This window comes from Rhodoligotrophos appendicifer, assembly GCF_007474605.1.
GTDB classification, from domain to species: Bacteria; Pseudomonadota; Alphaproteobacteria; order Rhizobiales; family Im1; genus Rhodoligotrophos; species Rhodoligotrophos appendicifer.
The window spans coordinates 56,848-114,518 of sequence record NZ_VHKL01000009.1 but is presented as its reverse complement, the minus strand read 5'-3'; the positions used below and the strand labels follow the sequence as shown (position 1 = coordinate 114,518).

Annotated in this window: 50 protein-coding genes and 1 pseudogene (2 of these 51 only partly in view); 33 read left to right on the top strand and 18 right to left on the bottom strand. The window is 61.6% G+C overall.

The window, feature by feature from the left end:
* The 3 genes from FKM97_RS19605 to FKM97_RS19595 all read right to left on the bottom strand — a co-directional run.
* Positions 1–24, bottom strand: the 5' portion of a protein-coding gene (locus FKM97_RS19605) for a Bax inhibitor-1/YccA family protein (RefSeq protein WP_144294123.1). 753 nt of this gene lie to the left of the window's left edge; the window shows 24 of its 777 coding nt (coding positions 1–24); the start codon lies at positions 22–24; its stop codon lies beyond the left edge, outside the window.
* Positions 25–135: 111 nt separating this feature from the next.
* On the bottom strand, positions 136–2,727 hold the full coding sequence (locus FKM97_RS19600) for an ABC transporter permease (protein WP_144294122.1): 2,592 nt from the start codon (positions 2,725–2,727) through the stop codon (positions 136–138).
* Positions 2,724–3,407, bottom strand: a complete 684-nt coding sequence (locus FKM97_RS19595; RefSeq protein WP_246105174.1) for an ABC transporter ATP-binding protein — start codon at positions 3,405–3,407, stop codon at positions 2,724–2,726. The genes FKM97_RS19600 and FKM97_RS19595 overlap by 4 nt, the downstream gene beginning before the upstream one ends.
* Positions 3,408–3,485: 78 nt before the next feature.
* Between FKM97_RS19595 and FKM97_RS19590 the strand changes: the two genes are divergently transcribed.
* The 3 genes from FKM97_RS19590 to thpR all read left to right on the top strand — a co-directional run bounded on the left by FKM97_RS19590 (position 3,486) and on the right by thpR (position 5,971).
* The gene (locus FKM97_RS19590) at positions 3,486–4,112 is read left to right on the top strand and encodes an arylesterase (protein WP_144294121.1); all 627 of its coding nucleotides are present in this window, start codon (positions 3,486–3,488) and stop codon (positions 4,110–4,112) included.
* A gap of 83 nt (positions 4,113–4,195) precedes the next feature.
* A complete protein-coding gene (locus tag FKM97_RS19585; protein ID WP_144294120.1) occupies positions 4,196–5,236 on the top strand; it encodes an aldo/keto reductase in 1,041 nt (346 codons plus the stop codon).
* A 162-nt stretch (positions 5,237–5,398) separates the two neighbouring features.
* Positions 5,399–5,971 carry an RNA 2',3'-cyclic phosphodiesterase gene (gene thpR / locus FKM97_RS19580; protein ID WP_144294119.1) on the top strand — a complete coding sequence of 191 codons (573 nt, stop codon included), beginning with the start codon at positions 5,399–5,401 and terminating at the stop codon, positions 5,969–5,971.
* Here thpR and FKM97_RS19575 read toward each other — a convergent pair.
* Positions 5,947–6,417 (bottom strand): low molecular weight protein-tyrosine-phosphatase, encoded by a 471-nt coding sequence (locus FKM97_RS19575; protein WP_144294118.1) that lies wholly within the window; start codon positions 6,415–6,417, stop codon positions 5,947–5,949. The two genes, thpR and FKM97_RS19575, sit on opposite strands and share 25 nt — an antisense overlap.
* 115 nt (positions 6,418–6,532) lie before the next feature.
* Here FKM97_RS19575 and FKM97_RS19570 point away from each other — a divergent pair, with 115 nt between their 5' ends.
* The 3 genes from FKM97_RS19570 to FKM97_RS19560 all read left to right on the top strand — a co-directional run bounded on the left by FKM97_RS19570 (position 6,533) and on the right by FKM97_RS19560 (position 11,264).
* A complete protein-coding gene (locus FKM97_RS19570; protein ID WP_144294117.1) occupies positions 6,533–7,117 on the top strand; it encodes a cob(I)yrinic acid a,c-diamide adenosyltransferase in 585 nt (194 codons plus the stop codon).
* 265 nt (positions 7,118–7,382) lie between these two features.
* Positions 7,383–8,657, top strand: coding sequence for a diaminopimelate decarboxylase (gene lysA, locus FKM97_RS19565; RefSeq protein ID WP_144294116.1), 1,275 nt, complete (start codon positions 7,383–7,385; stop codon positions 8,655–8,657).
* Between the two features lie 93 nt (positions 8,658–8,750).
* Positions 8,751–11,264 (top strand): TIGR02302 family protein, encoded by a 2,514-nt coding sequence (locus FKM97_RS19560; RefSeq protein WP_144294115.1) that lies wholly within the window; start codon positions 8,751–8,753, stop codon positions 11,262–11,264.
* On the opposite strand, the gene hpt is transcribed toward FKM97_RS19560, so the two are convergent.
* Both hpt and FKM97_RS19550 read right to left on the bottom strand, forming a co-directional pair.
* Complete coding sequence (gene hpt / locus FKM97_RS19555) at positions 11,258–11,827, bottom strand: hypoxanthine phosphoribosyltransferase (protein ID WP_144294114.1); 570 nt, start codon at positions 11,825–11,827, stop codon at positions 11,258–11,260. The two genes, FKM97_RS19560 and hpt, sit on opposite strands and share 7 nt — an antisense overlap.
* Positions 11,824–12,414, bottom strand: a complete 591-nt coding sequence (locus FKM97_RS19550) for an FxLYD domain-containing protein (RefSeq protein ID WP_170241018.1) — start codon at positions 12,412–12,414, stop codon at positions 11,824–11,826. The genes hpt and FKM97_RS19550 overlap by 4 nt, the downstream gene beginning before the upstream one ends.
* Positions 12,415–12,665: 251 nt before the next feature.
* Here FKM97_RS19550 and ftsE point away from each other — a divergent pair, with 251 nt between their 5' ends.
* From ftsE to FKM97_RS19520, 6 genes are all read left to right on the top strand, one after another.
* Positions 12,666–13,325, top strand: coding sequence for a cell division ATP-binding protein FtsE (ftsE, locus tag FKM97_RS19545; protein ID WP_144294112.1), 660 nt, complete (start codon positions 12,666–12,668; stop codon positions 13,323–13,325).
* Positions 13,322–14,305 (top strand): cell division protein FtsX, encoded by a 984-nt coding sequence (locus FKM97_RS19540; RefSeq protein WP_144294111.1) that lies wholly within the window; start codon positions 13,322–13,324, stop codon positions 14,303–14,305. The genes ftsE and FKM97_RS19540 overlap by 4 nt, the downstream gene beginning before the upstream one ends.
* Before the next feature lie 17 nt (positions 14,306–14,322).
* Positions 14,323–15,030, top strand: coding sequence for a YdcF family protein (locus FKM97_RS19535; protein WP_144294110.1), 708 nt, complete (start codon positions 14,323–14,325; stop codon positions 15,028–15,030).
* Between the two features lie 13 nt (positions 15,031–15,043).
* Positions 15,044–15,781, top strand: a complete 738-nt coding sequence (locus FKM97_RS19530; protein ID WP_246105173.1) for a lysophospholipid acyltransferase family protein — start codon at positions 15,044–15,046, stop codon at positions 15,779–15,781.
* A gap of 126 nt (positions 15,782–15,907) precedes the next feature.
* A complete protein-coding gene (locus tag FKM97_RS19525) occupies positions 15,908–18,262 on the top strand; it encodes an adenosylcobalamin-dependent ribonucleoside-diphosphate reductase (protein ID WP_205015204.1) in 2,355 nt (784 codons plus the stop codon).
* A gap of 53 nt (positions 18,263–18,315) precedes the next feature.
* Positions 18,316–18,771 carry a hypothetical protein gene (locus FKM97_RS19520; RefSeq protein ID WP_144294109.1) on the top strand — a complete coding sequence of 152 codons (456 nt, stop codon included), beginning with the start codon at positions 18,316–18,318 and terminating at the stop codon, positions 18,769–18,771.
* Positions 18,772–18,881: 110 nt separating this feature from the next.
* Here the strand turns inward: FKM97_RS19520 and FKM97_RS19515 are convergent, their stop codons facing one another.
* From FKM97_RS19515 to FKM97_RS19505, 3 genes are all read right to left on the bottom strand, one after another.
* The gene (locus tag FKM97_RS19515) at positions 18,882–20,738 is read right to left on the bottom strand and encodes an ABC transporter ATP-binding protein (RefSeq protein WP_281290124.1); all 1,857 of its coding nucleotides are present in this window, start codon (positions 20,736–20,738) and stop codon (positions 18,882–18,884) included.
* Between the two features lie 567 nt (positions 20,739–21,305).
* Positions 21,306–21,908 (bottom strand): hypothetical protein, encoded by a 603-nt coding sequence (locus FKM97_RS19510; RefSeq protein WP_144294108.1) that lies wholly within the window; start codon positions 21,906–21,908, stop codon positions 21,306–21,308.
* A gap of 119 nt (positions 21,909–22,027) precedes the next feature.
* Positions 22,028–23,311 carry an LLM class flavin-dependent oxidoreductase gene (locus tag FKM97_RS19505; protein WP_246105172.1) on the bottom strand — a complete coding sequence of 428 codons (1,284 nt, stop codon included), beginning with the start codon at positions 23,309–23,311 and terminating at the stop codon, positions 22,028–22,030.
* 283 nt (positions 23,312–23,594) lie between these two features.
* Here FKM97_RS19505 and FKM97_RS19500 point away from each other — a divergent pair, with 283 nt between their 5' ends.
* Positions 23,595–25,517 (top strand): hybrid sensor histidine kinase/response regulator, encoded by a 1,923-nt coding sequence (locus FKM97_RS19500; protein WP_144294333.1) that lies wholly within the window; start codon positions 23,595–23,597, stop codon positions 25,515–25,517.
* Here FKM97_RS19500 and FKM97_RS19495 read toward each other — a convergent pair whose 3' ends face one another.
* Positions 25,518–26,435: a LysR family transcriptional regulator gene (locus FKM97_RS19495; protein ID WP_144294107.1), complete on the bottom strand. Its 918-nt coding sequence runs from the start codon at positions 26,433–26,435 to the stop codon at positions 25,518–25,520.
* Positions 26,436–26,561: 126 nt separating this feature from the next.
* Between FKM97_RS19495 and FKM97_RS19490 the strand changes: the two genes are divergently transcribed.
* Together FKM97_RS19490 and FKM97_RS19485 are read left to right on the top strand one after the other, a co-directional pair.
* Complete coding sequence (locus FKM97_RS19490; protein ID WP_144294332.1) at positions 26,562–27,179, top strand: FMN-dependent NADH-azoreductase; 618 nt, start codon at positions 26,562–26,564, stop codon at positions 27,177–27,179.
* Positions 27,180–27,288: 109 nt separating this feature from the next.
* Positions 27,289–27,795, top strand: a complete 507-nt coding sequence (locus FKM97_RS19485) for a DUF1993 domain-containing protein (protein WP_144294106.1) — start codon at positions 27,289–27,291, stop codon at positions 27,793–27,795.
* Positions 27,796–27,801: 6 nt separating this feature from the next.
* Here the strand turns inward: FKM97_RS19485 and FKM97_RS19480 are convergent, their stop codons facing one another.
* The 5 genes from FKM97_RS19480 to FKM97_RS19460 form a co-directional block, all read right to left on the bottom strand.
* Positions 27,802–29,010 (bottom strand): sensor histidine kinase, encoded by a 1,209-nt coding sequence (locus tag FKM97_RS19480; protein WP_144294105.1) that lies wholly within the window; start codon positions 29,008–29,010, stop codon positions 27,802–27,804.
* Positions 29,011–29,102: 92 nt separating this feature from the next.
* A complete protein-coding gene (locus tag FKM97_RS19475; protein ID WP_144294104.1) occupies positions 29,103–30,053 on the bottom strand; it encodes an antibiotic biosynthesis monooxygenase in 951 nt (316 codons plus the stop codon).
* Positions 30,046–32,754, bottom strand: coding sequence for a molybdopterin-dependent oxidoreductase (locus FKM97_RS19470; RefSeq protein ID WP_144294103.1), 2,709 nt, complete (start codon positions 32,752–32,754; stop codon positions 30,046–30,048). Before FKM97_RS19470 ends, FKM97_RS19475 begins: the two co-directional genes overlap by 8 nt.
* Positions 32,751–33,584 (bottom strand): FAD binding domain-containing protein, encoded by an 834-nt coding sequence (locus FKM97_RS19465; protein ID WP_144294102.1) that lies wholly within the window; start codon positions 33,582–33,584, stop codon positions 32,751–32,753. Before FKM97_RS19465 ends, FKM97_RS19470 begins: the two co-directional genes overlap by 4 nt.
* Positions 33,585–33,599: 15 nt before the next feature.
* Positions 33,600–34,709 (bottom strand): hypothetical protein, encoded by a 1,110-nt coding sequence (locus tag FKM97_RS19460; protein WP_246105171.1) that lies wholly within the window; start codon positions 34,707–34,709, stop codon positions 33,600–33,602.
* A gap of 268 nt (positions 34,710–34,977) precedes the next feature.
* Here FKM97_RS19460 and FKM97_RS19455 point away from each other — a divergent pair, with 268 nt between their 5' ends.
* The 9 genes from FKM97_RS19455 to FKM97_RS19415 all read left to right on the top strand — a co-directional run bounded on the left by FKM97_RS19455 (position 34,978) and on the right by FKM97_RS19415 (position 45,442).
* Positions 34,978–35,388 (top strand): DUF6152 family protein, encoded by a 411-nt coding sequence (locus FKM97_RS19455; protein ID WP_144294330.1) that lies wholly within the window; start codon positions 34,978–34,980, stop codon positions 35,386–35,388.
* Positions 35,389–35,401: 13 nt separating this feature from the next.
* Positions 35,402–35,872, top strand: a complete 471-nt coding sequence (locus tag FKM97_RS19450; RefSeq protein WP_144294101.1) for a DUF6644 family protein — start codon at positions 35,402–35,404, stop codon at positions 35,870–35,872.
* A gap of 488 nt (positions 35,873–36,360) precedes the next feature.
* The gene (gene nusG, locus FKM97_RS19445; protein WP_144294100.1) at positions 36,361–36,927 is read left to right on the top strand and encodes a transcription termination/antitermination NusG family protein; all 567 of its coding nucleotides are present in this window, start codon (positions 36,361–36,363) and stop codon (positions 36,925–36,927) included.
* A gap of 239 nt (positions 36,928–37,166) precedes the next feature.
* Positions 37,167–38,333: a sugar transferase gene (locus FKM97_RS19440; RefSeq protein ID WP_144294099.1), complete on the top strand. Its 1,167-nt coding sequence runs from the start codon at positions 37,167–37,169 to the stop codon at positions 38,331–38,333.
* Positions 38,334–39,011: 678 nt separating this feature from the next.
* The gene (locus tag FKM97_RS19435; RefSeq protein WP_205015195.1) at positions 39,012–39,815 is read left to right on the top strand and encodes a tyrosine-protein phosphatase; all 804 of its coding nucleotides are present in this window, start codon (positions 39,012–39,014) and stop codon (positions 39,813–39,815) included.
* Positions 39,812–40,597 (top strand): polysaccharide biosynthesis/export family protein, encoded by a 786-nt coding sequence (locus FKM97_RS19430; RefSeq protein WP_246105170.1) that lies wholly within the window; start codon positions 39,812–39,814, stop codon positions 40,595–40,597. The genes FKM97_RS19435 and FKM97_RS19430 overlap by 4 nt, the downstream gene beginning before the upstream one ends.
* A 69-nt stretch (positions 40,598–40,666) precedes the next feature.
* Positions 40,667–43,039 (top strand): GumC family protein, encoded by a 2,373-nt coding sequence (locus FKM97_RS19425; RefSeq protein WP_144294097.1) that lies wholly within the window; start codon positions 40,667–40,669, stop codon positions 43,037–43,039.
* Positions 43,005–44,174, top strand: a complete 1,170-nt coding sequence (locus FKM97_RS19420) for a tetratricopeptide repeat protein (RefSeq protein ID WP_205015193.1) — start codon at positions 43,005–43,007, stop codon at positions 44,172–44,174. Before FKM97_RS19425 ends, FKM97_RS19420 begins: the two co-directional genes overlap by 35 nt.
* Positions 44,171–45,442 (top strand): O-antigen ligase family protein, encoded by a 1,272-nt coding sequence (locus tag FKM97_RS19415; RefSeq protein ID WP_144294095.1) that lies wholly within the window; start codon positions 44,171–44,173, stop codon positions 45,440–45,442. The genes FKM97_RS19420 and FKM97_RS19415 overlap by 4 nt, the downstream gene beginning before the upstream one ends.
* Here the strand turns inward: FKM97_RS19415 and FKM97_RS19410 are convergent.
* Positions 45,439–47,484: an NAD(+) synthase gene (locus FKM97_RS19410; protein WP_144294094.1), complete on the bottom strand. Its 2,046-nt coding sequence runs from the start codon at positions 47,482–47,484 to the stop codon at positions 45,439–45,441. The genes FKM97_RS19415 and FKM97_RS19410 overlap by 4 nt on opposite strands.
* 207 nt (positions 47,485–47,691) lie before the next feature.
* Here FKM97_RS19410 and FKM97_RS19405 point away from each other — a divergent pair, with 207 nt between their 5' ends.
* The 6 genes and pseudogenes from FKM97_RS19405 (at position 47,692) to FKM97_RS19380 (ending at position 52,151) form a co-directional block, all read left to right on the top strand.
* Positions 47,692–48,204, top strand: coding sequence for a Dps family protein (locus FKM97_RS19405; protein WP_144294093.1), 513 nt, complete (start codon positions 47,692–47,694; stop codon positions 48,202–48,204).
* Between the two features lie 35 nt (positions 48,205–48,239).
* Positions 48,240–48,704 (top strand): DUF4126 family protein, encoded by a 465-nt coding sequence (locus FKM97_RS19400; RefSeq protein ID WP_428977922.1) that lies wholly within the window; start codon positions 48,240–48,242, stop codon positions 48,702–48,704.
* A 116-nt stretch (positions 48,705–48,820) separates the two neighbouring features.
* Positions 48,821–50,155 carry a DUF2157 domain-containing protein gene (locus FKM97_RS19395; RefSeq protein WP_144294092.1) on the top strand — a complete coding sequence of 445 codons (1,335 nt, stop codon included), beginning with the start codon at positions 48,821–48,823 and terminating at the stop codon, positions 50,153–50,155.
* Positions 50,152–50,718, top strand: coding sequence for a GDYXXLXY domain-containing protein (locus tag FKM97_RS19390; protein ID WP_144294091.1), 567 nt, complete (start codon positions 50,152–50,154; stop codon positions 50,716–50,718). The genes FKM97_RS19395 and FKM97_RS19390 overlap by 4 nt, the downstream gene beginning before the upstream one ends.
* Positions 50,719–50,887: 169 nt before the next feature.
* Positions 50,888–51,229 carry an ArsR/SmtB family transcription factor gene (locus FKM97_RS19385; RefSeq protein WP_144294090.1) on the top strand — a complete coding sequence of 114 codons (342 nt, stop codon included), beginning with the start codon at positions 50,888–50,890 and terminating at the stop codon, positions 51,227–51,229.
* A pseudogene (locus FKM97_RS19380) lies at positions 51,226–52,151 on the top strand (SRPBCC domain-containing protein). Before FKM97_RS19385 ends, FKM97_RS19380 begins: the two are co-directional and overlap by 4 nt.
* A 72-nt stretch (positions 52,152–52,223) precedes the next feature.
* On the opposite strand, the gene FKM97_RS19375 reads toward FKM97_RS19380, so the two are convergent.
* Positions 52,224–53,114 carry a LysR family transcriptional regulator gene (locus tag FKM97_RS19375; RefSeq protein ID WP_144294089.1) on the bottom strand — a complete coding sequence of 297 codons (891 nt, stop codon included), beginning with the start codon at positions 53,112–53,114 and terminating at the stop codon, positions 52,224–52,226.
* 105 nt (positions 53,115–53,219) lie between these two features.
* On the opposite strand from FKM97_RS19375, the gene FKM97_RS19370 reads away from it, so the two are divergent.
* Complete coding sequence (locus FKM97_RS19370; protein WP_144294088.1) at positions 53,220–53,936, top strand: HAD-IA family hydrolase; 717 nt, start codon at positions 53,220–53,222, stop codon at positions 53,934–53,936.
* A 41-nt stretch (positions 53,937–53,977) separates the two neighbouring features.
* Positions 53,978–55,285, top strand: a complete 1,308-nt coding sequence (locus tag FKM97_RS19365; RefSeq protein WP_144294087.1) for an NAD(P)/FAD-dependent oxidoreductase — start codon at positions 53,978–53,980, stop codon at positions 55,283–55,285.
* Between the two features lie 54 nt (positions 55,286–55,339).
* Here FKM97_RS19365 and FKM97_RS19360 read toward each other — a convergent pair whose 3' ends face one another.
* Entirely contained in the window at positions 55,340–56,929 is a 1,590-nt protein-coding gene (locus FKM97_RS19360) for a serine hydrolase (protein ID WP_246105169.1), read from the bottom strand.
* A gap of 228 nt (positions 56,930–57,157) precedes the next feature.
* Here FKM97_RS19360 and FKM97_RS19355 point away from each other — a divergent pair, with 228 nt between their 5' ends.
* Positions 57,158–57,671 carry the start of an MFS transporter gene (locus FKM97_RS19355; protein ID WP_144294086.1) on the top strand. The gene runs 692 nt beyond the window's last position, so only the first 514 of its 1,206 coding nucleotides appear in the window; its start codon is at positions 57,158–57,160; its stop codon lies beyond the right edge, outside the window.

Here is a 57,671-nt window from a genome sequence, read left to right as displayed (position 1 = left end):
TCCTCGATTGTTCAAGTCAGCCATAATGGTTCTCCACCCCTAACTTGCACCAGATATGGGCCAGTTTGACGGCCCGTACAAGCCGCGCCGCCGTGGCGCGCGCCTTAACATATAGCAATCTGCTGGAGAGGTTGATTATTCATTTCTAAGAATGGGCGATGCTTTAGCCCTCAAGGCGCTCCACGTGGTGATCAGACCTGCCGAAATCGTCAGGACCGTTGCGAGGAAGGCCGTCGTGAAGGCAACCTCCGGCACGAAGCTCCAATCGGTTTGCATGGCCAGTTGCACGATGGCGAGACTGGCGAGGGTCCCGGCGATCAGGGCGAAGAGCGCCGTCACCAGGCCCAGCAGGGCATACTCCAACGCATAGGCCGCAAGGAGTTGGTGCCGGCTCGCTCCGAAGGTCTTCAGCACGACGGCATCATAGATCCGCGTTCGCAGGCCCGTCGCCATCGCACCGGCCAGCACCAGGATTCCCACCAGCAACGTGACGGCGTTGGCACCGCGCACGGCGAGCAGCAATTGCGACATGAGCTCATTGACGGTGTCCAGAGCCTCTTTGACCCTCACCGCCGTGACATTGGTGAAGGCATCCGACATGGTCTTCAAGATCCGCGGCTCGTCCTCTGTCGATGCCTTCACGGTCACCAGGAAGGTGTGCGGTGCTCCCCTGAGTGCGTTGGGGGAGAACACCAGCACGAAATTCATCGACAATGAACGCCACTCGACCTGCCGCAGGCTCGCGATCTTCGCGGTGATCTCGCGGCCCAGCACGTTGACCGTGATGCTGTCGCCGACCGTGAGGCCAATGCCCTGTGCCGCCTCCTCCGCCATGGAAACCAGCGGCTCGCCCTCGTAATTCGGCGGCCACCATTCTCCTTGGGTGATCACGGCATTGGCGGGAGGCGTCTCCGAATAGGTGAGGCCCCGATCGCCGCGCAGCACCCAGGCCACCTCGGGATCCGCCTTCACCTCACGGGCCGGAACGCCGTTCACCGCACTTACTTGGCCCCGCAGCATGGGCACGCTTTGAACGTCATGCGCGCCTTTTTCCGCAGTCAGCATTTGCTCGAAGCGATCATGCTGGTCGGGTTGGATGTCGAGAAAGAAGAACGAGGGCGCTTGGCCGGGGACGTTCCGCTGCAGCTCGCGTGTTAAATTGTCGTCCACCATGGCGAGTGTCACGAACAGGGAGAGCCCCAGCCCGAGCGACAGCACGACGGAGACGGTGGGTGCTGCCGGCCGATGCAGGTTGGAGATCGCCAGCCGGAGGATCGGACCCCGTCGGAACGGGATCCGCGCCGAGGCCCACATGAGTGCCCGACCCATGCCCACGAGGATGACGAAGGCCACTGCCAGCCCGACCGCATACCAAAGTGTCAGCATGCGATCAGGAAAGGTCAGCAGCGCAAGCCCGATCAGGAGCACCAGCACGATGACTGTCGCGATGATGTAACCAATCCGGGGGATCGACCGGGACGGGCTGATCGCATCGCGGAAGAGGGCCTGCGCCGGAAGATCCCGGGCGCGCCCAAGCGGCCAGATGGCGAAGGCCAGCGTCACCAGGACCCCGAAGGTCGCCGCGGCCAGGAGCGGCATCGGATAGAACTGAGCCTCCAGCGGCAGCGGCAGGATGTCCTGCAGGGTGCTCTGCAGCACGAATGGAACGATGGCTCCGATACTCACCCCGATCATGATCCCCAGGGCCGCGAGGATCAGGACTTGGATGAGATAGATCTGGAATATCGCACGGCCCGGGGCACCGAGGCATTTGAGGATGGCGATGTTGCGTCGTCGCCCGTCCAGGAAATTGGTAACCGCATTGGCGATGCCCACGCCGCCCACGAACAAGGCGGTGAGGCCGACCAGCGACAGGAACAGCGTCAGCCGGTCGATGAAGCGCTGGACCCCCGGCGCTGCGTTCTGCCGCGATTTGATCCGCCATCCGGCATCGGGGAATGTCTCACGGACCTCGTTCAGAAAGCTCCCCAGGGCCGCATCGTCGTTGGGGGCGTTCAGCTTGATCCGATAGGCGCGTGTAATCAGGCTGCCGGGCTGGACTAACCCACTGGCCAACAGCGCCTCTCGCGTCATGAACAGCCGCGGGCCGAACATCAATCCATCGGACAGGCGGTCTGGCTCATTCACCACCGGTGCACGCACCTGCAGCTGCAGGCTACCGATCTGGATCAGGTCGCCTTCCTTCGCACCGATTCGGGTGAGGAGGATCGGGTCCGCCACGGCGCCCCAATGGCCGTCCTTGAAGGCCAGGGCGTCGTCGAAGCCGGCATCATTCGCCAGTCGCACCTCCCCGAACAGGGGATAGGCATCGTCGACCGCCTTCGCCTCGACCAGCGTGCGACCGTCGCCGTTCACCGCTCTGGCCATAGCCCTGAGGGTGAAAAGCTCACTGACTTGTCCGCGGCTCCTGAGCAGTGCTTGTTCAGGCGCTCCGGCTTCCCGGTGGACCAGGGTGAATTCTGCGTCGCCCCCCAGGATCGTCTGCCCGCGCTCGGCGAGGCCGCCCTCGATGGCGGTTGAGACGGACTGCACGCTCGCCAGTGCGGCGACCCCCAGGATCAGGCAGGACAAGAAGATCCAGAACCCCTGCAGTCCTGATCGCAATTCGCGCATGGCGACGCGGACGCTTGTTCCGAAGGCATGCGAGCCAGTGGGCCTGCTCGTCGCTTCATTCGCCCGCAACGCACCCGTTTCGGAGATGGTCATGCCGGCTCGCTGGCGAGGCTGTTATGACGCTCCTGCTGGATCCGCCCATCTGCCATGTGGATCACCCGCGAACAGCGGTTTGCGAGGGAAGGGTCATGCGTGACCAAGACCAGCGTTGCGTTCTCCTCCCGTTGCAGACCGAAGAGCAGGTCGACGATCTGTGCACCGGTTTCCTGGTCGAGATTGCCCGTGGGCTCGTCCGCCAGAAGGATCCTGGCGCCGGCCGCGAGAGCTCGCGCGATCGCCACCCGCTGCTGTTCCCCGCCGGACAGTTGGCCCGGGTAGTGATCCAGCCGATGCCCGAGCCGCACCCTCTCCAGCTGCGTCCGCGCCCTGGCGAAGGCATTGCGCGCCCCCTTGAATTCCAGGGGGACAGCCACATTCTCCAAGGCGGTCATGGTGGGGATTAGATGGAAGGCCTGGAACACGATGCCGACATTGTCGCGGCGGAACGCGGCGAGATCATCTTCCTTCAGGACGGTGAGATCGTTTGTCGCGATGGTGACCGCACCGGAGGTCACTGCCTCCAAACCCGCCATCACCATGAGCAGTGTCGTCTTGCCGGAGCCGGAGGGGCCCACGAGCCCCATCGCCTCGCCGGCGTTGACGTTGAGGTCCACGCCCCTCAGGATCTCGACCGGCCCGGCGCGGCTGGGCAGCGTCAAGCGAACGTCGGACATGTCGATCATGGGCTGGGGCAAGGGCGGACACGCCTTCGAATTTGAGGATTTTGATAACTTTCGGCATATGGATAGGTGATGCGGCAAATCAAGACGGTGTTACTCCTCATGGGCCTCATCCTGTTCGCGGGTGCTGCAAAGGCCGAGACGATCAGGCTCGTCGCGCTGGGCGACAGCCTGTCCGCCGGCTACGAGCTGGCTCCCGGCGAAAGTTTTCCCGCACAGTTGGAGGCGGCTCTCAAGGCGTCCGGTCGTGATGTCGCGGTCGCCAATGCCGGAGTGTCTGGCGATACGGCCTCCGGGGGATTGTCGCGGCTGGATTGGGCCGTACCCGAAGGCACACAGGGTGTGATCTTGGAACTCGGCGCCAACGATGCCCTTCGCGGTGTAGACCCCAGCATCACGGAACGTGCCCTCGACCAGATCCTCGCTGCCTTGGCTGAGCGCGACATTCCGGTCTTGCTGGCAGGCATGATCGCACCGCCCAACATGGGGCCTGACTACGCGGAGGCTTTCAACCCGATCTATGCCCGTCTCGCCGCGAAGCATGACGCGATCCTCTACCCCTTCTTCCTCGAGGACATAGCGGCGGACGATGCCCTGAACTTGCCCGATGGCATGCATCCCAACGCCGAAGGGGTCGCCATGATCGTGAAGAACATTATGCCCAAGGTCGAAGCGCTCCTGGCAAGGATCTCGAAGTAGCGAGCCCGCCCCGCGGCCATGGTGCTGGACAGGCTTGTGTCGCTCGGGTAACGGCTGAAGACGAGTCGTTGAGGGGGGAATGCGTGCGTTACCGCAAGCTCGGTCGGACCGGCCTGGACGTCAGCCTTGTCTGCCTGGGAACCATGACCTGGGGCGAGCAGAACTCTGAGGCGGAAGCCCACGTCCAGATGGATTGTGCCGTCGACAAGGGCGTGAATTTCTTCGACACCGCCGAGCTTTACTCAATTCCTCCGAAGCCGGAGACCCAGGGCAGCACGGAACGTCACATCGGGACCTGGTTCCGGGCCCGTGGCCTCCGCCATAAGGTGATCCTGGCGACCAAGATTGTCGGCCGCACCGATCGCACCTACTTCCGCAATGGTGATGTCCCGGCTCGGCTGACGCCAAACCAGATCTTCGAGGCGTGCGACAAGAGCCTGGCTCGTTTACAGACGGACTACATCGATCTCTATCAGCTCCATTGGCCCGATCGCATCGTCTCCATCTTCGGCGAGCGTCGCACCGTGGACTTCGAGAAGGACGAAGTGCCGATCCAGGAGCAGCTGGGCGCTCTCGCCAGATTAGTGGAAAAGGGCAAGGTGCGGCATGTCGGTCTTTCCAACGAGACCCCATGGGGCGTCATGCGCTTTCTGTCTGCCTCGGAGTCCAAGACGCTTCCCCGGGTGCAGTCGATCCAGAATGCCTATTCCCTCGTGAACCGCACCTTTGAGGACGGCTTGGCTGAGATCGCATTGCGCGAGCAGGTCGGCCTTCTGGCTTATTCCACCTTGGCCCAGGGCTATCTCACCGGAAAATATCTGAACGGCGCCCTGCCGCCCGGGAGTCGGAAGGCTCTCTTCAATCGGCTTCAGCGTTATGAAGGCCCCGGGAGTCAGGAAGCGATCCAGGCCTATGTCGATCTCGCCAGGCGCTATGGCCTTGACCCCGCGCGGATGGCGACCGCCTTCGTTGCTCGTCAATCATTTGTGACCTCCGTGATTGTGGGTGCCACCAACCTGCAGCAGCTTGAGACCGACATGGCCGCAGCCGACCTCGTCCTGGACGCCGAACTGATCGAGGAGATCGATGCGATCCACGCGATTCGCAAGAATCCCTGTCCTTGATCTCCAGAGTCTAAGGATCCTGTTCGGAATTGCTGTTGCATCAAAGCTCTGGAACGGAGCGGTCGTGCGCCCGTTGTTCAGCTGATGTTGCATCGCCGACGAATCCGTATAGCGTGGACATCGTGGCCCTGTGTATTCGGCTGATGACCAGGAGGTGCGATTATGCCTCGTCTCTTCACCGGCCTCGAAATTCCAGCAGACATTTGCGACGAACTTGAACTCATGCGCGGTGGCGTATGGGGCGCACGCTGGATCGAGCGCGAGTCCTTTCACATAACCCTTCGCTTTGTTGGCGATATCTCCGAAGGCCAGGCGCGCGAGCTCGTCGAAGCCCTCGATGACGTGGACGCCCCGGCCTTCTCGTTGAAGCTCAAAGGCGTCGGGAGCTTTGGTGGGGCCAAACCCCGCTCGATTTGGGCGGGCGTGGATGGGGATGAAACCCTTCGGCGGCTTCAGTCCTCCCATGAGCGTGTCTGTCAATTAGTGGGCCTCAGATCCGAAGCCCGCAAATACACGCCGCACGTGACCCTGGCGCGCCTGAAGGAAGCCGACGTTGGCAACGTCAATGAATTCGTGGCCTCCCACAGTCTGTTTGAGAGCCGCGAATTCGACGTGAACGAGTTCGTCCTCTTCTCCTCGCGGCCCTCTCGCGGGGGCGGCCCCTATGCCGTGGAGGAGATCTATCCACTGAAGGACTATTCTGAGGAATATTACGCTCTGAGCGACTTCAGATAGGAGGTCAGTCCCCGGACCCCGTCCTCGATCAGGTCCAGCGCGAGCTCGAAATCCGAATCGTCGCCGAAATAGGGCGTCGGGATCTCTTGTTCCGTGGTCGTCTCCGCGAAATCGAGGAGCAGCCGGATCTTCGTGACCGTCTGCGCGTCGGCCATTTTGGTCAGGGTGGCGTGCACGTCTTCGTCCAGGGCCAGGATCATGTCGCTGAGGATGAAGTCGTTCTTCTCGATCAGCCGTGAGCGGTGTCCGCTGATGTCGATGCCGCGACCGAGCCCAGCCTCCAGCGCCCGCGGATCGGGACCCTCGTCCAGATGCCATGACCCCGTCGCAGCCGAATCGACCTCCAACGCGTCAAGGCCCGCGGCGGCGGCTTCCAGCCTCATGGTCTCCGCTGCCAGCGGAGAACGGCAGATATTTCCGAGACAGACGAATAGCAGCTTCTGCATGGTGAACTGAGCCTGCGTGGGAGCCCGATCCTAGACCATTTCCTGCCTCCGCGAAATCTCTGGTCCTTGACCAGACCTCATCCCATGCCCAGAACAGGCTGAAGCGGAGGATTTCATGGTCGTACTCAACAAGATCTACACGCGCACCGGCGATGATGGCTCTACGGCTCTGTCCACCGGTGAGCGCCTGCCAAAGTCCCATATCCGTATTGAAAGCTACGGAACGGTCGACGAAACCAATGCCACCATCGGGGTCGCGCGCCAGTATCTTCGGTCGCCTGAATTCGCGATCTTGGACAAGATGCTGGTCCGCATCCAGAACGATCTCTTCGATCTCGGTGCCGATCTCTGCACGCCGGACCGCGGCGAGGAACTCGGCTACGAACCCTTGCGCATCATACCCTCCCAGGTGGATCGGCTGGAACGGGAGATCGATGAACTGAATGCTGAACTCGCGCCTCTGCGCTCCTTCGTTCTGCCGGCGGGACACCCTGCTGCAGCGGCATTGCACGTCTGTCGTACCGTGAGCCGTCGCGCCGAGCGTTTGATGGTGCGGCTGCGCAACCTGGACGACGAGCCCGTGGGTGAGCCCGCAATGCGCTATATGAACCGCCTGTCCGATTTCTTCTTCGTCGCCAGCCGCTGGGTGAATGCGAAGGGAGAAGGTGACGTGCTCTGGACGCCCGGAGCCAATCGTTGAGTTGGAAAACCGCCTCTTGGCGTTTCTCTGCCCGATGGAGTAGAAAGAAAGGGCAGGGGAGTGGGTCCCCTGCAATGCCGAATGAGGTTGAGCCTTGCGGCCGACGATGATGATCGCAGCATTGATCCTGGCCGCCTCCGCCTTGAGTGCCTGCGGCGTGCGGGGCCCGGTTGAAGCGCCCCCTGGTTCTGAGGAGCGCGATCGGGATAAACCGGTTCTCCTCGATCCCCTCATTATCCCGAAACCTTAGCTCGGTCGCTTATCCATGCATTTCTTCGAGTATCGTGACGGCATCATGCATGCCGAAGATGTAGACCTGCGCACCATCGCGGCTGAGGTCGGAACGCCCTTCTACTGTTATTCCCGCGCCACTCTGGAGCGGCATTACCGCGTGTTCGACGAGGCGTTTGCCGGTGTCGAGCACATGATCTGCTACTCGCCCAAGGCCAATTCGAATCTGGCCGTCATGCGCACGCTGGCAGAACTCGGCGCTGGCATGGACGTGGTCTCCGAAGGCGAGCTTCGCCGGGCCCGTCGCGCCGGCGTCCCTGCCTCCCGGATCGTCTTCTCCGGGGTCGGCAAGACCGATCGCGAGATCTCCTATGCCCTGGATGAGGACATTCATTGCTTCAATGTCGAGTCCGTCCCGGAACTTGAGGTCCTGAGTCAGATTGCGGCGTCGAAAGGCAAGACGGCGCGCATCTCTCTGCGCATCAACCCCGATGTCGACGCGCAGACCCACCAGAAGATCTCCACGGGCAAAGCCGAGAATAAGTTTGGCATCTCCTGGGCGGATGCGGAATCGATCTACGACCGCGCGCGAAACATGCCGGGCCTCCGGATCATCGGTGTGGATATGCACATCGGCAGCCAGATCACGTCGCTCGAACCTTTCGAGAAGGCCTGCATCCTGATCGGCAGCCTGGTGGAGCGGTTGCGCGCCGCGGGTCATGACCTACACCATATCGATCTAGGAGGCGGCCTGGGGATCCCCTACCGCGACAGCGATCCCGTGCCGCCTCTGCCGGCGGCCTACGCCGAAATGGCCAAGCGCACCCTGGGCCATCTCGGTTGCAAGTTCATACTGGAGCCGGGCCGGTTGATCGCGGGCAATGCCGGCATCATGGTCACCCGGGTGATTTACGTGAAGCGCGGAGACGCCAAGACCTTCGTGATTGCCGACGGCGCGATGAACGACTTGATCCGGCCGACCCTTTACGAGGCCTTCCACGAAATTCGTCCTGTGGTCGCAGAAGATCGCGGTGAGGGCATGCTTGCCGATCTTGTGGGCCCCATCTGCGAGAGCGGAGACTTCCTCGCTCAGGACCGCATTCTGCCGCAGGTCGAGCGCGGCGACCTCCTGGCCGTGATGACGGCCGGAGCTTATGGAGCCGTTCAATCCGGAACCTACAACACCCGCCCGCTGGTCCCGGAGGTCCTGGTCAGTGGCGATCGCTTTGCACTGGTGCGGCGGCGCCCTACATATGACGAGATGATCGACCTCGATAGCTTCGCGGATTGGCAGCGGCTTTCGGACTGACTGTTGCACCGGAGCTACGCATCGCGAGGACGTGATGCTCTATGGTCGCGATCGCCAAAGACTTGCCAAGGGCCTGTGTTAAAGTAGCGGGAAATGATCGATCGTTCGGACCAGGAACTTAGCCGCAAGACGGCACGGGCGAAGTCCGTATTGTTCTTTGAGGCGCTGTGGAGCGCGGTATTTCCCGCTTTGGCTCTCGGCGGCCTGTTTGTTCTCGCATCCCTCGTCGGCCTGTTTGGCATCTTGCCCCCCGCCTGGCACATCGCGGTGCTGGTGCTTTTCGTCCTTGCCCTGGGGTGGTCGCTCCGTCCTATAGCGTCGCTCCGTTGGCCCTCGCAGGAGGATGCCCTTCGCCATTTGGAGCGCCGCTCCGGCCAGGCGCATCGCCCCGCGACCTCCTACAGCGACACTCTTTCCGACGAGCCCTCCAACTCCGCGAGCTTGGCTCTTTGGCATGCGCATAAGCTGAACCTTCGCCGCCGGATCGCCGCCTTGCGCACCGGCTGGCCACAGTCGCATGTCCATAGGCGTGATCCGATAGCGTTGCGCAGCGCGCTCCTTTTGTCGCTGCTGGCTGCGATCGTGCTCACCGGCGACAATTGGCGCGGCCAGCTGAAGCAGGCCGTGACCATTCACAAGGCCGATCCGACCATCGTCACGTCGCTGGATGCATGGATAACACCGCCGCGTTATACAGGGAGGCCCCCGGTGTTCTTGGCGGGCAACGCCTCCGAGCTGGCCAAGGCTGCGACTGGTACGTCGCCCGAGATCATCGTCCCTCAGGACAGTGAACTGGTTCTCCGCTTCAACAATGCCGAGGATCCTAAGATCCGGCTCGTTGCCGAGGCGGAAGGATCCGAGCCCAAGGAGACATCCGTCCCCCAGATCGCCCAGTCTGTTCATGAGCTGAAGGCGAAGCTGACCGGCCCCGTGACACTTCAGGTCGAAGACGCCAACGGCTCTTATGGCAGCTGGCCCATCAAGATCATTCCCGACAATCCGCCGACTGTGGAGATCGTCGCCGGCCCGGGCGTCGAACCCTCGGGTGCCTTGTCCTTCCAATATGAGGCCGCTGACGACTACGCTGTGACCCGCCTGAGAACGCGCTTCGAGCTGTCTGACATGCAGAATGGCAAGGAAGGCCTCGAGGCACCTGGCCTGCTGATGTTTGAATCCCCGGATTTCGACGTCGTCATGCAGGGCTCCAAGCCGCGCCAGGCCAAGGGCAAGGAACAGCGGGATCTGACGGCGCATCCCTGGGCCGGTGCCAATGTCGACATGTGGCTGGAGGCGGTGGATGAGCGCGGCCAGATCGGCCGCAGCAAGACCGTCACCATCATTCTGCCGGAGCGCCCCTTCACCAAACCTCTGGCGCAGGCCTTGGTCGAGCAGCGACGGGAATTGCTGCAGGATCCTGATCAGCAGACCATCGTCGCGCGCACGCTTGAAGCGCTCACCATCTATCCGGACGATCTGATCGAGACCAGTGGCGTCTATCTCGGCATCCGCACCGCTTACCAGCGCCTCCTGCATGCTCAGGATCGCGAACAGATGGCGGAGGTCACCGACCTCCTTTGGGAGATCGCCCTGGCCGTTGAGGATGGTGATCTGTCTTTGGCCGAGCGCGAGCTTCAGGCGTTGCAGCGCGAGCTGCAGCAGGCACTCGCGGAGAACGCTCCGGACGCCAAGATCCAGGAACTCATGCAGAAGCTGCGTGAGGCGATGAACCGCTACTTGCAGGCTCTGATGGAGCAGGCCCGCCGCAACATGCAGAACGGCCAGATGCAACCCGCCGATCCCAACATGCAGATGGTCCAACCTCAGGATCTGCAGCGCATGATGGACATGATCGAGCGTCTTGCGAAGACCGGGGCCCGCGATGCCGCTCAGCAGCTCCTGGCTGAACTCAACAACATTCTCCAGGGTCTGCGTCCGATGATGGGGCAGCAGAATCAGCAGGGCTCTCCGATGGGTCAGGCGCTCCGTCAGCTCGGAGAAATGATGGGTCGTCAGCAGCAGCTCATGGATCAGACCCACCGCATGCCCGGTCAGCAGGGGCAACAGGGGGAGCAGGGCCAGCAGGGGCAACAAGGTCAGCAGGGCCAACAAGGTCAGCAGGGGCAGGGCGGGCTCAGTGACCGGCAGGGGTCGTTGGGTCAGATGCTGCAGCAGCTGTTGGACCAGATGGGCCAGCAGGGAATGCGTGCGCCGGGAGCCCTGGGCAAGGCCCAGGAGGCCATGCGCGGAGCCGCCGAGGCCTTGGGCCGCGGCGATCGGGAAGGAGCGCTGCAGCAGCAGGGCGAGGCCCTCGATCAGATGCGCCAGGGTGCCGAGGCCATGGCCCAGCAGATGCAGCAGGGTCAGGGCCAGGCCGGCAATCAGGGTCCCGATGGACGCGGTCGCACCGGCCAGAACATCGATCCCCTGGGCAGGCCCGGGCCGACGAACGGCGAGCAGTTCGGTGAGAATCGCAACGTGGTGCCGGACGAATTAAGGGTCATGCGTGCCCAGGACGTCCTTCGCATCTTGCGGGAACGCCTGAATGACCCGGCCAGGCCAAGGCCTGAGCTGGACTATTTCGAGCGGCTGTTGCGCGGCATCTATTGATCCGGCGAGGTGGGGGCCGGGTCCCGGAGAACGCCCACGAAGGGAAGTTCTCGAAAATGATGCGCCATGTCCATGCCATAGCCGATGACGAAGCAGTCCGGACAGTTGAAGCCGACGGCGTCTGCGTCGATGGCGACCGCCCTGTGCATGGGTTTCTCCAGCAACACGGCGGTGCGAACTTCCTCTGCGCCTCGGGCCATGATCAGGTCCTTGGCAAAGGCGAGCGTTCGCCCTGACTCCAGTATGTCGTCGACGAGGAGAATGCCCCGGCCGCTCACATCGGTCTCGATGTCTCGCAGGATGTTGACGGCCCCGGAAGACACGGTGTTGGTCCGGTAGCTCGAGAGCATGAGAAAGTCGACCTCCGGCCGCAGTCCGGCTTTGTGCATCGCGCGGATGAGGTCCGCGGCGAACATGAAACTGCCCTTCAATATCGGCACGACCAGCAGTCGTGTGAGGTCCATGCCGGCGATCTCGGCGGCGAGCGAGTCGATGCGCTCCGCGATGGTCGCTTCGTCGTAGAGGACGTCGATGTGGTGAGGACCGATGGTGATGCTTGTCATGGTGAAACAGATGCCGTGATTTCATCGCTTCGCACAAAGCGAATCTCGACGGCCTCCGCTTTTTCCGGAGGGGCCGGCACGCGGGTTTCGAAACTGAGTGCTTCGTGAGCTGCCACGGGGCTCTCCGCCATCACGATCGACCAGGCGTAGATCTCCTGCTCGGCATCGTCCAGCAGGACGAGCTGCAGCTTGGGAACGGCCCGTTGTCGGCCGGATACGTTATTGACGACGCCTGAGATGACCAGCACCGGCTCGCCCTCTGCATACTCCAGTCGGGGCACGACGTGATCGATGGTGAATCCGGCGAGGTTCACCTTCACCCCCACCTGTGCATAGAGCTTCGCGGCCGCTGGAAACGCCATGACGATCTGCTGCGGCCAGAGCCCGATGGCGATGCCCAGCATTGCGACCATGGCGCCCAGGCTGAGCCACTGCCAACGGTCCCGCCGTCCTCCGGCGTGCTGGTGGAGCGGAGCTCTCCGCGGCTGTGTCTTTTCTCGTGAGCGCTGTTTTGCCTGCTCGATCAAATTCAGTTTTGCCTCGAGGCCTTCGGAGACGTCGTCGGGGGTTCGGGGCAGCAGCCACATATGGCCGCAGCTCGGGCAGGAAATAGCCTCTCGGCGGCCCAGCCATGTCGTCGGCGGGCTGGCCGAACGCGTTGCGCAGGCGGGGCAGGACACTATCATTGAAATCGCAAACTGCTTTATACGGAACTGAACCGGTCGTTTTCTGACCTGAGATATTGATGCGGGCGCATGGTTAAGGGCGGGTTAAACTCTCCTGTGCTTTTTAGGGTGGCAAATCCTGCCGGCATGCGTCGTGATCCGGAGAGGCGTCTGTGATCCGTTTCGAGAATGTTGGGCTGCGGTACGGTAAGGGTCGAGAGGTCCTCCGGGACGTGAGCTTCGAACTCGCCAGCGGGTCCTTCCATTTCCTCACGGGCCCCTCCGGTGCCGGGAAGACGTCGCTGTTGCGCCTGCTCTTTTTGTCGCTGCAGCCGACCCGCGGCGTGATCACACTGTTCAATCGCGACGTGTCCGCCATGAGCCGCCGCCAATTGCCGGACGTGCGCCGTCGTATCGGGGTCGTGTTCCAGGACTTCAGGCTTCTCGATCATCTGACCACCTTCGACAATGTCGCCCTGCCGCTTCGTGTTCGGGGGGAGCGGGTGGAGCATTATCGCGACAACGTGCTCGAACTGCTGGACTGGGTTGGGCTTGGAGATCGGGTGGACGCCTATCCAGCCATTCTCTCGGGAGGCGAACAGCAGCGGGCAGCCATCGCCAGGGCTGTTGTCGGCAAGCCGGAGATTGTGCTGGCGGATGAGCCGACCGGGAATGTCGATCCTGAACTGGCCCGCCGTCTGCTGCGCCTCTTCGTCGAACTCAATCGATTTGGATCGACGATTCTGATCGCCACCCATGATGTCGCGCTGATGGAGGAGCTGAGAGCGCCGAAGCTGATGCTGTCGGATGGCGATCTCGAGTTATCCCCATGACGTCCATTCGCCGAGAGCCCACATTCTCGCCGACAGCGGCGCAGCGGCCGGCTGCATCTCCGGAGGCGGCGCTTGCCCATCGCCAGCCGGGTTCGATCATGCCCAAGCGCACTGTCGCCGGCCGTTCCTTGGCTTTGGTCGTCATTCTCATGTGTTACCTCGCCTGCCTCGCTTTGGCCGGCGTACTCATCATCACCCAGGCAGTCGCCGTTTGGAGCGCCGATATCTCGCGGGAGATCACTGTCCAGATAAGACCGGTCGAAGGCACCGATCTGGAGGGCGAGGTGGCGAAGGCTGCCGAATTGCTCAAGCAAACCCCTGGCGTGACCGGAATCCGTGTCATTGACCAGTCACAGGCAGCCAAGCTCCTGGAGCCCTGGCTTGGCGACATGCCGCTCATCAGCGAGCTTCCCATTCCCCGAATGATCGCCGTGGAGACCGATCAACGCGCTCCGCCCGATCTTGCCTCCCTCAAGCAATCACTCGAGAGCAGCGTCGTCGGCGCTGCCCTGGACACGCATCGTCAGTGGGAAGCGCAGCTCGGCCGCACCGCCAATACCTTGCGATGGATCGGCTATGGCGTCCTTGCCATCATCTCCTTGGCGACGGCGGCCGTTATCGTCTTCGCGACCCGGGCCGCCATCAACAGCAACCGCAGCGTGGTCGAGGTGCTCCACCTGGTGGGGGCCCGCGACCGATTCATCGCTCGCCAAGTGGAAGGACATTTCATAAAGCTCGCCTTCCGTTCCGGAGTGATTGGCACGGCCGCGGGCGTCCTCAGCGTGGTGGTTCTTGCCTTCATGGGCCCGAGTGACGTCCCCGGCGGACTGACCGATGCCAGCCGTTCCCTGATGTTCGGATCGACGACGCTCGGCTGGATGAGCTATGGGCTGCTTCTGCTGGTGCCCGTGGTTGCGACAGTGATCAGCCTTGTCACCGCCCGCTTTACCGTCATGCGCATCTTGAGTGGCGTGCTGTAACCCGGTATGGGCATTCCATGAACGGCGATCACCGTCATCAAGAGCGTACGGGTGGCAATACGACGGCAGCATCGATTGGCGTCGCGGGTCCGCTTGATGCACCGCGGCGTCGGCGCCGCTGGGGCCTGATGACGATGCTTGGCATCCTTGTGGTCGCGACGATCGGCCTGGGATTAGGCCTTCTCTCTTTCGCGAACAAGGTGGCCCAGGGCCGTCCCCAGGGCGATCCGCATGCGGACGGCATCGTGGTGCTCACGGGCGGCGCCGCCCGGATCTCCCAGGCCGTCAAGCTGCTGCGCTCCGGCAACGCCAAGCGATTGTTGATCACCGGCGTCAACCTCTCCACGAGCCGTGAAGCCATCCGCACCGAGGTCGGCGCGGATAAAGGCTTATTCGATTGCTGCGTAGATCTGGGGCGGGCTGCCATCAACACCGAGGGGAACGCCGCCGAAGCTGCCGCTTGGGTGCGGGATCAGGGCTTCGCCAGCGTGATCGTGGTGACCAGCGATTATCACATGCCGCGGAGTTTGGTTGAGTTCCAGCGATACCTTCCCAGCGCCTCCCTGGTGGCCTATCCCATCGACACCATTTCTCCCGGCAACATAGTGTCCGACCGGACCGGCTTCAGACTGCTGGTCACCGAGTATTTCAAATATCTGGTGGCCTATGCGCGTATGGAGGCGGCTGGCCGCGCGTCGGCAGCACGTCCTTCTGCCAAGCCCTGAGTGGAATCATGAAGTGATCGCGCTCAGGTCTCTCCTGTTCAACGCCCTCTTCTACGTGAACCTGATTGCCTTCATGGTCATCGGCTGCGTCTTCTATGTGACCCCCCGGGCTTGGTCGATGGCTGCGCTCAAGGTCTGGGCTCGAGCCTCTCTTCTCCTCTTGCGGGTGGTGGTGGGCACGACCATGGAGATTCGCGGCCGGGAAAACCTTCCTCCAGGACCTGTCCTGGTCGCCTCAAAGCATCAATCCTTGTGGGAGACCTTCGCGCTCCTGCCTCTTTTCGCCGACCCTGCTGTGGTCTTGAAGCGAGAGCTCACCTTCATTCCTCTTTTCGGCTGGTTCGCCCTGAAGTTCCAGATGATCCCCGTCGATCGCGGCGCGGGCTCCACGGCCTTGCGTCGGATGCTCGAACGAGCCACGAAGGCCGCCGCCCAGGGCCGCCAGATTGTTGTGTTCCCTGAGGGGACCCGTCGCCCGCCAGGCGCCGAAGCCGCCTATCGGCCCGGCACTGCGGCGCTCTACAGGAAGCTTGGTGTGCAATGTGTGCCCATTGCGCTGAACTCTGGCCTGTTCTGGCCGCGCCGGCGCTTCATGCGCTATCCCGGCACGATCATCGTCGAAATCTTGGACCCCGTACCCCCCGGATTGGACAGACGAAGCTTTGACCGCGTGCTTCAGGAGCGGATTGAAAACGCTACGGCGAGCCTTGTCGCGGAAGGGCTGAAATCGCAAGGAGAGCCGGCCCGTTAGGCCGTGCCTGGCTCGACGGCCGCGAGTCGGGAACTCCTCCGGCTATGGCACAAATAGAGAACAACGCCTCGACTCTCGTCCCTCCTCGGCCTATATTCTCTTTCCAACCAACCGGCGGCCGAAACCATGACCGAGTTGACCCGAGAACTGTCCCCGATCGCGCACGAAATCTGGGACATGAAGTACCGTTTCAAGCGTCAGGATGGCACCCCGGTCGATCTCACGGTCGATGATACCTGGTGGCGCGTGGCGCGTGCATTGGCGGCGCCGGAAGCCGAATCGCGCCGCGACGAGATCGCCGCCCGGTTCCACGGTGCCATGGCCGATTACCGCTTTCTTCCAGCGGGACGGATCCTGGCCGGCGCCGGAACGGGTCGCCGGGTGACCCTGTTCAACTGCTTCGTCATGGGGATCATTTCCGACGATATGGGCGGGATCTTTGATGGCCTGCGCGAAGCAGCTCTGACCATGCAGCAGGGGGGTGGGATCGGGCATGATTTCTCCACCCTCCGACCGCGCGGAGCGGAGGTGAAGGGCGTCGGGGCGGATGCTTCCGGCCCGCTGAGCTTCATGGACGTCTGGGACGCCATGTGTCGGACGATTATGTCGGCTGGATCGCGCCGGGGCGCCATGATGGCCACCATGCGCTGCGACCATCCGGACATAGAGGACTTCATCGATGCCAAGCGCGACTCCGCTCGCCTTCGCATGTTCAACCTCTCCGTTCTCGTCACCGACGCCTTCATGGAGGCGGTCAGGGAAGACGCCGAATGGCCGCTGATATTCGACGGCCGCCGTTACAAGACGGTGCAGGCGCGCGGTCTCTGGGACCGGATCATGCGCGCGACCTACGACTATGCCGAGCCCGGCGTCATCTTCATCGACAGGGTGAACGCCCTGAACAATCTTCATTATTGCGAGACCATAGGCTCGACCAATCCCTGTGGGGAGCAGCCTCTGCCGCCCTATGGCGCTTGCCTGCTGGGCTCTGTCAATCTCGCCAGGCTCGTCCTTGATCCCTTCTCGGGCCAGGCCCGCATCGACGAGCGCGAGCTGCGTGACCTGGTGGCGACCGCGGTGCGCATGATGGACAATGTCATCGAGGTGTCCGATTTTCCTTTGGAGGCCCAACGTCGCGAGGCCAAGTCGAAGCGCCGCATTGGTCTCGGCGTCACGGGCTTGGCGGATGCCTTGATCATGTGCCGGCTCCGTTATGGCACCGAGGAGGCCGCTGCTCAGGCGAGGCAATGGATGGCCGCCATCGAGCATGCCGCCTACCAGGCCAGCGCAGGTCTTGCCGCCGAAAAGGGGCCCTTTCCCCTCTTCGATGCCGAGCCTTATCTGGCTGGCCGCCACATCTCACGGCTTGCACCGGACATTCGTGCGAGCATCGCGGAACATGGCATTCGCAACGCGCTCCTGACCTCCATTGCCCCCACTGGCACCATTTCGCTCTTTGCCGACAACGTCTCCAGCGGTGTGGAACCCATCTTCAGCTACAGCTACCAGCGCCGCGTCCTTCTCGCTGACGGCACTCATCGCACCGAGCAGGTATCGGACCATGCCTACCGCATGTTTCGGGCCTTGTTCGGGGCGGAGACGGCACTGCCGGACTATTTCGTGGCCACCCATGACCTCTCGCCCCGCGAGCATCTGGTGATGGAGGCTGCCTTGCAGGCGCATGTGGACAGTTCGATCTCCAAGACCGTCAACGTCCCCCGCGACATCACCTTCGAGAGTTTCCGGCAGGTCTATGCGGATGCCTACGACATGGGGCTGAAGGGCTGCACCACCTACCGCCCGAACGACATCACCGGTGCGGTTCTGAGCCTGACGGAAACCGCGCCCGGTACGCCGGCGCAGCCGGAGCTCCCCCGGCAGTCGTCGCCTGCCGATCAGCCCAGCCTGTCCCTGCCGGCGCCGCCCGTCCCGACGGACGGGGATGGCGAGTTCGGGTACATCAAGCGCCCCATGGAGCGGGAGGCAGTCCTCCCCGGCTTCACATACAAGCTGAAATGGGCTGATTCCGGCCACGCCATCTACATCACCATGAATGATATCGTTGTTGGAGGCCGCCGTCGTCCCTTCGAGATTTTCATCAACTCGAAGAACATGGAGCACTACGCCTGGACGGTCGCGCTGACGCGGATGATTTCGGCGGTGTTCCGCCGCGGCGGGGATGTTTCCTTCGTCGTGGAGGAACTGAAGGCCGTGTTCGATCCCCGGGGTGGCCAGTGGATGGAGGGCCGCTATGTGCCGAGCCTGTTGGCGGCCATCGGCGGCGTCATCGAAAAGCACATGATCGATACGGGCTTCTTGCCGGGCGGCACAGGGTTCCAGGGGGACTCGACCGCCGGTGTCTCGGACTTATCCGTCGGCGGCCGGCCACCCGCTCAGTGTACGAAATGTGGTTCGGCCGCTCTGGTGTTTCAGGAAGGCTGCTCGACCTGCCTCTCCTGCGGCTATTCCCTGTGCAACTGACCTCTTACACGAGTGCTTGACAAAAGTTCCTGTTTTGTTCTAATCTCACTTTCATGATCACGAACCTGTCCCACTCAGCAACAGTCAACCGCGACGGCCGCTTTGGCGATCGTTTCTGGTATTGGAATGGTGCCTCTGGTCGCGCCTATATCCACAGCGTCTACCGCCTGGGCGAATGCCCGCCTTTGCCCGGCGCCATTTACATTGCCGTAAGAAGAGATGCCAGTGGTCGCCGCACCGTCTGCGCCATTAGCCGCTTTTCGTCGGCCTTCGATGGCTTGGCGTCGCTTCTGCCGTCAGGTCTCGCCCGCCGCTTCGGGGTGAACGAGGTGCATGTGCATTTGCTGGCTGAAACCGAGGCGGAGATCGATGAGGTCATCGCCGATTTGTCCGCTGCCCTTTTGCCCCGCAGTAGCCGTCGCGCACCCGCGAAGCGCTCCCCGCTGGGTCTGTTGACGGCGCTCATGGCCTGCCCGGACGAACCGGCTTACCTCCGCCGGTCCCTGTAAGTTATTGCTCGCAAAAGGCGCATGGCGTGGGCGCATTGCCTCGACGCCAGGCGCCTCTCCGCTCGAGATGTCCCCGCCGACATCGGGCAGTCCGCGTCTAAGGCCTCAGCTCAGGGAACTGTCGCGGGTTCGTTGGCGCCGAGATCCAGAAACCCGCCGGATTGCCGGGCCCAGAGCTGGGCATATTTCCCCCCATGGGCCAGAAGCTCGGCGTGATTTCCCTCCTCGATGATCCGTCCGCCATCCATCACCACCAGCCGGTCCATCCGGGCGATGGTGGAAAGCCTATGGGCGATGGCGATCACCGTCTTGCTTTCCATCAAGGTCTCCAGCTGCTCCTGGATCGCGGCCTCGACCTCCGAGTCCAGCGCCGAGGTCGCCTCGTCCAGGATGAGGATCGGCGCGCTTTTGAGGATGACCCGTGAGATGGCAATGCGCTGCCGCTGTCCGCCCGAGAGCTTCACGCCGCGCTCGCCCACATGAGCGTCATATCCATGCCGACCGCGCCAGTCCTCCAAATCCATGATGAACTCATGGGCATGCGCCTGTCGGGCCGCGGAGATGATTTTCTCGTCCGAAGCGCCGGGCTTGCCATAGGCGATGTTCTCCCGGATCGAACGATGCAGCAGTGATGTATCCTGCGTCACGACCGCGATCGCCTCACGCACCGATTGCTGCGTGACGGTGGCGATGTCCTGTCCATCGATGAGGATTTGTCCATCCTCCAAATCGTAGAAGCGCAGCAGGAGATTGATCAGGGTCGATTTTCCGGCGCCCGACCGTCCGATCAGCCCGATCTTCTCGCCCGGCCGGATCGTCAGGTTGAGCCCTTCGATCAGCCCTGTCTCTCGCCCATAGCCGAAGCGGATATCCTTGAACTGAATCTCCCCGAGCGTGACCTGAAGCGTAGGAGCGCCGGGTTGGTCCACCACGCGCAAGGGTCTGGCGACAGTCTCCATGCCCTCCCGCACCGTGCCGAACTGTTCCGACACTTGCGTCAATTCATAGGCAACCCGTCCCGAGGTCGTCGACATCTGCAGCGTCAAGGTGAGCACGGTCGCCACGGTCTCGACTCCCACCGCTCCCTCCGACCACAGCCAGAGCGCCAATCCGCCTGTCGCAGCGATCAGAAACCCAGACAGCACCGCGAGCCCCAGGGTCAGCCAGGTGAACCAGCGCAACTGCTTTCTCATCCGGCCGGTATGCCAGTCCACGGCTTCGCGGACATACGCATCCTCCACGGCAGTGCGGGCGAACAACTTCACGGTCATGATGTTGGTGTAGCTGTCCACGATGCGTCCCGTCAGGGCGGATCGGGCAAAGGCGATCTCCGACGAGGCTACCCGCACCTGCGGCACGATCGTCCAGAGCAGGATCACATAACCCGCGATCCAGGCGAGGGACGGCACGGCCAGCCAGGGATTGGCCACCAGCATGATGGCCACCATCGCCATCGCGAAGGAGACAAGATACCAGATGACCGAGATCACGCTCACGGCACTGGCGCGCAAGGCGTACCCGGTTTCCATCACCCGTGAGGCGATGCGCCCCGCGAAGTCGCTCTGGAAATAGGCGAGGCTCTGCCGCACCACATGCTTGTGGCTCTGCCAGCGCACCAGGTTGGTCACGCCGGGAAAGATCGCTTGGTGTTGAAGCAGCGCCTGGGTCGTCAGGATCACCGGACGGATGACGAGCAGCAGCAAGGCCATCCCCACCAGGATCATCCATCCTTCCGAGAGAAAAGCCTCCGGCTCCGATCCTGCTACGAGCTGGACGACCCATCCGATCAACACCGGCATCGCGGCGTCCGCGGCGGCGAGCAGGGCTCCCATGATCAGCAGGCTGGCGAACAGTCCCCGCGCTTGGCGCACGAAGTGCCAGTAGAAGGGCAGGATGCCCGAGGGCGGAGCACCCGGCAATGGCGCGGCCGTAGGCTCGAGCATGGTTTCGAAGAGGCGGAAGATCATGGGGGTCTCAGGCAAGAACGATGACATCCCCGAGGCTCAGGAATGTGAATCCGACCGATCTATCATGGCAAAGCGTCGATCCCGTGGCGAACCGTCGAAAACGGGGATGCGGAACATGACATCTGCAGGAACACCGTTATGGCACGGGCGGTCAGTCTTACGTCTGAACGTCGGAAGACCAGATGCACCGCCACAATCCGCCACTCCTCTGCACCAGGACCTCCGAATGGTCGCCCTGTTTATGCTGGAGTTTCATGGCCTCGATGGCATGGACCTCCGCCATCGATTGCATTCCATAGATGGGGGAAACAGTACCGCCAAGGCTATAGACCCACCCCTCGCCTTGTCGGGTGACATAACAAAGATTACGCATGATCGAACGGACAGTGCGACTGTCCGTACCCCCGTTTCAGAACTGAATGCAGACGGGCCCCATTGAACAGGCAGGGATCCGTCTCGCTCCTATTCAATAGATCGTCGGAAAGCGGAGATATAGGCGTAAATTCCTCCTGGACATTCTACGGAGAGCTATTTGATCGGGATTGGTTAAGGGGATGAAGAGTTTCGTTACAGACATTCGTGGAAAAGCCCCGTGAGTCCGAAGTCGAGCGCAACGCCCCCCGCGTCCCGCATGAACAGGTTCCGGGTGAAGTCGCCGATGGCCACCATGGCAAGTCCCGTCCCCGCCGTGATCAGCAGCAGTCCGCAATGGGGTGCGCCGGAATCGATGAGCCTGTTCGAAGGGCTGTCCCCCGCCAACAGGCACTGATTGCCCATGAGTCGTGTCGCTTCCCGGCGGAGGTCGGGTTTGATTCGCACCAGACGCTGCGCAAAGAACGACACGAGCCCCTGACGCCGGCCCAGCTCCCGGAACTCGATTGCGACTCGTTCGTCTGAAATGAGCACCCTGTCAAAACAGGCCTGTAGAGCTTGCTCGCCGATCTGCTGCAGCAGGCTCCCGATGAAGGCTCCATCGTCGGAAAGCCGCGTGATGATGTCTCCGACTTCGTTCTCCACGAGGCCGGAAGGGCGCATGCGCTTCGCATCCGAAATGGCCACAGTCAGCCAAAGCCGCTGAAGATCACTGGCGAGTCTGGAAAACCGCAGAATGTCGGTGGCGGTGAGGGAATTCAGCAGTTCAGGTTCTGAGGACCTGTCTCTGTTCAACATGGTTTCCGCTCCTGGTCACTCGGCTGGGGACCAGGCCTCCAGCCGAGAGGGAGCTTCCGCGAAGAAGAAGACCGCGTCTGTGCGTTTTGCCACACCCTCAGGAGCGGGGCAGCGGTGGGTCAGTCTTGAAGCGTCTGACGCAGGGTGGTGCCGGGATAGTCCTTCCTGTAAAGCCCTCTCTTTTGCAGGATGGGGACCACCGAGCGCGTGAAGCTCTCGAAGGACCCCGGCATCTCCGTCGGCGTCATGATGAAGCCGTCGCAGCCCTTCTCCTCGAAGAACACCTGAAGCTGGTCCGCCACTTGTTCGGCGGTCCCCACGACCTGCGGGCACAACTCGCTTGTCGCAAAGCGCTTGGCGGCTTCTCCGAGAGTGAGGCCGCCGGCCTGCAGAATGACGTCCATGGACCCCCGCGAACCGGCTTCCGCATTGATGTCGCTGATCGGCTTGTCCAGGGGATAGTGGGAAAGGTCGATTCCCACATGAGAGGAGACCAGTGCGACCGCGAGTTCGGGATCGACGCGGTCGTTGATATAGGCCTGCTTCTCCCGCGCAATCGCCTCTGTCTCTCCGATGATGGGGTCGACGGAGGTCAGGATCTTGCAATGGTCCGGGTTGCGTCCCGCCTTGGCGACGCGCTCCTTGATGTCGGTGTAGAAGGCCTGCATGTCGCGCAGCGAATGCTGCAGCGTGAAGATCATCTCCGCCCACTCCGCCGCAAATTCGCGGCCGCGGGGGGATGAGCCGGCCTGCATGATCACCGGATGGCCTTGAGCGCTCGGCGGCACCGGGAACACCCCGTTGGCGCTCAGATACCGTCCTTGGAAATCGGTGCGGCGCATCTGTGCTTCGTCGATGAACCGGCCGCTGTCCTTGTCCATCACGATGGCGCCCTCGGACCATCCGGTCCACAGGTCCTGGCAGATCTTCAGCATCTCGTCGGCGCGTTCATAGCGTTCGTTGCGGGGCAGCAACTCGCCGGCCCCATGGATCTGGGCTTCGCGATCGGCCGTCGAGGTCACCACGTTCCATGCGACGCGCCCACCGCTGAGGAAGTCGAGGGATGCAAGCGTCCGAGCCACCGAATAGGCAGGCAGGAAGCTGGTCGACATGGTCAGACCAAGCCCGATTCGCTGCGTCGCCCGAGCCATCATCGCGACGAGGGGAACCGGATCCAGCAACGACATCTGGCCGCCCTTCCGCATGATTGTGTCGTTGTAGAAGGTCAGCACGTCCGCAAAGAACAAGGCATCGAACCGCCCCGCCTCCAGGGTCTGTGCCAGCGTTTCCCAAAAACCAGGATCCAGGAATCGGTTCTCCGATTCGGGATGCCGCCACATGCCGTGGTGATGCGAGGTGGGGCCGACGATGAGGAACGCGACGAAATGCATTTGGCGTGACATGGCTGGATCCTGCCTGGAGAAGACGAAAAGCGCCACAACCTACATGCGCGACCGGGCCGGGTCCATGCACGCGCTGCCTATCTTTTCCGATTGTTGAAAGGACGGCCGTGCTCCTGAGGCTGGCTGGAGTTGAGGGGCGATAAGCTGGTGGATGGTAATGTTCGACTGCACGTTCTATGGTTTTTTGCAACCAATGGAGGCGCCGTGCTTTAGCACTGCCGCAGTGAATGTTCTCCTGGTCGAGGGGCGAGACGAATTGGGAGACGGGGACCAGATTAGGGTGATGCCGGCCGACGAGAGCAGATATCGCCTGCTCATCGACGCGGTCTTCGACTACGCCATCTATATGCTCGATCCCGACGGATATGTGACGAGCTGGAACGCCGGCGCTCAGCGGTTCAAGGGATATACGGAAGCTGAGATCATCGGTCATCACTTCTCGCGATTCTATGGCGAGGAGGATCGGAAGAGGGGACAGCCCGCCAGGGCGCTTCATGCGGCCGCCACGGAAGGCCGGTTCGAGAACGAGGGCTGGCGCATTCGCAAGGACGGCAGCAGGTTCTGGGCTCACGTGGTCATCGACCCCATACGCTCTCCTGACGGCAGTTTATTGGGTTTCGCGAAGATCACCCGGGATCTGACTGATCGTCGCCTGGCTGCGGATGCCCTTCGCGAAAGCGAGGATCAGTTTCGGCTCCTCGTGCAGAGCGTGACCGACTATGCGATCTTCATGCTCGATCCCGATGGTTACGTCACCAATTGGAATGCCGGCGCCGAACGGATCAAGGGATACCGCCCGAACGAGATTGTCGGAGAGCATTTTTCCCGCTTCTACACCGAGGAAGACAAGCGGGCAGGATTACCTCAACGTGCTCTCGAGATGGCCGCCACCGAAGGCCGCTTCGGCAAGGAGGGATGGTGCGTTCGCAAGGATGGCAGCCGCTTCTGGGCGAGCGTAGTCATCGATCCGATTCGCAGTGAGGCGGGTGACCTCATCGGCTTCTCCAAGGTCACGCGGGATATCACCGAACGCAAGGAGGCCCAGGACGAGCTCGAAAGGGCGCGCGAGGCACTCCTCCAATCCCAGAAGATGGATGCGATCGGGCAGCTGACCGGCGGCATAGCCCATGATTTCAACAACCTGCTCATGGTTATCCTTGGGAGTCTCGACCTTGCCCGGAAGCGTGTGCCGGAGGGCGCGCGAGTCCTGTCCCTCCTCGACAATGCCGTTCAGGCTGCTCAGCGTGGCGCAGCCCTGACGCAGCGGATGCTGGCCTTCGCCCGCCGGCAGGATCTTAATTTGGAGCATGTTGACATCCATGCCCTGGTCCGGGGCATGGCGGATCTCCTGAAGCACTCGATCGGCCCCACGGTGGAGATCGAGCTCGATTTTCCGGACCGGCTGCCCGCCGTGAATGCGGATGCCAATCAATTGGAGCTTGCCCTGCTCAATCTTGCCGTCAATGCGCGGGATGCGATGCCCGAGGGAGGCAAGGTCACGATTTCTGCTGATCGGAGGGAGATCGGAGCGGACAATCTGGGGGAACTCCGGCCGGGCAGTTACCTATGCCTTTCCGTCGCCGATACGGGAGAAGGGATGGATGCCGAGACCTTGTCTCGTGCGATGGAGCCCTTTTTCACCACCAAAGGCGTGGGGAAGGGGACCGGGCTCGGTCTTTCCATGGTTCATGGCATGGCCAGGCAGTCCGGAGGGCGGCTCCTTATGACCAGCCAGCCGAAGAAAGGGACCGTTGCCGAGCTTTGGCTTCCGGTCAGTTGCGGATCGGTGGAATCGCCTGCACCAAGTCCCGCCAAGCATCTCGCTCCCCGCCAGCCGCCGAATCTGACGGTGCTGGTGGTCGATGATGATCCTCTCGTGCTCACGAACACGGTTGCGATGTTGGATGAGCTTGGCCATCGCGTTCTTCAAGCGCATTCGGGCAAGGAGGCACTGGAGACGATGCGCAGCTCTCCAGTTGATTTGCTGATCACCGACCAAGTCATGCCTCGAATGAGTGGCGTGGATCTCGCCAATATCGTCTTCGCGGAAAAGCCGGGACTGCCGATCATCTTGGCAACCGGCTACGGCGAGGTCGCCGAAGACACTCCGGACAGCCTGATGCGCTTGGCCAAGCCCTTCGGTATCGATGCCCTCGATGAGGTCATTGCCAGGGTGATGGAAAATCGCCAAGCCTCTCCTCGGTGATCACCGAAGCGAGCCTAACTCCAACGCTTGCAGCGACTGTTCGAACCTGTTGATGAGCCATGTGGCCGCAGGTCCCGGAAGGGAGTCGGCTGAATGGAAGGCCAGCAGCGGGTAGGAAGTCTCCGGATAGGCCTCGATGCGAAGCTGGACCAGGCGCCCCGCAGCGATGTCTTCGGCGACCATCCATTTCGGTAGGCCGCCCCAGCCGAGCCCGGCGAGAAGCAGGTCGTGCTTCGTGCCGAGATCTGTGAGCCGCCACGTCGAATAGGAGAAGACGTTGAACTCCCGTCCCTTCGTCACCTCCGTGAGATCCGTGATCACGATTTGCACATGGTCTCGGATCGCCGCGAGCGGCAGGGGGCCCGGCTGGAGTGCCAAGGGATGATGCGGAGCTGCAACCGGAATCATGGTCGAATGCCCGAGACGCCTCGAGACCAGATGGCCGCAATCTCGACCCGGCTCTCCGCCAATGGATATGCTGACCTGCTGCTTCATCGCCAGCTCCCAGATCATCCCGAGAGCCCCAACGAAGAGCTTGAGGCCGACAGTTGGAAACTGCTCCTGAAAGGCCTTCAGCGCGCATGTAAGGACCGGCGAGGGCAGCATCACGTCGACGGCGATGGACACTTCCGCCTCCAGCCCCTCCTTGAGTCCTGACGCACGGGATCGCAGGCTTTGCAGCGCCGAGATCATGCGCTGCGCCTCCTCCAGCATGGCTTTTCCCGCCTCGGTCAGGCGAGGTTCACGCGTGCCGACACGCTCGAACAACTGCAATTCGAGCTGTGCCTCCAGATTGGCGATGGTGTAGCTGACGACCGACTGCGAGCGATGCAGCAGCCGTGCGGCACCGGAAAAGCTCCCGCTGCGAGCGACCGCGGTGAAGACTTGAAGCTGATCGAGTGTGGGTTGGGGTTGCACGTCTTATCTATTCCATGGATGCTTTCGATCGATATTTCACCGGTTTTTTCAATGGATGTCGACGCCGATATTGCAGCTGTCTCATTTGGCATCCGCGGGATGCCGCTTCCACCAAGGAGCAGTGCCATGTCGTCAATTTTGTTGGTCACATCGAGTCCGCGAGGCGAGGCGTCCCATTCCACGAAGGTCGCACGCGATTTGGCTGAAAAGCTTGCGCAGTCCGACCCTGGCGCTCACATCGTGACGCGTGACCTGGCGCAGAACCCGCTGCCGCACATCGTGGCCGACTACGCCACCGGCATATACACGCCTGCGGACACCCGCACGCCGTCGCAACAACACGCCGTGACTGTATCCGATGCGGCGGTTGAAGAGCTGCTTGCTGCTGACACGGTGATCATCTCCACCGGCTTCATCAACTTCGGCATATCCTCCACCCTGAAGGCTTGGATCGACCACATCGCCCGCAAGGGGCTGACCTTCAACTATACGGCGGATGGGCCTGTCGGCCTCGTCAAAGGCAAGAAGGTCTACCTCGTTCTGGCCTCTGGCGGAGTGTACTCTGACGGTGCTGCGGTCGCTTTTGATCACGCCGTCCCTTACCTGAAGACGGTTTTGTCGTTCCTTGGCATGACCGACATTGAAGTCGTCAGGATCGAGGGTGTCGGCATGGGTCCCGAAGCCGAGGCGCAGGCTGTGGCCGGAGCCTTGCAGCAGACCCAGCGTCTGGCTCTTGCGGCCTGACGCGGTCCGTTGCGAATTCATTGGATGGGAGACGCGTCAAAGAGGTAGATGTCTAGGACCTGCCGACCGGAGGGAATGTCCGGTCCTCCAACTCTGAATGGGAATTGCCTTGTCCATCTCCCTCTATGACGCCTCCGTTCCGGTCCTTGTCCGGGTTCTGAAGAACCTTTCGGGAATTCTTGACAAGGGAGTGGCTCACGCCGCTGCCACTGGCATGGCTGAGGCTGATCTTGTGAACGCGCGCTTGGCGCCGGACATGTATCCTCTCTCCGGTCAGGTTCAACGTGTCAGCGACTCTGCCAAGGGCTGCGCCGCCCGTCTGACCGGCACCGAGATCCCTGGTTTTCCGGACGACGAGGTCACCATCCGGGATCTTCAGGAGCGCATTGCCAAGACCGTCGCCTATCTCGAGACATTCTCGCCGGCAAGCTTCGATGGTGCAGGCGAACGGCCGGTGACCATCAATATTCGCAAGCAGCCGCATACGATGTCCGGCTCCGCCTACCTTCTGAACTTCGCCCTGCCCAATGTCTTCTTTCATGCGACGACCGCCTACGGCATCCTTCGCCATAAGGGTGTCGAAGTCGGCAAGATGGACTTCCTGGGCGAGTTTTAGGCAAGGTCACCCTTGCGCTTGGTCTCGCGGGATCACGAGGCGGAAACTCGTTCTTGCCGGTGTGGAGGCGACGTCCAGTCGGCCTCCATGCCCCTTTGCGATCGACGAGGCGATATAGAGGCCAAGTCCGAGCCCAGCCTGTGGCACTCCTTCTGAGCGCCGCTTGAACGGCTGGAATAGCTGGGGAAGCGCGTCCGCGGCGATGGGCTTTCCGGAATTGGCCACGGAGAGAGCGAAGCTGTCCCCTTCGAATCGCGCCTCGACCTCGACGGTGCCGTCGGGCGAGCCGTGCGAGATCGCATTGGCCAGCAGGTTCGACAGCAATTGGCTGATGCGCTCCGGATCGCAGGTCATCGAGAGCGCCGCGTCGCCGCCGATGGCGATGTGACGATCCGGCCAGGCCATTCGCACCTCGTTGACGACCCTCTCGATGAGCGCTCTGACATCTGTCTTTGGCTTGAAGTTGAGCGCGATTCCTCCGCCCAGTCGTCCTCGCGCGAAATCCAGGACATCCGAGATCAGGCGTTCCATCCGCCGCGCACTGTCCCCCACTTGCTGAACGATGTACCGGCCCTTCTCGTCGAGCTCCCGTTTCTCCAGCAGCCTTGCGCCGCCTTGGATGGCAGCGACGGAGTTGCGCAGGTCGTGCCCCAATACGGCGACGAACTGCTCCCGCAGAACCGCAGCCTCCTTGGCATCGATCAGCGCGGCCTCAGAGACGGCGATGCGGTCCGCCGCATCCAGGTGGAACGCGATGAGCTCCGCGAAGAGCCGGAACGTCTCCTTGATCTCGGGCTTGGAAATGCTGGCTGGCCCCGGATCCACGGCGCACAGCGTGCCGAAAACCTCTCCATTCGCGCGGATGATGGGGAACGATATATAGCTCTGAAGCCCGTAGGTTGCGGGCGTATGGTGGTCGCGATAATGCTCGTCCTCGGCGAAATTGTCGACGACCACAGGCGACCTGCTGATACGGATCTCATCACAAAGAGTGGTCTTCAGCGGCAGCTGTTCGCCAGCTCCCAGTCCGAATCCGATGTCGTCGCGGACCGCACAGGCCAGCCAGCGGGTGCCGGTGACCCGAGCGACGGCGGCGAAACCCATCCCGGTGATGCCGCAGACCACATCCAGGATCTTGGGCACGGCCTCGATGCCGGCGATCAGCGCCAGGTCGCGCTGAACCTCTTCTGTTTCGGATATGTCCTCGGCTGTCATCTCAGAGTTGTTTAGCCGACGGGGAACGAAAACAGAATATGGATTTTCGTCACATCGCGAGGACGGTGATCTGGCGGGTCCGGACACCCGTGTCAGATCTGTGAGAAGATCAGCAGCAAGACTGCATAAAATCCCATGATTATCGCGGCCCCGGCCGCAGCGATCCGCAATCCGCCATTCGCTCCCGGCTGCAGCCACCACCGGAACCGGTTGCTGGTCCAGGGGACGAGAAAATTCAGCAATATGACGCTCACCACGTTGCCGATGAACAGCGCCAGCCAGAAGGGAATTCCGGCCCGCTCGATCAGCAGGGGCGCCTGCACCAGGTGCCCGAAGAGGAAGACGACCGGATAGAGCATCAGCACCACGATCATGTTCTGCTTCCATGCGGGTGGTGCCGCGCTGCCTTGTGGTTCCGGAAACCACTGGTCGAATCCCGTGCGGACGACACGGGCGTGAAATGTCTCGATGAAGGATGGTGTCTCCTTCAGCAGCGCCTTGCGTTCCTCCGAATTGAGCCAGTTCTGCAGCCGGTCTTCCGAATCGAAACGCACGATCGCCAGCCAATCCTCCTGCACGCCTGGGACGGGCGGCTCGATGCGATAGCCTTGAAAGCCCGGTGCCCGCGACTGGGCGGCGGCGATCCGCTGCTCCCATTTCTGATAGTCGGTCTCGTGGCCGGGCTTGACCCGGGTGGAAATGACCGCCGACGCGGGCGAGGGAAGCACGCCGGCCGAGCTGTCGCTGACCAGGTGAACATCGTCCCCTCCCGCCCTGAGGCTCTGGCCACGGGACAGCATCGCCAAACGATTGTCGGAGTGCAGCCACGCGACGGCGGTCTCCGAGCTTTCGAAGCGTTGCAGGATCACCCAGTCGACTTGGGCCGGCGGGCTCGGCGGCATGACCTTTTGATCGATGAATCCCGGTTCTTGAGCGATGGCGCGGCCCATCTCCTCCTGCCACAGCGCGAACTGCTGCTCGCAGCCGGGCAGAGCCCGCGTCTGCGTGACGATGGCGACAATGCCCGCTAAAGGCTCAGCCATGGACGGCAACGGGTTGCAACTGATCGAAGATCCGGTCTGGAGTGAAAGGAAGATGTGGAAAGCGAACCCCGGTGGCATTTTTCAGCGCGTTCGCAATGGCGGGTGCGACCGGATTGATCGAGCATTCCCCTTGCGACTTCGCGCCGAGCGGCCCGATCGTGTCGTAGGTATCGGCGAAGAACACCTCTGACCGTGGCACGTCGGCGAGTGCCGGGATGCGGTAGTTCCGCAGCGATGGATTGACCACCTGGCCGTGTTCGTCGTGAATCATCGATTCGGTGAGGGCCCATCCGATGCCCATGGCGATGGCACCGTCGATCTGCCCGAGGCATTGCGCCGGGTTGATGGGCCGGCCGATATCGGCCCCGTGAATGCTGCGCAGGATCCGGATCTCCCCTGTGATGAGGTTCACGGCGAGTCTGATGCCCTGCACGTTGAAGGCGGTGGTCCTCGGGGCCAGGTACGCCTTGCGCTTGGCCTCGAACCGGTGCCCTCGCACGCGGCCGGCCTGATGCAACTCCGTCAGGGCGATCCGCTCGTTGCCGATGATGACGCCATCGTCATCCATGCGGCAGTTCGAAACGTCCAGGCCCTTGAGCTGCGACGCGAAGGTGAGGATGTTCTCCTTCAGGGCCTCGGCCGCCAGCGCCACCCCTTTTCCCGCCACCACCGTGCCGGTCGAGGCGAACGTGCCGGTGTCGTACGGTGTCAGGTCCGTATCGGCATTGATGATCGCGATCGCATCCGCACGGGTGTTGAGGACCGAGGCCGCGATCTGCCGGTGCGAGGTTACGGAACCGTTGCCCATCTCGCTGGACCCGACCGCCAGGTGATAGGAGCCGTCAGCCAGCAGCTCGATCACCGATCCCGATCGGTGCTCCGTCGGCGGCCCGCAATCCAGCATTGCGATGGCAATGCCGGTCCCCTCCGCCCAGTCCGCGCCGTCCGGCTTGTCTAGCCCTCCTGGAGTGGCGAGCGCAGCCTCGAGGGAGTCGAGACACTGCTCCAGGCCGTAGCTTCCGAACTCGACGTCCGAAGGCTCCTTCCAGATCGACTCGATGGGGTCTCCTGGCCGCACCATGTTCTTCCGCCGGATCTCGAAGGGATCGATCCCCAGGAGCTCCGCCAGCTCGTCCATGGCGCACTCGACCGCATAGGTCGTCTGCGAAGCGCCATAGCCTCTGAACCCGCCGCCGGGAACGACATTGGTGTAGACGGCATAGCCCGACGCCTTCTTGTTGTCGCAGCGATAGGCTGTCAGCGGGCTGCCCAGGGCGGCGGCCAGAGTTTCGCTGCCATGTCCTCCATAGGCGCCGGTATTCGAGACGACATGCGCTTCTATGGCCGTCAGCGTTCCATCGCGAAGTGCCCCGATCTTGATCCTTGTCGTCATTTGATGGCGCGTGGAGGCGCTGGTAAACTGCTCCTCGCGCGTAAACTCCCATTTCACGGGGCGCCCTGTTTTCATGGTCGCCAGGACGCAGAGATCCTCCGACAGCATCTCCTGTTTGCCGCCGAACCCGCCGCCGACCCGTTCTGTGAACACATGCAGCTGCGTGGGCCGCAGCCCGAAAATGTAGCACAGCTTCTGATGGGTGATGAACGGCGCCTGTGTGCTGGTGCGGACATGGATCCGCCCGTCTTCGCCGGTCCAGGCGATGGACCCGTGCGTTTCCAGATGCACATGCTGCACGCGGGTCGTGGAGTATGTGCGCTCATGCACCGCGTCGGCCGCCTCGAAGCCGTTCTTCACGTTCCCCACTTCGCCCTGGATGTCGGCGAAGATATTGCCGCGTGCCGTCGTTCCCTTGTGATGCAGAAGCGGGGCCCCCGGCTCCATGGCGATCAACGGATCGAAGACGGCGGGCAGGATCTCGTAATCCACCTCAAGCAGATGGCAGGCAAGGTCGGCAATGGCTTCCGTCTCCGCGACCACCGCCGCGACCCGCTGTCCGACGAACCGCATCGTATCGTCGAGCAGACACGTATCGTCCGGGTCCACGAGATGGTCTTCATGCGTCGCTGTGCTGTAGAGTCGGCGAGCGGCGTCCTCCCAGGTGAGAATGGTGATGACGCCTGGCAGCGCGAGTGCCTTGGTCCGATCGATGTGCCGGATGCGGGCATGGGCATGCGGTGACCGCAGCACCTTGAGATGGAGCAGTCCTGCCATCTCCACATCCATGGTGTAGCGGGCATGACCGGTCACGATCCCGGCGCCGAAGGGATTGCCGAGACTGGCGCCGCAGGCCTGGCCGGCAATATCCGCCTCGGCGGATGTCTTGCCGTCCAGGGCATCCAGGATGCTGCGATAGCCGGTGCAGCGGCAGAGATTGCCTTTCAACGCATGTGGCAGGTCCTGACGTTGATCCGCGTCCAGCGCTGCGGAGGTCATGATCATTCCGGCAGCACAGAAACCGCACTGAAACGCTTGCGCATCCAGGAACGCCTGCTGCATAGGATGCAGCATCCCATCCGTGCTGAGGCCCTCGATGGTCGTCACCGTGCGGCCCTCCGCGCGGAAGGCGGGCATCAGGCAGGAATGGATCGGCTTGCCGTCCATCCAGACCGTGCAGGCCCCGCAATCGCCGGCATCGCAGCCCTTTTTGACCCCGAAATGGCCGAGCTCGCGGAGGAAGGTCCGGAGGCATTGGCCGGGAGCCGGCTCGACCGAAAACAGCCTGCCATTGATGGTGCAGTTCATGCGTCCGTCCTCGCGGCCGAAAGCTCTTCCCGGATTTGTTCTGCAAAGTGATGCGTGAGATGACGCTTATAGGCCGCCTTCCCATGCACGTCATCGAACCACCCATCGGCGGGAACGGCAGCCTCGATACGTTCGCGCAGGTCTTCCGCTTCCGGGATTGCATCGAAGATGAGCTGCACCGGCCGAGGCGTCGCCGCCGTGATGGTCAGCACCAGGTCGTGCCGGTCGACCGAGCTGGTCCCGATGATCAGCGCTGCTGACCGGCCGAGCTTGGTGAGCGAACTGTGACGAACGGCATGCCGTTTGGAAAGGGCAGCAGCGGGCAGGTGGATCGAGCGCAGCAACTCGCCTGGCGCCAGGATGTTGCGATGATTTCCGGTCACGAAGTCCAGCGCCGGAACCTGCCGAGGCGGTCCTCCCAGCGGCCACAGCTCCAACATGCCCTCCAGCCCTGTGACGAGCGAGATCATCGCGCCGGCCGGCAGCGACATGCAGAGATTGCCGCCGACGGTCGCTGCGTTCCAGATTTTGAATGAGGCCAGGAGACAGTCGCAGCATTCGCGCAGCAGCGGCGCGGCGATCCAGTGATCCGGCAGCCGTGCCGCATGGAGTTCTGCGATTTTGCAGGTGGCAGCAATCTTGAGCCCGTCGTCTTGCAGCTCCAGGGCAGCCCAGGCCAGGCGCTCCAGGTCGACCAACGTTTCGATGTCGCGCTGCGGCTCGGAGAACAGCCAGGTGCCGCCTGCGAGCCAGGCGTGTCCTTTCGGCCAATCCTCCAGATCACGGGCGTTCGTCGGCCGCTTCACCGCCTTGATGCCGTTGAGGTTCATGTCGGAACCCGCTTGCTATTGCAGCTGCTTGATTGTTCCGGGACCATCGCCCGGGGTGATCAGGGCGGGCCATTGGTGCGAGCCGAAAGGCACGAGCGGGGGCAGGAAGGTTGCCATCCCGCGCTTCTTGGTTTCCGCTTCAATGGCGTCCCGCGCATCGCCGCCCATCAGCTCGTAGTCCATGAGATGATAATTGCCGAAGAACAGCTCTCCCACGGATCGGTCGGCGATGATGCGGGTGAGGGATTCCAGCATGTCTTCCTTCGTGGTCGTGAAGGAGATCGTCTCGATGAGCATCAACCGGTCATTGATGGCTTCCGGTCCGAAGAACTGTGCTAGCACGCTGAACAGCACGTTGTTCTGCCGCGCCACATAGATGGTGTTGCTGGCGGCATAGGTCTTGTCCCAGTCCGCGCCCAGCATCTGCTTCCAGTTCGCCATGACGTCCATCCAATGCGCGACTTGCGTATGGGCGGCCCATTCCACGTCCTGAGCCAGATGCGGCGCGATCTTCTTTGCAAAGCTGTCGAGGTTGGCAAAGGAGATGGAACCGGCCTTCAGGCATTCGTCCATGAAGTCGATATTGCCCTGCAGGATGATTCGATTGTTCTCCCGCCACGCGTCCGGCATGTCCGTTTCGCCTAAGCTGTCGAGCGCCGACTGCATGCGCGTGCGAAAGGCCATCATCGGCGCGATCCACGACGGATCATTGGGATTGTTGACATATGGGCCCACGATCTCTGCCAGCGCCATGGTGCTGTGGCCCACCGACTTCAGAAGCTGGTAGACGATCGGCACCGACGGCGCCTCGATGGGCTCCATGCCCGGCCGGTAGAGGGTCAGGCGGCCGCCGGCGCCGGAGAACATGGCGAGGATCACGGGGTGTTTGGCGAGGATGTTTCGGGTAAAGATCTGAGCGGCATTTCCGTACAGTTCGAACATGGCGGTGTTCAGAGCCAGCACGTCGGCATTCGCCACGGCCCCTTTGGGTGGAGTTGGCGTCCCAGCAAGGCTCTGCAGGTAAGGGGGAAGGCCCTCTGTCGGAGGACTGGGATTTGCCGCCTGCGCCGGGCTGAGAGACAGAAGAAATAACGAAATAATTGCAGCAGTTTTAATGATTTTCACTGAGCACCTCCCCCGCCCTTAGCTAGTTGCAACCGCATATTGAGTATTTATCGAACCTCCACAAGCGGGAAAAAGCGTCCGGAGCTTGCTAGTATTAATGACTGCTTGAGGCTTTTTCGCCTCTATCCGAGGTACCGATCGACCGCTGGATGATTGCCCGGCTGAAGTAAAGTTGATCGCCCCCGCCATTCCAGGATGAAGCTTTTTTCTGCTTTCCTTGTTCACCTCTTGAAGAGTCAAGCGGCGAAATTGCGTGGAGGACGAGGTGATGCGGATCCCAACGAGTGACGGTCTTGCAACCAGGCGGCATCTGATCCAAGGGCTTGCAATCGCCATGATGACGAGCGTGGCAGCGCCGGCGCTCGCTCATCACGGATGGTCGTGGGCGGAGGAACAACAGACCGTATTGGAGGGCACGATTAAGGAAATCTCCATGGCGCCGCCCCATCCCAGTTTGAGGGTGACGGCGGCCGACGGAGTCGTCTGGCAGGTCGACCTCGGCAATCCGCGGCAGACGGAGCGCTCGAAGTTCACGGCCGATACCGCAAAGCCGGGTGACGCGATCACGGTTCTTGGCAACAAGAATCAGGACAAGAGCAAGATGCACATGAAGGCCGTTCGGATAACCATCGCCGGCAAGAATTACGACTTGTATCCGGAGCGTATTAAATCGAACTGACCCGGATAGTCGGATGTCCGTCGTCGAATGGATCGGCAATTGGCCGGGGGCCCTCCTGCTTCGGCGGTCCGGCACTGCATATCTGTTCGTCAATGCAACGCATATTCTCGGGATCGCTCTTCTGATCGGAGCGATTCTCCCGCTGGACCTCAGGCTTGCGGGATTTTTTCGGTCCGTTCCGGTGCAGGTGTTAGCCCCCTTTCTATCGCGCATGGCTGCTTTTGGGTTGTGCTTGGCAGTGCTCACCGGCCTGTGGCTTTTTTCTGTAAAGCCGGCTGAATATCTCTCGAATCCGGCGTTCCTGGTCAAGGTTGTGATCATCGCGGCTGCGCTGGTCATTGTTGCCCTTCAGCACTATGGCCACCAGTACCGGCGCGCCCTGGCGGGCGGTGAAATTGAGCTGCGCGTTCGCGTATTGGCGGTTCTTTCGGGCGTGGCTTGGCTCTTGGTCTTGTTGGCCGGCCGCTGGATCGGCTTCCTGTGATGCCCTCGAAAGGCGCAGTCACAATCTCCTCGACATAGTCGCGATCGCCTCTTTTTTGGGGTCCGTTGCAGAAGCAGTCCCGGTTCGGATCTCTGCCGCTTTATGGTGACGGCAATGTAATCCTCCGTCGCGCGCTGTTCCCTGGAGGATAACGCCTTCATTGCAAAATTGACAAAGTCGGATGTTGTCGTTATCGGCAATTTCTTGTAATATAAATGTATAGCTTTTATGAACATAACTACATGAACGACTGTAATGTAAGTACAAACATTGTTTACGGTCGTGATATTTTCCTTGTTGACCTTCTCTCTTAAGATTATTTACATGGAATACGACTCTCCCCGTTGGGTGTCAGGAAAACGGTCGCAGAGGCCGGGAATGAAGTTTCAGGCGGCCGATTTGTCTTCTTCTGGAGTGAAGTCGACGAGCGGTGGAGCCGTAACGGCCCGGGTCGCGCCCAGTTCAGCGGCCGCCGGTCGTGGAGATGGATGGGAATGTCTTTAGCGGAAGAGAGCATTCGGGAGAGAAGTCAGGGGGAATCGAGCGGCGGCCGATGTCGGCGCCGGTGGTACGCAGTGGGCGTCCACTTGGCTCGGGAGGAGAAGGCCGCGTATCACCTGCGCATGCAGGGCTATCAGCCCTTTCTTCCGCGGCAGATGAAGACCGTTCGCCACGCGAGGCGGCTTCTGACGCGATTCGCACCATTCTTTCCAGGATACATGTTCGTGCCGCTTGATCTGTCCCGCGACACCTGGCGCTCGATAAATGGCACCTATGGAGTCCGCTCGCTGATTATGCAGGGCGGCTTGCCGGTGGCTTGTCCCGTCGGCTTGGTGGAAAGCTTCATCGAGTTCGCTGATGACCGGGGATTATTGGATTTTAGTTCGACCTTGCAGGAGGGCGGTGCGGTGCGAATTGCGTCCGGACCCTTCGCGCAACTTGTGGGAAAGCTTGAACGTCTCAGCCCGGGAGGGCGGGCTCAGGTGTTGCTCAGCATAATGAACGGCGAAGTCTTGGTGACGCTTGAATCAAAAGATCTAGTCACAATAGCCTGACTAAGTCCGCCATGAAGTCGGTTTTTTTATCATCTCACGGGTGAGTCACCCGAGAGTGCGGTAGCTTTATCTCTGCGAACTAAGCGTTTCATTTCTAAAGAGCAGCGATTATATCGTCCTGAAGTGCATTGAGTATTGCCGCCGAAAATCTTGGAATTCGCAGAAAGTTCATCTCGCGTATTCGATTTCAGCTCATTGGGGGTTTTTGCTTCGCTATCGTGGCGCCTGCTCTTGTCAGAATGTCGCTCGATAGTACCGTTATTCTCCAGGCAAATCTCCAAACGACGATACTGGGCACCTTCCTTGCTCATGTCGCAGGCTTCTTTGCTTATCGCCGGATCGGCAATTTTCCTGGCGTCGCGGCGGCAGGCTATATCATCCCGACCTTTGCCATTACCTACGGCGCTGTCTTCCTCTCGATCTTTTTCTTCCGGCTCGACTATAGTCGGTTTCAGGCGGCGGCGAGTTTTCTGCTCTGCACCCTTTGGTATTTTGGCCATGGGGTGGCCGTGCGAGGCATCGAACCCTACCGGCTGGCGGTTGTCCCTGGTGGCGACGTCGAGAAGCTGGAAACGATCCCGGGCGTGAACTGGCTTCGTGTCACTTCGGCAAAGCTGAAGGTCCACGACATAAGCGGGGTCGTGGCGGATCTGCGCGCGAACCTGTCCCAGGAGTGGGTCCGGTATATCACCCAGAGTGCCCTTTCAGGCATCCCTGTCTTTCACGTCAAACAGGTACGTGAATCGCTCACGGGGCGCGTCGAAATTGAGCATTTGTCTGAGAATACCCTCGGCTCCTTGAGCCCCAATCATGCCTACATCAAGATCAAGCAGGCCATTGATTGGTTGACCGCAGCGATCGCGCTTTTGGGTCTTCTGCCGTTCCTGGCAGCCGTTTCAGTCCTGATCAGGCTGGACTCGCCGGGCCCGGTCTTCTTCCGGCAGGAGCGGATTGGCTATCGTGGCCAGCCGATCACCGTCTTCAAGTTCCGCTCCATGAAGGTCAGTGATGAGGAGGGCCACGACAGAGAGCGGGCCATCACCAAGGTCGGGGACGCACGGATCACCCGATTGGGCCGCTACTTACGAAGATCCCGTATCGATGAACTGCCTCAGCTGCTGAACATTCTTCGCGGCGAGATGAGTTGGATTGGGCCTCGCCCTGAGGCAGTGGTGTTGTCTCGCTGGTATGAGGAGGAACTTCCCTTCTATCCATACCGACATATCGTCCGCCCCGGGATCACTGGCTGGGCGCAGGTGAACCAAGGCCATGTCGCGGCCGTCGATGATGTTCTCGGAAAACTTCACTACGACTTTTACTACATCAAGAATTTCTCGCCATGGTTGGACGTGGTCATTGTCTTGAAGACTATACAAACAATAATAACGGGGTTTGGATCAAAATAATAGCAAATAGATTTATCTTGGGCTAATAAGAACAAATAACTCTAAATGTACAGGTTGGTGAATGTTGGTAGAAAATCGTCTAATGAGAAAAATCGTGTTGAAATGTGCCGTAACAGGGGCGGTTATTGTTTCGTCAGCACAACTTCTTAGGGCGGAGCCCGTGGATCCATGCATTTGCATACTCTCTCAGCAGCCCCGGGGCGCCGCGGTTGGCCGGATCAATTCTGTGAAGGGAGATGTGATGCGTTCGGAGGCAATGGGATATCTGCCCGTGGAGGCCCTGACGCCCATTTCGATCGGTAACCGCATAATTGTCGGTCAGCGGTCCTCTGCCACCGCGCATCTTGGCCGGGGCTGCTTCCTGGAACTACCGTCGGACTCGACGCTGAGGGTGGAGCAATCCCCTGGGGGCATTTGCGTTTCCATTGAAGCGGCCTCGGCGGATCCAAGACAACGGCCGCGACCTAACGGGTACGCGGCGGCGGCCCTGCTCGTCGGCGGAGGGGTCACCTGGGGACTCGTCCGCGTACGCTCTCATGATGAACGCGATTCCGTAAGCAAGTAATGGCCGCGGCCGCGACGAGGCTTGGATCACGGCGCTCGCCCGACCGGGCTGCCCCGGCAGGGGCCGTTCCTGCCATCTGTCCCGCTGTTTTCATTGACGACTGAGTTCCGGTGATGATCGACCTGCATTCTCACATTCTGCCCGGAATAGATGATGGCTCTCCGACACTGGCCACATCGATTGAGATGGCCCGGATGGCTGTAGATGACGGTATTACGCACATGGTGTGCACGCCGCACATCATGCCGGGGGTGTTTGAGAACACGACGTCCACCATCGAGCAAGCGACTGAGCACCTGCGATATGAGCTTTTGAATCGGGATATTCCGCTGGAGCTTTACGTGGGGGCGGATGTTCATATCGCGCCCAACCTTCCGGAGAGGCTTGCCTTTGGGGACGTTCCCACCCTCAACGGGACGAGATACTTCCTGTTCGAGCCGCCGCACCACGTTTTGCCGCCTCGGATCGGAGATCTTGTTGCGCGTCTGATGCGGCAGGGATTTGTGCCTGTTCTGACGCATCCGGAGCGGATGACGTGGATCGAGACTCATTACGAGATGGTGGTGCAGCTCAATGACCTTGGCTGCCTCCTGCAATTGACCGCCGAATCCATTACCGGCGCGTTCGGACGGGCCGCGCGGATCAACTCCGAGAAACTGCTGGCCGAGGGTCGGGTCGCTGTCGTTGCGACGGATGCTCACGGCACGAAGGCCCGTCGTCCCTGCCTGTCTCGAGCGAGAGCCGGTTTGGCGACGCTCGTTGGCGAAGAGGAAGCCGACAACATGGTCATATTCCGACCGGCAGCCATTCTGGCTGATGAGCCGATGCCGCAGATCTGCCGGCCGGAAAAGGCGCAGAAGTCTGGCCCTGAAAGGCAGGGAGTGCTGGACCGCCTCTTTTCTGGGGGCGCGTCATGATCATAGGCTGCGGCGCATTTTCTCGGATCATGCCTGTGTTCGTCGTGATCCTCTGTGTCAACTCTTTGGGCTGTTCCGCAAGGGGGCCCGAAAGGGTGGTTCTGGCGGGAGCCAATGCCGATGGCACGGTCCACCCTGCCGCGATTGGCAAAGGTCAGGCGGGCGCTGGTCTGCGGATGGTGTCCGAACTCCCTCCTCCTGATCACACCAATGGTGCGGAGCAACCCATCTCGGCCAATGATGTTCTGGCCATAGACGTCTTTCAGGTCGACAGCCTTGACCGCACCGTTCAGGTCGATGCGACCGGCAATGTCTCTTTGCCGCTGATCGGCTCGGTGGCTGCGGCAGGAAAGAGCGTTCGCCAGTTGGAGCAGGAGATCGAGAAGGCTTACGAGGAAGACTACCTGCAGTCGCCGGACGTCACGGTCTTCATGAAGGAGTCCGTCGGTCAGCGGGTGACGATGGATGGGGAGGTGACCAAGGCGGGAATTTATCCGGTCTCGAGCAATTCCTCTCTTCTCGATGCGGTGGCCATGGCCGGCGGCTTGAGCAACATCGCTGATCCCACCAAGGTCTATGTCTATCGCAGCTATGGCGGCAGCAGATTGGTCGCCAATTACGACGTCGATGCGATCCGCAACGGCGAACGATCAAACCCCAACATCTATGGCGGCGACGTGATCGTCGTGTTCACGTCCCAAAGCAAGGTGGCGATGAATAATCTGATGCAGGCTTTGGGCATGGCGACGAGCGCCACGCGTCTTGCGGTGATGCCGCTTTGAACCTCCGGCTCCCGATGAACTGGTTCCTCGTGAACTGTTTGGACCTGCCGCAACCCGCAGGGGTCGGCCATGTTGGATAGGCAGGGCCGCTATCCCGGGGCAGCGATTGGGGCGCCTGTGCAAGCCCTGCCGGCCCATCATGAGGGGCCGCGTGAGCTCGATGTTTATTATGGTCGGGAAGACACCGACAAGGAGGACAGGCTCACCCCCTTTAAAATCTTCCTCTATGTCGTTCGTTATCGCTGGCTGCTCCTGGTCCTCTGCTTGGCCGGCGTGGTGTGTGGCGTGGCGGTGACCATGATGCAGACGCCCCTCTACCGGGCCACCGCCCGCCTTGAGGTCTTGGTTCCCTCGGCAAAAGTGTTCCAGGATATGGAGGCGATCAGCGAAGCCAGTGACGTCAGGGCGTTCCTGACGGCGCGTGAGAAGCTCACCAGCCGCGCCCTGGCCCAGCGCGTCGCCTATGCGCTTCAATTGAGTGAGAAACCTCAGTTTCTGTTCCCCAAGGCCGAATTCTCCGTCGCGAACATCTTTTATAGAGCATTCGGGATGGGACAGCCCCCGACTCTTGAGGATCTGTCGTCGGAGCAGCGTGAAAACATGGCCGTGGGTCGCGTTCTTCATGGAGTCACGGCAAGTCTGGTCCAGGGCACGAGCTTGATCTCGATCACCTTCCAAGACCAGAGCCCTCTCTTTGCCAAGGACGTGGCCAACCAGATTGCCCAGAGCTTCATCGACCAGAGGGTCGACCGAACGAGCGAGACGTCGTCTCTGGCACGTCAGTTCATTGAAGAACAGGTTCTGCAGGTCAAGGACAAGCTGCAGAAGTCGGAGCAGGCGCTCGTCGAATACGCGCGCACGGCCGGAATCACCATAACCGGAAAAGAGCTTTCGCTGATTGGCGCCAACATCGAGACCCTGAACTCTGCATTGGCGACCGCGATCCAGGAGCGCTTGGACACGGGCCGTCTGGTGGCGCAGATCGATGCGGGCAGGGGAGGCAGCCTGCCGCAGGTGCTGGAGAGCGAAGGTTTGACGAAGCTGCGGGGGACCATCGCTGATCTCAGCGGCCAGTATCAGCAGAAGCTGGGCTTACTGAAGCCGAACTTCCCGGAAATGAAGCAGCTATTGGCCCAGATTGCAGAATTGCGTCGGTTGGTCGATGACGGGATCATGGCCATCCTTGATTCCATTAAGTTGAAATATCAGGAAGCAATCAACAAGGAATCCGACCTCCGCGCTAAGCTCATTGATATGGAAAAGCAAAATATAGAATTTAACGATAAAAGTATAAAATACACGATCCTCCGGCGTGAGGTCGATTCAAATAGGTCTCAATATGAAAATCTGATATCGAAAATGAACGAGGCAACAATAGGCTCTGAGCTCAAAAGTCAGAATGCTGCCATTGTCGATCTTGCGATAGCGCCATCCGCCCCCTTTTCTCCGAGCATGTTGAAGAACGTTGCAGTGGGGTTGGCGCTCTTCATGTCGCTGGGAGCCTTGATAATCTATGTCCTGGAGATGATGGACAATACATTCACCAGGCCTGAGCAGGTAGAGAAAGAGCTTGGCCTGACCGTTCTCGGCATTCTTCCCAAGAGCGATGATCGGGACCTCGGGGCCAACGTTACGGATCAGAAATCAGCCCTTTCCGAGGCTTACCGGTCCCTGAGGACATCTTTGCAATTCTCGGGTGCCGATGGTGTTCCGAACACCCTTTTGGTCACCAGCGCAGAACCCTCCGAAGGAAAATCGACCACATCATTCAAGCTCGCGCAGGATTTCGCGATCCTGGGTGCGAATGTTCTTGTGATTGATGCCGACATGCGAAAGCCTAGTCTACACCGCCTGTTTGGGTTGAGTAATATTCTCGGCCTCAGCAACATGCTGACCAATACTGTTCGAAGGGAAGATGTTCCGGGCATCTTTCGCTCGACCAAGTTCGATAATGTCACCGTGCTGACCTCCGGAACGATCCCTCCCAATCCGGCTGATCTTCTTTCCTCTCCCCGAATGGCTTCTCTCCTCGACAGTCTCACCGGGAGCTTCGATCTCATCATCATTGATGCTCCGCCCGTTGTCGGTCTCTCCGATGCACCCATTTTGAGCCGGTTGGTCGAGGGTACGCTGATGGTGATTTCAACAAATCAGGTAACCCGGAAATCCGCCAAGGCCGCGCTGAAGCGCTTGCGCGCCGCTGGTGCGAGTGTGGCCGGCGCGGCCATGTCCAAATTTTCGATCAGCAAGTTCGACTATGACTACAAACATCTGAATTACCAATATTACGCCTATGGGGCCGAGAGGGCACAATTGGACGATCGGGGGGAGCATGGCTCAGATCGGAGGGTCCGCGGCAAGCATTCGGCGCTTTCTGACCTTGTTCGTCGCCTTCGGCTTTATCGTGATGGCGTTGTTGATCGGGCTCAGTCGAAGTCTTGAGCGGATCGAGCCGTCTCTGGCTCTCACCCTGGATCCGCTGAACGTCGAAGCCCTTGTCCTAACGGCGACGGAGCAGTTGAACCGATCCGAACAGCCGTCGGAACTGCGGGGACTGGATGATCGGTTGCGCTCTGCCTTGCCGTTTAACGTAGGTGACGCGAGACTGTATAGTCTGGTCGGTGAAGTCTTGTATCGTACCGGGCAGACGGAAGAGGCTTACCGATACTTTGATCACGCCCTTCAACTGTCGAAGGCGGAGATTCACGCCCTTCAGCGAAAGATCGTCAGGTCGATAGAAGAGGCAGACGTGGCCTCCGCGGTCGGCGGCATCAATGTGTTGTTGCGGCGCTGGCCTGAAAAATTCGACGATGTGGCGGGAGCCTTTCCCGCCATTCTTGCAGACCCCGACGGTTACGCCTCCATCCGTGCTGCACTTGTGGCCAATGTGCCGTGGCGGCTGTCCCTCCTTCGGTCCCTGGGCCGCGATCCGGCCACCACCGACGAGGCAAGTCGTCTCTTGCTCGATCTCAGAAGTTCCGCCGCCCCGCCGACGCCCGATGAACTGGCACTCGTCTTGGCCAGTTACGTCCAGCAGAAACGGTATGAGACGGCTTACCGGGTCTTTCTGTTTACTCTGTCGGAGCAGGAGAGATCCTCTGCCGGCTATGTCTTCAACGGCAGCTTTGCGCCAATCTTCTCACGCCGCCCCTTTGACTGGAGTTTCCCCCGTCAGTCCGGCTTTGAACTGACGTTTCTGCCGCCCGGCCGAGAGACGGGGGCAAAACTCCGCTTCTTTGACAAACCGGTAAAGGGTGTTCTGTTGCAGCAATATCTGCAGGTTCCACCAGGCCGCTATCGTCTTCGGGTGAATGTCTCTGGACGAGCCCTGCATTTCCCCAAAGATCTGTTCTGGTCGCTTCAATGCGCGCATTCGCGGGAGGAACTGGGGAGGCTGGAGATTCCCGAAGGGTCCTTCGCGACACAGCCTCTTGAGTCGAGTTTCGCCGTCGGCCAGGCGGATTGCCCAGCCCAGATCCTCCGACTGAGCAGTGGCCTGACGACGGACAGTTGGCTCTATCGGTTCTCCGGTGAACTGACGATGAGCGATCTGCGGATCGAGAAGCTCGCCGAGTGAGCCTTGGTCGTGCAGAAGGCTCCAAATATCTTCTGGGATTGGGGCTTTTGCTGGCATTGCTCGTCGGCGGAGGAACCGCGTCTGGTCTCTACACGGATCTGATGATTCAGATCTGGGTTCTCGTCGCGTCCGCCGGGGTGCTCTATGGCACGCCGACCCCCGCCCTCGATCGAAAACTCCACTGGCTGTTCCTTGCCATAGCATCGCTCTTTGTGCTGCAGCTTCTCCCCTGGCCGAGCGCATGGCTCGCGCCGCTGCGTGCACCCCTCTTGTCCGGCTTATCCCCGCCCGATGGACCGCGCTTCGGCTTCATCAGTTCAGCCGTCAACCGCACCCTCGAATGTGCTGTCTATGTGGGCGCTGGCCTCGGCATGTTCTGGGCAGTCCTGAAACTTCGGCCCGATCAGGTGGTCGGTTTGCTGCCATTCTTTTTCATCGGGGTGATCTGTAATCTTCTGGCTGCGACAATCCAGTATTCCTTGGCCGAGGACGTATCGGTGGAAGGCTTCCTGCCATTCACGATCAAGGCGGGTTTCTTCGCCAACGTGAATCACTTCTCGTCCCTGATCTACGTGTCCATACCGCTGATGATCTTCTATGGCCTCTCGAAATCCTACTACCGCGCGACCCTGCTCCTTCTCGCGACGATCTTGCTGTTTCTGCTGGCCGCGGGGTCCCGGGCTGGCGCCATCCTGGGACTGCTCATCACCCTCTCGGCCGTATTCCTGCTCTCTGCGCGTTCGAATCTGAGGGGTGTCGTCGTGGTCCTGGCATTCACGCTGGTCTCCCTCTATGCGATCGGCGTTTGGTCCAAGCTGACAGTGGAAACCTTGGACCCCGAATTTGGGCGCACGGAATTTGCGAGCACGACGGTCGCGGGCATAAAGGAAAACTGGCCCGTCGGAGTGGGCTTTGGCACTTTTCAGACCGCCTACCAGCTCTATGAGAGAGGCGACATGATCTTCCAGCCCTACGTCAATCATGCCCATAACGAATACTTGGAGTTGACCTTCGAGGGAGGCGTGCTCACCGTCGTTGCGATCCTTGCCTATCTTGTTCTTCTATTCCTCAGATTTGTTCAGATCCGCGGCAATCCTCTGCAGCAGGCGGCCTTTTTGTCCCTGCTGTTCATCCTGCTTCATTCCCTCGTCGATTATCCCTTGCGGACCATGGCGCTGTTCCTGACCTTCAGCGTCCTGAATGGAATAGTCTTTCATCGGGGCTTCGATCGCCAGGGTGAACCGGCCCAGAAGGCGGCGTTCTCCTAATGGCTGGGCACGTTCCGGGCGAGTTCCTCCAGCCAGACTGCCGCATTCCCATCCGAGGGTGCCCGCCAGTCGCCTCGCGGCGACAATGACCCGCCTGCCGCCACTTTGGGTCCATTCGGCATGGCCGACCGCTTGAACTGGCTCATGCCGAAGAAGCGTTCGATGAACACCTTCAGCCATTGGCGGATCTCAGCCAGCGAATACTGCCGCTGCCTTTCCTCCGGAAACCCGACGGGCCACTGGCCTCGGGACTTTTCCTCCCAAGCCATGAGGGCCATGAAAGCGATCTTCGAGGGGCGGTAGCCGTAGCGGAGCGTATAGAACAGAGTGAAGTCCTGCAGTTCATAGGGCCCGATTTTTGCCTGCGTGCTCTGCGGCGCCTCTCCCGGCGCGACGGGGATCAGCTCTGGGGAAATTTCCGTCGCCAGGATGGAGTCCAATATGCCGGCGACCGCCTCGTCCTGAAACTGCCCTGAACGGCCGATCCACCGGATGAGATGTTGGATCAAGGTCTTGGGAACGCCGGCATTCACATTGTAATGGGACATCTGATCGCCGACCCCATAAGTGCACCATCCAAGCGCCAGCTCGGAGAGATCGCCGGTGCCGATCACGATGCCGCTATGGTAGTTCGCCAGCCGAAAGAGATAGTCCGTTCGGAGGCCTGCCTGCACGTTTTCGAAGGTGACGTCGTAAACCGGCTCCCCCATCCCAAAGGGATGGCCGATGTCGCCGAGCATCTGTCGCGCGGCGGGTTTGATGTCGAGTTCGGCGGCGGAGACTTGCAACGCGGCCATCAGTTGGATGGCATTCGTCTTGGTGCCTTCGGAGGTGGCGAAGCCCGGCATTGTGTATGCGAGAATGTTGCTTCGGGGCAGTCCGAGTTGATCGAAAGCCCGCGCCACCACGATCAGCGCATGCGTTGAATCCAGCCCACCGGAAACGCCGATCACCGCCTTTTTCACATTGATCGCGCGGAGCCGCTGCGCGAGGCCGGTGACCTGAATGCTATAGGCTTCATAGCAGTCTTGCGCGAGCTGAGCCGGATCTGAGGGGACGAAGGGAAAGCGCTCGACAGTGCGATGAAATCCGCTGTCTTGGATTGGCGGCGCCAGCTCGAACGCGACCCGCCGATAAATTATGCCTTGGGAGAGATGTCGGGCATTGTCGTCGAAAGTGCCTTGGCGGGCGCGTTCCTGAACCAGCAGGTCGAGGTCGATATCGGCGATGACGACCTCGTCTCCGGCCGGAAAGCGCTCGCCATTCGCCAGGAGGGCGCCATTCTCGTGGATTGACACTTGTCCGTCCCAGGCGAGGTCGGTGGTCGATTCACCAGCGCCGGCGGCCGCATAGATATAGGCTCCCAGGCATCGCGCGGACTGCGATCGGCACAGGGCCTCGCGGGTTTCGGCCTTTCCCACCGTGATGTTGGAGGCCGAAAGGTTTGCCATGACGGTGGCGCCTGCCATCGCCGCATGCGAGCTCGGCGGCACCGGCACCCAGACATCTTCGCAAATCTCAGCGTGAACCGTCAGCCCTTGTTGGTCGGACGCATAGAAAAGCAGGTCGGTTCCGAAGGGGACTGCATGGCCTGCGAAGGAGGCCTCTTCCCCCGTCACGCCGGCGCCGGACGCAAAGTGGCGATGCTCGTAGAATTCGCGATAATTGGGCAGATAGCTTTTGGGAACGATCCCGAGCAGGCGTCCGCGATGAATGACGAGCGCCGCATTGTAGAGCCGGTTGCGGAAACGAACGGGGGCGCCGATCAGCAACAGCGGCAGCAGCTCGCGGGATGCTTCGATGATCTGTGCCGCCGCGTCTTCCACCGCGTTGAGCAGGGCCTCCTGCAGCAGCAGGTCGTCGATCGCATACCCTGAGAGGGTGAGCTCCGGAAACACCGCCACGGCGACGGATTTCTCGTGCAGTTGCTGGGCAAGCCGCAGGATCGACTTGGCGTTCGACTTCGGATCGGCGATCGCGCAGCGATATGTGGCTGCTGCAACCCTGGCAAATCCGTGCGAATAGAGCGAACGAAACGACACAGCGAACTCCACGTGAAAAAATGCCCTCTGGCCGGGCTTATTACAGTCGAAACACGCGACTGCGCTATCGGGTTCACCACGCATTTCCTGTGCGACACCCTCTGAGCCGCCATTCCACATCGTGCCATTTTGCAAACGCGCCGCCACGGCGAAAGATGTCTCCACGAGCTCCGTTCATGCTGCCGCCATCGATGAAGGAGAACGTCTATGGATCAACGCCTCGCACATGAACGCCGTCAAGCCGATCTCAGAACCCCGTCCGGTTTCAGCAGCAATGCCGCTCAGGACATCTCCGCCTCCCTGACGGCGCTGTTGGCGGACATGTTCGCCCTGTACCTGAAGACGAAGAATTTCCATTGGCACATCTCGGGCCCGCATTTCCGCGACTACCACCTGATGCTCGACGAGCAGGGCGAGCAGATCTTTGCCACCACCGATGCCATTGCCGAGCGCGCCCGCAAGATTGGCGGCACGACTGTGCGATCCATCGGCCACATTGCCCGGGTTCTGCGCCTTCTCGACAATGATGCCGACTTCGTCACTCCCGAGGACATGCTGGCTGAGCTGCGCGACGACAACCGTCAACTGGCCGACCTCCTGCGCGCAGCCCATGCCCTTTGCGACGAGCATAATGATGTGGCGACCGCGAGCCTCATCGAGCAGTGGATCGACGATGCCGAACGGCGTACATGGTTTCTGTTCGAGGCGACGAGGCGGTAAAGGGCCGCCGGTCCGACCAGGCTACGGTATTGTAGATGATTGTTGCATTGCTCTCAGTCCTCATGGGGATGATCGCCGGCCTGAGGACCATGGTGGCTGCCGCTGCAATATCATGGTCGGCCCACCTTGGCTTTCTGGATCTCAGCCAGACGTGGCTTGCCTTTCTCGGCCATGCCTGGACCCCCTGGATCTTCACTCTTCTGGCGCTCGGCGAGTTTGTGGGCGACCAGCTCCCCTCCACGCCGAGCCGCACGGTTCCCCTGCAATTCGGCACCCGCATCGTCGTCGGCCTCGTGGCTGGACTGGCGATCGGCCTCGATTCCGGCGTCCCGGTCTTGGGCGGAATCGCCGGGGTCCTGGGCGCCGTGGTCGGGACTTTGGGTGGAAGCGCGGTGCGAACCAGGATGGCGGAGCTTTTCGGCAGCGACCGCCCGGCGGGCTTCCTTGAGGATGCCATAGCCGTCGTGCTGGCGCTCCTGGTCACGGCAACGCTCCCCTGATCGGACTCGGGTGTCCAGAGCCACCTGAAGTCTCATCAGCAATCCCGCTTCACAAGAATGGCGCGCCCGAGTAATGCTTGCGCACGGGCCCCGAGGGAACAGCTGGTGTTCCGGCGATGCCCGGTTGGAGACATGCCCTGCTTGTCAGATCCTACCGGAAGCGTCTGGCCGCCGATCTACCCCAATGGCGCGCCCAGGGTTGGGTGACGGAGGAGGGGGCCGCCGCCATATTGTCTGCGGCTGCAGCCGAGCGCTCCACGCTGACCGTCTCCAATCTCGTCGCGATGTTGGGCGCTCTTCTTCTGGGGCTCGGCGTGATCACTTTCATCGCCGCCAACTGGGAAGATTTTCCCCGACTCGTGCGCCTGATCATGCTGGTCACGGGCCTGGGTTTGGCTTACCTGATAGCCGCGATCCTGAAGCAGCGTGACCTGCCGGCCATGGCTGATGCGGCGGTCCTGGTGGCCGGCCTTGTCTTCGCGGCGGCCATTGCTCTGGTCGGCCAGACCTATCATCTCTCGGGCGAGTTCCGCGATGCGGTGCTGCTCTGGATCGTGGGCTGCCTTGGTGCGGCCCTTCTCACGCGTTCGGTCGCCGCCACCGTGCTGAGCCTGGCGGGGATCTGCTATTGGGCATGGGAGTGGACCGTCGATGCCGGCATCGCTCCCCACTGGCCGAGCCTCGCTGTGCTTGTCGCCGCCGGCGCCCTCTCGGTTTGGCTGAATACGCCGATGACCCGCAAGGCGTTCATCGTGGCCCTTCTGTTCTGGCTCGCCATGACCCTGATTGCAATGGCTGAAGCGCTGGACTGGTCGGCGGCGGGAGCTCTCTCCTTGGGGGCCGCACTCGCACTGTGTATCTGGAGCCTGGCCTCCCTGCTCACCGCTGGACGCTTGGGTGGCCGCCTGGGCGATCTCGGCGAAGATCTGGTCTTGCCCGTGATGATCGCGCTGTTTCTGGCGGTATTCTTCATCCAGTTCGCGGCCGAGGTCCACGACGGGGCTCGCCTGGGGTGGCAATACTACGCTGCGGCTGCTGTGGCGCTGGGCGCCCTCCTGTCTTTCTCCGCGTCCTATCGCGGCGCGTTTAATGGCGCCCATGCAGGGCTTGCCGTCGCTGTCACGGCGAGCGCGGTCGCCTTCTGTTGGTGGCTCGCTGATGCGCATCGCGTCGTCGATCTCTGGCCGAGCCTCGCCATCGGTGTCGTCGTGCTCGCGACCGCCCTGTGGATGGTCGGCATTGCCGATAGCCGCGCCGGTCGATTCGCCCATACCGCGGGTCTGGTCGGCTTTGGCGTTGAGGTTCTGTATCTCTACGTCGTGACCCTCGGCACCCTCATCGACACGGCTCTCGCCTTTCTCGTCGGCGGCATCTTGCTTATCGGCCTCTCGGTTCTGTTGCTGAAGATGGACCGTTGGCTGAGGGCGAAGCCAGGAAACGCAGCCACATGAAGCGACTTCCGATATGGGGCTTCGTTGCCGCCTTCCTGTTGCAGGCTGGCCTGCTGGTCTACATGGTTGCTGACCGCGCCGTCCTCCTGGCCGAGGGCAAGGAAATCCGGCTTGCGGTGCGCCCCGTTGACCCGCGCGACCTGCTGCGCGGGGATTACGTCGTCCTCAGCTACGATATCTCCCAGCTCGATGCCGCGAAGCTGGGGGGGGCCGACGACTTTGAAGCCGGCTCCACGGTCTACGTCTCCCTGCGGAGCGACGGGGAAGTCTGGCAAGCCTCCGCCATGAACTCCGAGAGGACCGACGATGGCGCCGGAGCCGTCCTGCGCGGAACCATCGACGGCAAGATCAGCCCTCCGGGCTGCAGCGATCCCTGCAAAGCCTACCGGGTGACCTACGGTCTGGAGCAGTTCTTCGTCCCTGAAGGCAAGGGCAGAGATCTGGAGCAATTGCGCAACGATCAGAAGCTCGCCGTGGACATCGCCATCGACCCGGACGGCCGAGGTGCCATAAAGCGCCTCCTGGTCGACGGGCAAGTCCGCTACGACACCCGCCTGTTCTGATCCGGAATCCCGGCCTCCCGCCGCATTCGCCGGCGCATTTCTTCGCCGGCCCCTGCGGCACGACGACCGTCAGCGAATTCCCCAGAGCTCTCACAACTGAAACCAAACACTTAGCAAATCGACGAAGTTTTTTCTTGCGCCGCGCGGCCTTGTCGGAATAGTTAGCAATATGACTAAGCATGATCCTGATCTTTCCCTGTTGTTCCATGCGCTGGCGGACCCGACCCGACGCTCCATCCTCACACAGCTGGCCGAACGGCCCGCCCGGGTGACGGATTTGGCGGGCCCGACGGGACTGCGCCTGCCCACGGTCATGCGGCACCTTTCGGTGCTGGAGGAGGCAGGATTGATCGCGACGTCCAAGGACGGGCGGGTGCGCACCTGCGCCATCGTGCTCGAAGCCATGGAACCGGTCCGGACATGGATCGATGAACAGCGCACCATCTGGGAAGCGAGGCTCGATCGACTGGACGCATTTGTGATGGATGTGATGAAGGAACGCGGAAAATGACACTGAACCCGAGGCCGAGCAGCACGACCATTCCGGCGCCTCATGCTGGGAGAGGCCGCTTTGCGACGCTGACCTTCGAGCGCACCGTGGGCGCGCCATATCGGCGGTGTGGCAGGCCTGGACGGCGCCGGCCGCGCGCGCGATCTGGGCTGCCCCGTCGCCATCGGTCACCGTGGAATTCTTGGAAGCCGATACCAAGGTCGGCGGACGCGAGGTCTCGCTCTGCAAGGTGGAGGGTCAGCCCGACTTCCGCTGCGAAGTCGGCTGGCTCGCGGTGCAGCCCCCGATACGGACCGTGACCTACGAGGTGATCTCGTCCGAGGATGTGACGCAATCGGCGGCATTGATCACGGCGGACTTCGCCGACTTGGGCGAACGCAGCGGGCTGGTCGTGACGGTGCAGCTGTCCTCGCTGGCGGAAGACATGGAAGCCGGCTACCGGCAGGGCTTCGGTGCAGGAATGGACAATCTCGCTCGCGTGGCCGAGCGCACCATGGTGCTGCAGCGCGTGATCCGGGCGCCTCGGGAGGTGGTCTGGAACGCGTGGATGAACCCCGAGACCTTGCCGTTGTGGTGGGGACCGGAGGGGTTCTCCTGTCGCACGAAACGGATCGACCTGCGCCAGGGCGGCGAATGGGTCTTCGATATGATTGGGCCGGACGGCACGGTTTTCCCGAACCACCATCGCTATGGTGAGGTCAGGGCGGAAGAGGGATTTGGCTATACGCTTCACTGGGGCGACAACGGACCGAAACATGCCGATGCATGGGCGTCGTTCGAGGATCAGGACGGGCACACGAAGGTGACGCTCGGCATGGTCTTTGCCACGGCGGCCGAGTTCCAGCAGGCCAAGGGCTTCGGAGCAGTGGAGCTGGGACTGGAGACGCTGGGGAAGTTGGACCGCTTCATCGCATCGCGATGACACATCAGGGGGTGCGATGGTTCGCCTGCCGCCCCCTGAAACACTTCACCATCGGGCCGTTCCTTTCCACGTTCAACCGAAGCGCCCGAGGGGCCTTGCTGAGGGCGCAGCATCGGCCTCCTTCAGCTCTTCGACGACCGCGCGGCTGAGGGTGAGCTCCAGCTCGCCCGCAATAGCATTACGGCTGCGGAGGACGTGAATGACCTTAGGAAATTCCGGCAGATCTGCCTCCAATTCGATCAGGTCCGGCGTGATGTTCCGTCGGCTCAGCAGGGCCACGCCCAGCCCATTCCTCACACCCGACCTCACGCCGTCGACACTCGGGCATTCGAGCACGATGGTGAGCGACCGATCGCTGTCGGCGAGATGGCGCATGGCAGCCTGCTTGTAGAAGCAGTTGCTGTCGAAGGAGACGAAGGGAATCGTCTTGCTGATCGTCACCGGATGATCCGCCGATTGCACCCAGACCAGGTCCTCGCGCCAGAGTTCGACGTCCCCCGGCCGGATCTGATCAGCGAAGATCTGCATCACCGCGATGTCCACCTCCGCCGTCTCCAGCCAGCGCTGCAGCACGAGGCTCTGCCCGACACGGATCGCCAGGGACGCACGGGGGTTCGATCTTCGAAAGCGTCCCAGAACCGCAGCCAGTTTACTCGCCGCTGCGTCTTCAGTGGCGCCCAGGCGCATCTCGCCGCTGACCTCGGACAACCGGAACCGGTCGGTCGCCTCGTCATGGAGCGCGACCAGGCGCTCTGCGTAATGCAGCAGATGGAGTCCATCCACCGTCGCCTCGACACCTGTGGGACTTCTCACCAGGATGGGCCGGCCGATGCGATCTTCGAGGCGCGCAAGCTTGTGGCTCACCGCGGACTGCGTGAGGTTGAGCAGCCGGGCCGCTCGCGTCACCCCGCCCGTTTCGAGCACCGCCTTGAAGGTCCGCAGCGAATCGATATCCAGCCGCATGCTGTCTCCATGACAAAAATCGATCGATTTGATGATATCATGTCAGTTCCGTCATGACCACTTCTGCGCTACACCGGACGCCACATCCGGCGGAGGACGAGCGGCATGGCACTTAACGAATACACCATCCTCACATTTGACGTGGTCGGCACCCTGATCGATTTCGAGCAGGGCATCGTCGATTACATCCGCCCCCTGGCCCTCCAGGCGGGACACGAGATTGATGACGAAACGATTCTCCTGAGCTACGGCAAAGCGGAAGCCGTTCAGCACGAAGAGATGGCCGGCCAGCCTTTCACCCGGATGATGCCGCCCGTCTATCGTGCCATGGCGCAGGAACTTGGCTTGCCGGTGACACCGGATGCGATTGAGGGGTTCCGGCTCTCAATTCCCCATTGGCCGGCATTTCCCGACAGCATCGCAGCCCTGAAAAGGCTGCGCCGGAGCTTCCGCCTCGTCGCCATGACCAACTCCGACAACTGGGCGCTTAATCATTTCTCTCGCACCCTGGGAGAGCCCTTTGATGACACCGTCACCGCGGAGGACGTGGGCACCTGCAAGCCCGATCCGCAATTCTTCGCCTATGCGCGCGGCAGGCAGAGCACGCTCGGCTATCGTCTGGAGAACTACCTTCATGTGGCGCAAAGCCAGTATCACGACATCGGCGTAGCCAAGCATCTCGGCTATGACGTCTGCTGGATCGAGCGGCGCCAGGGCAAGAAGGGCTTCGGCGGCACGCCGGAACCGCGGGAGGTCACGCGGCCCGACTACCATTTCAAGGACCTCGCCGGCCTTGCGGCTGCCGTCGATGGCAACCGGTGAGCAACACGCCTAGCGCGGCAACGAACCGTGAGCGGCGCGTCATGAACCCCGACCTCCCGCCATGTCCCGATGTAAAGTCCCTGTGGCAGGATACGGCGGTCCGGCGTCCCCACAGCTCCGCCTTCCCCGCCGACCGGCATTTCGATCTTGCCATCATCGGCGGTGGCTTTACCGGCTTGTCCACCGCCCGCTATGCGGCGGAGAAGGGCTTGTCCACCGTCATCCTTGAGGCGAGTCGCCTCGGCTGGGGCGCAAGCGGCCGCAATGGTGGTGTCGTGTCGGGAAAGTTCCGGGCCTCCTTCCGGCGGATGGCATCGCGTTTCGGGGGGCACGTCGCCCGTCGCATGTATGATCTCGGGCACGAATCCGTCGATCATTTGGAGCAGCTCGTCCGCGAGCCAGGCATGGAGGCCTCCGGCTACAGAAACACCGGCGTGCTGCACTGTGCGCACAATTCGGGATCGCTCGAGTCGCTCAGGGACGAGGTCGAGTGGACGACGTCAGCATTTGGCGGATCGCGACCACGATTGCTCTCTCGCGGCGAAGTTGAACGAGAGACTGGCTCGGGCCATTTCGTCGGCGGACTGCTGGAGGAATATGGCGGCTCTCTGCATCCGCTCAAATTTCTGTTCGGTCAGGCCGAAGCCTTGCTCACCCGCGGCGTCTCGATCTGCGAGGAGAGCCCCGTCACGGCCATGCGGCGCGAGCCGGCCTCCACGATCCTCCAATGCCCGCAAGGCGTTGTGAGTGCCGGGCAGGTCGTCTTCGCCACCAATGCCTATTCGAGCCTCCTCCCGACGACCGCGGTCCTGGGTCGGACGCTGATCCCGTTCCGGTCGGCGATCATCGCGACGGAAAAATTACCCGCCGACATCGACGCCGCGCTCCTCGTCGAAAGCCGCAGCTACACCGAGACTCGCCGGATGATGAAGTGGTTTCGAAAGGCTGAGGGCCGGTTGATCTATGGCGGACGCGGCGCCTTCGGCCACGCGGATTCAGGCGCCGCTTTCGACGCCCTGGAAAAAGCCATGCGCCGGCAGTTTCCCATGCTCGCGGAGACCCCGGTTACTCATCGCTGGTCGGGCCTTGTAGCGTTGACATTGGACAGCGTTCCCCATGTTGGACGGATCGATGACCGCGTCACCTATGCCGTCGGATACAATGGCACGGGCGTGGCCATGTCGTCCTATATCGGCAGGCATCTTGCCGAGATCGTCACCGGTGGCGCACCAGATCTTGCCCTCATGTCGGCCGAAAGGCTCCGATCGATCCCCTGCTATCCGCTCGCTAAACCCGCCGTGAAGGCGGTGGCGGGCTGGTATCAGGTCCTCGACGCTTTAGGGCGCTGATAAACAACGCCGCGAAAGCGAGACTTGCTGAATGCAGGCCGATGGTCTTCCCACCTACCGGGCAAACGTTCCAAAGCCGTTTTCATTGAGATAGTCGATCGTGAAGGCGGCGTCTGCGCGACCGGCGCCGTCTCGGGTGAAGGTGAGTTCAGCGACGGATCCTGCCGTCTGGTTTTCACTGGCGGGCGAAAATGCAAAGCGGTCTCCTGACCAGTGGCGGAGCCGATAGCGAATTCCTGCTGGCCCGATGGCGAGCGTAAGCTGGCCATCCACCTCCTCGATCCTGGCCGGCCCGAAATAATCATTGTTATAGGGCCCGGTATAGTCTCCAGGCGCGCCTGCAGCTTGGGGATCCTTCGGCGGCTCTTTGCCCGACAACCCACCGGCTGGCGCATTCAGTGCCTTCATGAATGCGGCATAGGGTGGATACCAGTCCCGCGTGATCGTGCCGAACTGCACCAGATCGTTGAATTCGTTGCCCAGGGCCTCCGCCGCACCCGTGGGCGCCGCATTCGTCAGCACGACGATGCCGACCCCGGCCGAGGGGATGAGCGCATAAAAGGTGCCTGCCCCCATGGAGAATGCACCGGAATGGCTGATCACGATCCGGCCGGCTGGCGAAACACCCACATTCATCCCGTATCCGTAAAAGCCGGGACGCGTCTCTGCCGTGGGTGAGGGATCGGAAATCATCTCTGCGCGCATGGCCGGCAGCAGCGCATCCTTGGGGATGATCTGCCGCCCCTCGAAGCGTCCGTCCTGCAGGATCATGGTCATCCACCGAGCCACATCGTTCACCGAGCCGCTGACCCCGCCTGCCGGAGACTGCGCGTGGGGTTGGCGCAGCGTATTGGGCACGAAGCCGGCCTCGGTTTTGATATGGCCTTGGACCCGGTTTGGCCGTGACTCGAAATCGTCAAAACGCGAACTGGCCGAAATCATGCCCAGCGGCTTGTACAGCACCTCCGCGGCGAGATCTTCCCATGTCCTGCCGGACGCCACCGCGACGGCCTCGGCGGCAGCCGTGAGCCCGAAATTCGTATAGGCGTAAACATCCCGGAACCCCTCCAGCGGGAGAAGCTTGAGCCGCTCCAGCACCTGTCGCCGGCCATATCCCAGATCCTCCAGGTCGTCTCCCGCATGGTCCGGCAGGCCCGAGCGATGGGAGAACATATCAGCGATCGTGACATGTGTGCTTATCCACGGATCCTCCAGCTTGAACCACGGCAGATGCTCGACCAGCGGCGTGTTCCAACTGATCACCCCGGCCCCGACCTGCTGAGCAACCACGGTTGCCGCCAGAGATTTGGACAGTGACGCGAGCTGGAACACGGTGTCCGCATCAACCGGCTCCGGACTGCCCACGCGCCGGAGGCCGAACCCCTTCGCATAGGCCACCTTGCCGTCCTGGACCACCGCCACCGCCATTCCGGGCACCCCGGAGCGCTGCATCATTTCAGCCGCAAGCCGGTCGAGCTCTCCCACCGCCTTGTCGATCTGCCCTGCAGGGATCGATACCCCCGGCGTCGCCGAGGGCGAAGCCTCCGTCGCGGCCGAATGCCCTGAGAAAAGACAGGCGAGACCCAGGGCGACAAGCGCGCTAGCCGATCGTGTCGTGAACTGACGCAGAGTGAGCAAAGCCAAGATCGTGATCCTTTTGTAACGGGGTCTGCTTGGGCATCTATGGTCCGCGGGGAGATCCCCCCAGGCTCAAACGACGGGTATCCGCCGCGACTCACGATAGCGCATTGCGCCAGCCGATGCTCCTCGTGGATTGAAACGCGCACGCGCTACCCCTTTCGGGGAGGCACAGGCTGCGCTATGTGAGATGTCACCTCTTGCCGGATGGCGTCGACAACCCAAGCGATCCACATGACCTCCGTTTCCATAGCCGCCACGCGCGGGCGCCCGCTCATGTCCGTTCTGGCAGCGCTGAGTGTGGCACATCTGCTGAACGATCTCGTCCAATCGATGATCCCGGCGCTCTACCCGCTGATCAAGGCGAGCTACCAGCTCGACTTCGTCCAGATCGGCCTGATCACATTGGCGTTCCAGGTCACCTCGTCACTGCTGCAGCCCATCCTTGGACATCTGACCGATCGCCGCCCTTGGCCCTATGCTATGGTCGTGGGCATGGCGGCATCCTTGCTCGGGTTGCTCCTCCTCGCATTCGCCCACAGCTACGGCATGGTGCTGATAGCAGCGGCACTGGTCGGCGTCGGGTCGGCCGTGTTCCATCCCGAGGCGACGCGAATGGCCCGTCACGCCGCCGCTGGACGCCAGGGGCTGGCCCAGGGCGTCTTTCAGGTCGGCGGCCATGCGGGCTATGCGATCGGCCCTCTCCTGGCGGCCCTTATCGTGGTTCCGCGCGGCCAGCCGAGCCTGG

Coding starts and splice junctions, on each gene's coding strand:
- FKM97_RS19600 (WP_144294122.1), bottom strand. CDS start 2,727: ATGACCATCTCCGAAACGGGTGCGTTGCGGGCGAATGAAGCGACGAGC.
- FKM97_RS19595 (WP_246105174.1), bottom strand. CDS start 3,407: ATGTCCGACGTTCGCTTGACGCTGCCCAGCCGCGCCGGGCCGGTCGAG.
- FKM97_RS19590 (WP_144294121.1), top strand. CDS start 3,486: ATGCGGCAAATCAAGACGGTGTTACTCCTCATGGGCCTCATCCTGTTC.
- thpR (WP_144294119.1), top strand. CDS start 5,399: ATGCCTCGTCTCTTCACCGGCCTCGAAATTCCAGCAGACATTTGCGAC.
- FKM97_RS19575 (WP_144294118.1), bottom strand. CDS start 6,417: ATGCAGAAGCTGCTATTCGTCTGTCTCGGAAATATCTGCCGTTCTCCG.
- FKM97_RS19570 (WP_144294117.1), top strand. CDS start 6,533: ATGGTCGTACTCAACAAGATCTACACGCGCACCGGCGATGATGGCTCT.
- lysA (WP_144294116.1), top strand. CDS start 7,383: ATGCATTTCTTCGAGTATCGTGACGGCATCATGCATGCCGAAGATGTA.
- FKM97_RS19560 (WP_144294115.1), top strand. CDS start 8,751: ATGATCGATCGTTCGGACCAGGAACTTAGCCGCAAGACGGCACGGGCG.
- hpt (WP_144294114.1), bottom strand. CDS start 11,827: ATGACAAGCATCACCATCGGTCCTCACCACATCGACGTCCTCTACGAC.
- FKM97_RS19550 (WP_170241018.1), bottom strand. CDS start 12,414: ATGTGGCTGCTGCCCCGAACCCCCGACGACGTCTCCGAAGGCCTCGAG.
- FKM97_RS19540 (WP_144294111.1), top strand. CDS start 13,322: ATGACGTCCATTCGCCGAGAGCCCACATTCTCGCCGACAGCGGCGCAG.
- FKM97_RS19535 (WP_144294110.1), top strand. CDS start 14,323: ATGAACGGCGATCACCGTCATCAAGAGCGTACGGGTGGCAATACGACG.
- FKM97_RS19525 (WP_205015204.1), top strand. CDS start 15,908: ATGACCGAGTTGACCCGAGAACTGTCCCCGATCGCGCACGAAATCTGG.
- FKM97_RS19520 (WP_144294109.1), top strand. CDS start 18,316: ATGATCACGAACCTGTCCCACTCAGCAACAGTCAACCGCGACGGCCGC.
- FKM97_RS19515 (WP_281290124.1), bottom strand. CDS start 20,738: ATGATCTTCCGCCTCTTCGAAACCATGCTCGAGCCTACGGCCGCGCCA.
- FKM97_RS19510 (WP_144294108.1), bottom strand. CDS start 21,908: ATGTTGAACAGAGACAGGTCCTCAGAACCTGAACTGCTGAATTCCCTC.
- FKM97_RS19505 (WP_246105172.1), bottom strand. CDS start 23,311: ATGTCACGCCAAATGCATTTCGTCGCGTTCCTCATCGTCGGCCCCACC.
- FKM97_RS19500 (WP_144294333.1), top strand. CDS start 23,595: ATGCCGGCCGACGAGAGCAGATATCGCCTGCTCATCGACGCGGTCTTC.
- FKM97_RS19490 (WP_144294332.1), top strand. CDS start 26,562: ATGTCGTCAATTTTGTTGGTCACATCGAGTCCGCGAGGCGAGGCGTCC.
- FKM97_RS19480 (WP_144294105.1), bottom strand. CDS start 29,010: ATGACAGCCGAGGACATATCCGAAACAGAAGAGGTTCAGCGCGACCTG.
- FKM97_RS19475 (WP_144294104.1), bottom strand. CDS start 30,053: ATGGCTGAGCCTTTAGCGGGCATTGTCGCCATCGTCACGCAGACGCGG.
- FKM97_RS19470 (WP_144294103.1), bottom strand. CDS start 32,754: ATGAACTGCACCATCAATGGCAGGCTGTTTTCGGTCGAGCCGGCTCCC.
- FKM97_RS19465 (WP_144294102.1), bottom strand. CDS start 33,584: ATGAACCTCAACGGCATCAAGGCGGTGAAGCGGCCGACGAACGCCCGT.
- FKM97_RS19455 (WP_144294330.1), top strand. CDS start 34,978: ATGCGGATCCCAACGAGTGACGGTCTTGCAACCAGGCGGCATCTGATC.
- FKM97_RS19450 (WP_144294101.1), top strand. CDS start 35,402: ATGTCCGTCGTCGAATGGATCGGCAATTGGCCGGGGGCCCTCCTGCTT.
- nusG (WP_144294100.1), top strand. CDS start 36,361: ATGGGAATGTCTTTAGCGGAAGAGAGCATTCGGGAGAGAAGTCAGGGG.
- FKM97_RS19440 (WP_144294099.1), top strand. CDS start 37,167: ATGTCGCTCGATAGTACCGTTATTCTCCAGGCAAATCTCCAAACGACG.
- FKM97_RS19435 (WP_205015195.1), top strand. CDS start 39,012: ATGATCGACCTGCATTCTCACATTCTGCCCGGAATAGATGATGGCTCT.
- FKM97_RS19430 (WP_246105170.1), top strand. CDS start 39,812: ATGATCATAGGCTGCGGCGCATTTTCTCGGATCATGCCTGTGTTCGTC.
- FKM97_RS19425 (WP_144294097.1), top strand. CDS start 40,667: ATGTTGGATAGGCAGGGCCGCTATCCCGGGGCAGCGATTGGGGCGCCT.
- FKM97_RS19420 (WP_205015193.1), top strand. CDS start 43,005: ATGGCGTTGTTGATCGGGCTCAGTCGAAGTCTTGAGCGGATCGAGCCG.
- FKM97_RS19405 (WP_144294093.1), top strand. CDS start 47,692: ATGGATCAACGCCTCGCACATGAACGCCGTCAAGCCGATCTCAGAACC.
- FKM97_RS19400 (WP_428977922.1), top strand. CDS start 48,240: ATGATTGTTGCATTGCTCTCAGTCCTCATGGGGATGATCGCCGGCCTG.
- FKM97_RS19395 (WP_144294092.1), top strand. CDS start 48,821: ATGCCCGGTTGGAGACATGCCCTGCTTGTCAGATCCTACCGGAAGCGT.
- FKM97_RS19390 (WP_144294091.1), top strand. CDS start 50,152: ATGAAGCGACTTCCGATATGGGGCTTCGTTGCCGCCTTCCTGTTGCAG.
- FKM97_RS19385 (WP_144294090.1), top strand. CDS start 50,888: ATGACTAAGCATGATCCTGATCTTTCCCTGTTGTTCCATGCGCTGGCG.
- FKM97_RS19375 (WP_144294089.1), bottom strand. CDS start 53,114: ATGCGGCTGGATATCGATTCGCTGCGGACCTTCAAGGCGGTGCTCGAA.
- FKM97_RS19370 (WP_144294088.1), top strand. CDS start 53,220: ATGGCACTTAACGAATACACCATCCTCACATTTGACGTGGTCGGCACC.
- FKM97_RS19365 (WP_144294087.1), top strand. CDS start 53,978: ATGAACCCCGACCTCCCGCCATGTCCCGATGTAAAGTCCCTGTGGCAG.